40 protein-coding genes, 17 tRNA genes and 1 rRNA gene (2 of these 58 cut by a window edge) are annotated in these 57,671 nt (G+C 53.3%); 47 read left to right on the forward strand and 11 right to left on the reverse strand.

The features are described from left to right. From KJW29_RS31425 to KJW29_RS31515, 19 genes are all read left to right on the forward strand, one after another. Window positions 1-2,314 (forward strand): 23S ribosomal RNA (locus tag KJW29_RS31425); it begins 619 nt to the left of the window's first position. 121 nt (window positions 2,315-2,435) lie between these two features. After that, window positions 2,436-2,512, forward strand: a tRNA-Ile gene (locus tag KJW29_RS31430). Window positions 2,513-2,549: 37 nt separating this feature from the next. Continuing rightward, window positions 2,550-2,625, forward strand: a tRNA-Asn gene (locus KJW29_RS31435). 3 nt (window positions 2,626-2,628) lie between these two features. After that, a tRNA-Ser gene (locus KJW29_RS31440) sits at window positions 2,629-2,716 on the forward strand. A gap of 4 nt (window positions 2,717-2,720) precedes the next feature. Beyond that, a tRNA-Glu gene (locus KJW29_RS31445) sits at window positions 2,721-2,795 on the forward strand. A 5-nt stretch (window positions 2,796-2,800) separates the two neighbouring features. Beyond that, window positions 2,801-2,876: transfer RNA gene (locus KJW29_RS31450), tRNA-Val, on the forward strand. 17 nt (window positions 2,877-2,893) lie between these two features. After that, a tRNA-Met gene (locus KJW29_RS31455) sits at window positions 2,894-2,970 on the forward strand. 34 nt (window positions 2,971-3,004) lie between these two features. Continuing rightward, window positions 3,005-3,081 (forward strand) — tRNA-Asp (locus KJW29_RS31460). Window positions 3,082-3,096: 15 nt separating this feature from the next. Beyond that, window positions 3,097-3,172 (forward strand) — tRNA-Phe (locus tag KJW29_RS31465). Window positions 3,173-3,186: 14 nt separating this feature from the next. Continuing rightward, a tRNA-Thr gene (locus KJW29_RS31470) sits at window positions 3,187-3,262 on the forward strand. A gap of 6 nt (window positions 3,263-3,268) precedes the next feature. Further along, window positions 3,269-3,344, forward strand: a tRNA-His gene (locus tag KJW29_RS31475). A 28-nt stretch (window positions 3,345-3,372) separates the two neighbouring features. Next, a tRNA-Gln gene (locus tag KJW29_RS31480) sits at window positions 3,373-3,447 on the forward strand. A gap of 9 nt (window positions 3,448-3,456) precedes the next feature. Continuing rightward, window positions 3,457-3,532, forward strand: a tRNA-Lys gene (locus tag KJW29_RS31485). Between the two features lie 9 nt (window positions 3,533-3,541). Then, a tRNA-Leu gene (locus tag KJW29_RS31490) sits at window positions 3,542-3,627 on the forward strand. Between the two features lie 13 nt (window positions 3,628-3,640). Further along, window positions 3,641-3,727, forward strand: a tRNA-Leu gene (locus KJW29_RS31495). Between the two features lie 6 nt (window positions 3,728-3,733). Further along, window positions 3,734-3,808 (forward strand) — tRNA-Gly (locus tag KJW29_RS31500). A gap of 11 nt (window positions 3,809-3,819) precedes the next feature. Further along, a tRNA-Arg gene (locus KJW29_RS31505) sits at window positions 3,820-3,896 on the forward strand. 6 nt (window positions 3,897-3,902) lie between these two features. Next, a tRNA-Pro gene (locus tag KJW29_RS31510) sits at window positions 3,903-3,976 on the forward strand. 119 nt (window positions 3,977-4,095) lie between these two features. Further along, the gene (locus KJW29_RS31515) at window positions 4,096-4,644 is read left to right on the forward strand and encodes a GNAT family N-acetyltransferase (protein WP_214627552.1); all 549 of its coding nucleotides are present in this window, start codon (window positions 4,096-4,098) and stop codon (window positions 4,642-4,644) included. 102 nt (window positions 4,645-4,746) lie between these two features. Here KJW29_RS31515 and KJW29_RS31520 read toward each other — a convergent pair whose 3' ends face one another. Next, on the reverse strand, window positions 4,747-6,891 hold the full coding sequence (locus tag KJW29_RS31520) for an alpha-galactosidase (protein WP_214627553.1): 2,145 nt from the start codon (window positions 6,889-6,891) through the stop codon (window positions 4,747-4,749). Between the two features lie 108 nt (window positions 6,892-6,999). Between KJW29_RS31520 and KJW29_RS31525 the strand changes: the two genes are divergently transcribed. Then, window positions 7,000-7,875, forward strand: coding sequence for an AraC family transcriptional regulator (locus KJW29_RS31525; protein ID WP_214627554.1), 876 nt, complete (start codon window positions 7,000-7,002; stop codon window positions 7,873-7,875). A gap of 15 nt (window positions 7,876-7,890) precedes the next feature. On the opposite strand, the gene KJW29_RS31530 is transcribed toward KJW29_RS31525, so the two are convergent. After that, on the reverse strand, window positions 7,891-10,176 hold the full coding sequence (locus KJW29_RS31530) for a helix-turn-helix domain-containing protein (RefSeq protein ID WP_214627555.1): 2,286 nt from the start codon (window positions 10,174-10,176) through the stop codon (window positions 7,891-7,893). Window positions 10,177-10,407: 231 nt separating this feature from the next. Here KJW29_RS31530 and KJW29_RS31535 point away from each other — a divergent pair, with 231 nt between their 5' ends. From KJW29_RS31535 to KJW29_RS31590, 12 genes are all read left to right on the forward strand, one after another. Continuing rightward, the gene (locus tag KJW29_RS31535) at window positions 10,408-11,358 is read left to right on the forward strand and encodes an ABC transporter permease (RefSeq protein WP_373271323.1); all 951 of its coding nucleotides are present in this window, start codon (window positions 10,408-10,410) and stop codon (window positions 11,356-11,358) included. A 16-nt stretch (window positions 11,359-11,374) separates the two neighbouring features. After that, window positions 11,375-12,250, forward strand: a complete 876-nt coding sequence (locus KJW29_RS31540; protein WP_246608461.1) for a carbohydrate ABC transporter permease — start codon at window positions 11,375-11,377, stop codon at window positions 12,248-12,250. Window positions 12,251-12,320: 70 nt separating this feature from the next. Then, the gene (locus tag KJW29_RS31545) at window positions 12,321-13,871 is read left to right on the forward strand and encodes an extracellular solute-binding protein (protein ID WP_214627556.1); all 1,551 of its coding nucleotides are present in this window, start codon (window positions 12,321-12,323) and stop codon (window positions 13,869-13,871) included. 148 nt (window positions 13,872-14,019) lie between these two features. Next, window positions 14,020-15,879: a GH39 family glycosyl hydrolase gene (locus tag KJW29_RS31550; RefSeq protein WP_214627557.1), complete on the forward strand. Its 1,860-nt coding sequence runs from the start codon at window positions 14,020-14,022 to the stop codon at window positions 15,877-15,879. Window positions 15,880-15,911: 32 nt separating this feature from the next. Next, window positions 15,912-22,268: an S-layer homology domain-containing protein gene (locus KJW29_RS31555; RefSeq protein ID WP_214627558.1), complete on the forward strand. Its 6,357-nt coding sequence runs from the start codon at window positions 15,912-15,914 to the stop codon at window positions 22,266-22,268. A 156-nt stretch (window positions 22,269-22,424) separates the two neighbouring features. Further along, window positions 22,425-24,113, forward strand: a complete 1,689-nt coding sequence (locus KJW29_RS31560; RefSeq protein ID WP_214627559.1) for a ribonuclease J — start codon at window positions 22,425-22,427, stop codon at window positions 24,111-24,113. A 30-nt stretch (window positions 24,114-24,143) separates the two neighbouring features. Then, a complete protein-coding gene (locus tag KJW29_RS31565) occupies window positions 24,144-25,349 on the forward strand; it encodes an MFS transporter (RefSeq protein WP_214627560.1) in 1,206 nt (401 codons plus the stop codon). Between the two features lie 113 nt (window positions 25,350-25,462). After that, the gene (locus KJW29_RS31570) at window positions 25,463-26,101 is read left to right on the forward strand and encodes an SGNH/GDSL hydrolase family protein (RefSeq protein ID WP_214627561.1); all 639 of its coding nucleotides are present in this window, start codon (window positions 25,463-25,465) and stop codon (window positions 26,099-26,101) included. A gap of 393 nt (window positions 26,102-26,494) precedes the next feature. Further along, window positions 26,495-29,947 carry an Ig-like domain-containing protein gene (locus KJW29_RS31575; RefSeq protein WP_214627562.1) on the forward strand — a complete coding sequence of 1,151 codons (3,453 nt, stop codon included), beginning with the start codon at window positions 26,495-26,497 and terminating at the stop codon, window positions 29,945-29,947. Between the two features lie 472 nt (window positions 29,948-30,419). After that, window positions 30,420-30,680 (forward strand): hypothetical protein, encoded by a 261-nt coding sequence (locus tag KJW29_RS31580; protein ID WP_214627563.1) that lies wholly within the window; start codon window positions 30,420-30,422, stop codon window positions 30,678-30,680. An 18-nt stretch (window positions 30,681-30,698) separates the two neighbouring features. Beyond that, a complete protein-coding gene (locus tag KJW29_RS31585; RefSeq protein WP_214627564.1) occupies window positions 30,699-32,153 on the forward strand; it encodes an ATP-binding protein in 1,455 nt (484 codons plus the stop codon). Further along, on the forward strand, window positions 32,150-33,271 hold the full coding sequence (locus KJW29_RS31590; protein WP_214627565.1) for a response regulator: 1,122 nt from the start codon (window positions 32,150-32,152) through the stop codon (window positions 33,269-33,271). The genes KJW29_RS31585 and KJW29_RS31590 overlap by 4 nt, the downstream gene beginning before the upstream one ends. 21 nt (window positions 33,272-33,292) lie before the next feature. Here the strand turns inward: KJW29_RS31590 and KJW29_RS31595 are convergent, their stop codons facing one another. Then, window positions 33,293-35,098, reverse strand: coding sequence for a sensor histidine kinase (locus tag KJW29_RS31595; protein ID WP_214627566.1), 1,806 nt, complete (start codon window positions 35,096-35,098; stop codon window positions 33,293-33,295). Window positions 35,099-35,108: 10 nt separating this feature from the next. Next, on the reverse strand, window positions 35,109-35,846 hold the full coding sequence (locus KJW29_RS31600) for a response regulator transcription factor (RefSeq protein WP_187103582.1): 738 nt from the start codon (window positions 35,844-35,846) through the stop codon (window positions 35,109-35,111). Window positions 35,847-36,130: 284 nt separating this feature from the next. Between KJW29_RS31600 and KJW29_RS31605 the strand changes: the two genes are divergently transcribed. From KJW29_RS31605 to KJW29_RS31635, 7 genes are all read left to right on the forward strand, one after another. Next, window positions 36,131-37,444, forward strand: a complete 1,314-nt coding sequence (locus KJW29_RS31605; protein WP_214627567.1) for an ABC transporter substrate-binding protein — start codon at window positions 36,131-36,133, stop codon at window positions 37,442-37,444. A gap of 22 nt (window positions 37,445-37,466) precedes the next feature. Continuing rightward, window positions 37,467-38,417 carry a carbohydrate ABC transporter permease gene (locus KJW29_RS31610; RefSeq protein ID WP_087572461.1) on the forward strand — a complete coding sequence of 317 codons (951 nt, stop codon included), beginning with the start codon at window positions 37,467-37,469 and terminating at the stop codon, window positions 38,415-38,417. Then, entirely contained in the window at window positions 38,414-39,244 is an 831-nt protein-coding gene (locus tag KJW29_RS31615; protein WP_214627568.1) for a carbohydrate ABC transporter permease, read from the forward strand. The genes KJW29_RS31610 and KJW29_RS31615 overlap by 4 nt, the downstream gene beginning before the upstream one ends. A gap of 16 nt (window positions 39,245-39,260) precedes the next feature. Then, complete coding sequence (locus KJW29_RS31620; protein ID WP_214627569.1) at window positions 39,261-40,721, forward strand: sulfatase family protein; 1,461 nt, start codon at window positions 39,261-39,263, stop codon at window positions 40,719-40,721. 633 nt (window positions 40,722-41,354) lie between these two features. Continuing rightward, window positions 41,355-41,657, forward strand: coding sequence for a Dabb family protein (locus KJW29_RS31625; protein ID WP_214627570.1), 303 nt, complete (start codon window positions 41,355-41,357; stop codon window positions 41,655-41,657). Window positions 41,658-41,816: 159 nt separating this feature from the next. Further along, on the forward strand, window positions 41,817-42,875 hold the full coding sequence (locus KJW29_RS31630; protein WP_246608462.1) for a glycoside hydrolase family 88/105 protein: 1,059 nt from the start codon (window positions 41,817-41,819) through the stop codon (window positions 42,873-42,875). Then, complete coding sequence (locus tag KJW29_RS31635; protein ID WP_214627571.1) at window positions 42,868-44,607, forward strand: DUF8769 domain-containing protein; 1,740 nt, start codon at window positions 42,868-42,870, stop codon at window positions 44,605-44,607. Before KJW29_RS31630 ends, KJW29_RS31635 begins: the two co-directional genes overlap by 8 nt. Before the next feature lie 150 nt (window positions 44,608-44,757). Here KJW29_RS31635 and KJW29_RS31640 read toward each other — a convergent pair whose 3' ends face one another. Together KJW29_RS31640 and KJW29_RS31645 are read right to left on the reverse strand one after the other, a co-directional pair. After that, entirely contained in the window at window positions 44,758-45,504 is a 747-nt protein-coding gene (locus KJW29_RS31640; RefSeq protein ID WP_214627572.1) for an alpha/beta hydrolase family protein, read from the reverse strand. Window positions 45,505-45,519: 15 nt separating this feature from the next. Then, window positions 45,520-45,738, reverse strand: a complete 219-nt coding sequence (locus tag KJW29_RS31645; RefSeq protein WP_187103591.1) for an S-layer homology domain-containing protein — start codon at window positions 45,736-45,738, stop codon at window positions 45,520-45,522. 468 nt (window positions 45,739-46,206) lie between these two features. Between KJW29_RS31645 and KJW29_RS31650 the strand changes: the two genes are divergently transcribed. After that, window positions 46,207-46,569, forward strand: a complete 363-nt coding sequence (locus KJW29_RS31650) for a DUF3147 family protein (RefSeq protein ID WP_214627573.1) — start codon at window positions 46,207-46,209, stop codon at window positions 46,567-46,569. A gap of 14 nt (window positions 46,570-46,583) precedes the next feature. Next, window positions 46,584-46,961, forward strand: a complete 378-nt coding sequence (locus tag KJW29_RS31655) for a DUF3147 family protein (RefSeq protein ID WP_214627574.1) — start codon at window positions 46,584-46,586, stop codon at window positions 46,959-46,961. A 31-nt stretch (window positions 46,962-46,992) separates the two neighbouring features. Here the strand turns inward: KJW29_RS31655 and KJW29_RS31660 are convergent, their stop codons facing one another. Beyond that, entirely contained in the window at window positions 46,993-48,060 is a 1,068-nt protein-coding gene (locus tag KJW29_RS31660) for an FAD:protein FMN transferase (RefSeq protein WP_214627575.1), read from the reverse strand. Window positions 48,061-48,192: 132 nt separating this feature from the next. Here KJW29_RS31660 and KJW29_RS31665 point away from each other — a divergent pair, with 132 nt between their 5' ends. Genes KJW29_RS31665 through KJW29_RS31690 form a run of 6 tightly spaced genes read left to right on the forward strand, consistent with a single transcriptional unit; the run spans window position 48,193 to window position 52,596 of the window. Next, the gene (locus KJW29_RS31665; RefSeq protein WP_246608463.1) at window positions 48,193-48,576 is read left to right on the forward strand and encodes a NusG domain II-containing protein; all 384 of its coding nucleotides are present in this window, start codon (window positions 48,193-48,195) and stop codon (window positions 48,574-48,576) included. Next, window positions 48,560-49,120 carry a Gx transporter family protein gene (locus KJW29_RS31670; protein ID WP_214627576.1) on the forward strand — a complete coding sequence of 187 codons (561 nt, stop codon included), beginning with the start codon at window positions 48,560-48,562 and terminating at the stop codon, window positions 49,118-49,120. Before KJW29_RS31665 ends, KJW29_RS31670 begins: the two co-directional genes overlap by 17 nt. Continuing rightward, window positions 49,117-50,010: an ATP-binding cassette domain-containing protein gene (locus KJW29_RS31675; RefSeq protein WP_214627577.1), complete on the forward strand. Its 894-nt coding sequence runs from the start codon at window positions 49,117-49,119 to the stop codon at window positions 50,008-50,010. Before KJW29_RS31670 ends, KJW29_RS31675 begins: the two co-directional genes overlap by 4 nt. Continuing rightward, a complete protein-coding gene (locus tag KJW29_RS31680) occupies window positions 49,947-50,897 on the forward strand; it encodes an ATP-binding cassette domain-containing protein (protein WP_214627578.1) in 951 nt (316 codons plus the stop codon). Before KJW29_RS31675 ends, KJW29_RS31680 begins: the two co-directional genes overlap by 64 nt. Then, complete coding sequence (locus tag KJW29_RS31685) at window positions 50,860-51,660, forward strand: energy-coupling factor transporter transmembrane component T family protein (RefSeq protein WP_214627579.1); 801 nt, start codon at window positions 50,860-50,862, stop codon at window positions 51,658-51,660. The genes KJW29_RS31680 and KJW29_RS31685 overlap by 38 nt, the downstream gene beginning before the upstream one ends. Window positions 51,661-51,675: 15 nt before the next feature. Beyond that, on the forward strand, window positions 51,676-52,596 hold the full coding sequence (locus KJW29_RS31690) for a prenyltransferase (RefSeq protein ID WP_214627580.1): 921 nt from the start codon (window positions 51,676-51,678) through the stop codon (window positions 52,594-52,596). 510 nt (window positions 52,597-53,106) lie between these two features. Here KJW29_RS31690 and KJW29_RS31695 read toward each other — a convergent pair. From KJW29_RS31695 to KJW29_RS31710, 4 genes are all read right to left on the reverse strand, one after another. Next, window positions 53,107-54,099 carry a polyprenyl synthetase family protein gene (locus tag KJW29_RS31695; RefSeq protein WP_214627581.1) on the reverse strand — a complete coding sequence of 331 codons (993 nt, stop codon included), beginning with the start codon at window positions 54,097-54,099 and terminating at the stop codon, window positions 53,107-53,109. A gap of 214 nt (window positions 54,100-54,313) precedes the next feature. Further along, window positions 54,314-54,760 (reverse strand): hypothetical protein, encoded by a 447-nt coding sequence (locus KJW29_RS31700; protein ID WP_214627582.1) that lies wholly within the window; start codon window positions 54,758-54,760, stop codon window positions 54,314-54,316. Between the two features lie 78 nt (window positions 54,761-54,838). Further along, window positions 54,839-56,674, reverse strand: a complete 1,836-nt coding sequence (locus KJW29_RS31705; RefSeq protein WP_214627583.1) for an FAD-dependent oxidoreductase — start codon at window positions 56,672-56,674, stop codon at window positions 54,839-54,841. A 121-nt stretch (window positions 56,675-56,795) separates the two neighbouring features. Beyond that, window positions 56,796-57,671, reverse strand: partial view of a dihydroorotate dehydrogenase gene (locus tag KJW29_RS31710; RefSeq protein ID WP_214627584.1) — the 3' portion only. The gene runs 57 nt beyond the window's last position; only the last 876 of its 933 coding nucleotides appear in the window; the start codon falls outside the window, past its right edge; the stop codon is at window positions 56,796-56,798.

Consider the following 57,671-nt stretch of genomic DNA (forward strand, 5'->3'; position numbering starts at 1 on the left):
AATGAACCGGCGAGTTACGATTACGTGCAAGGTTAAGGTGGAAAGCCGGAGCCGCAGCGAAAGCGAGTCTGAATAGGGCGATTTGAGTACGTGGTCGTAGACCCGAAACCGTGTGATCTACCCCTGTCCAGGGTGAAGGTGCGGTAACACGCACTGGAGGCCCGAACCCACGCACGTTGAAAAGTGCGGGGATGAGGTGGGGGTAGCGGAGAAATTCCAATCGAACTCGGAGATAGCTGGTTCTCCCCGAAATAGCTTTAGGGCTAGCCTCGGTTATGAGTGTCGTGGAGGTAGAGCACTGATTGGGTGCGGGGCCCGCCAAGGGTTACCAAGTCTAGTCAAACTCCGAATGCCATTGACATGCTTACCGGGAGTCAGACAGTGAGTGCTAAGATCCATTGTCAAGAGGGAAACAGCCCAGATCATCAGCTAAGGTCCCCAAGTGTGTGTTAAGTGGGAAAGGATGTGGAGTTGCACAGACAACCAGGATGTTGGCTTAGAAGCAGCCACCATTTAAAGAGTGCGTAATAGCTCACTGGTCGAGTGACTCTGCGCCGAAAATGTAACGGGGCTAAACACACCACCGAAGCTATGACATTGCAGCTTGCTGCATTGGGTAGGGGAGCGTTGAATACGGATTGAAGTTGGACCGTGAGGACTGGTGGACTGTATTCAAGTGAGAATGCCGGTATGAGTAACGAAAAGACAAGTGAGAATCTTGTCCGCCGAAAGCCTAAGGGTTCCTGAGGAAGGCTCGTCCACTCAGGGTAAGTCGGGACCTAACGCGAGGCCGAAAGGCGTAGTGGAAGGACAACAGGTTGAAATTCCTGTACCACCGTAAGCCGTTATGAGCAATGGGGTGACACAGAAGGGCAGTGACGCGGGCTGATGGAATAGCCCGTCCAAGCAGTGAGGCTGACTTGTAGGCAAATCCGCAAGTCGTTAGGCTGGGCTGTGATGGGGAGCGAAAATTGCAGTAGCGAAGGTCATGTACTCCGGCTGTCAAGAAAAGCCTCTAGCCAGGTGATGGTGCCCGTACCGCAAACCGACACAGGTAGGCGAGCAGAGCATGCTAAGGCGCGCGGAAGAACTCTCGTTAAGGAACTCGGCAAAATGACCCCGTAACTTCGGGAGAAGGGGTGCCTCGGTAGGGTGAATAGCCCGAGGGGGCCGCAGTGAAAAGGCCCAATCGACTGTTTAGCAAAAACACAGGTCTGTGCGAAGCCGTAAGGCGAAGTATACGGGCTGACGCCTGCCCGGTGCTGGAAGGTTAAGGGGAGCGGTTAGGGGCAACCCGAAGCTGTGAACCGAAGCCCCAGTAAACGGCGGCCGTAACTATAACGGTCCTAAGGTAGCGAAATTCCTTGTCAGGTAAATTCTGACCCGCACGAATGGCGTAACGAATTGGGCGCTGTCTCAACGAGAGATCCGGTGAAATTTTAATACCTGTGAAGATGCAGGTTACCCGCGACAAGACGGAAAGACCCCATGGAGCTTTACTGCAGCTTGATATTGGACTTTGGTACGATCTGTACAGGATAGGTGGGAGCCTTTGAAGCCGGAGCGCCAGCTTCGGTGGAGGCGCCGTTGGGATACCACCCTGATCGTATCGGAGTTCTAACCTGGTACCGTGAATCCGGTACGGGGACCGTGTCAGGCGGGCAGTTTGACTGGGGCGGTCGCCTCCTAAAATGTAACGGAGGCGCCCAAAGGTTCCCTCAGAATGGTTGGAAATCATTCGAAGAGTGCAAAGGCATAAGGGAGCTTGACTGCGAGACCTACAAGTCGAGCAGGGACGAAAGTCGGGCTTAGTGATCCGGTGGTACCGAATGGAAGGGCCATCGCTCAACGGATAAAAGCTACCCTGGGGATAACAGGCTTATCTCCCCCAAGAGTCCACATCGACGGGGAGGTTTGGCACCTCGATGTCGGCTCATCGCATCCTGGGGCTGAAGTAGGTCCCAAGGGTTGGGCTGTTCGCCCATTAAAGCGGTACGCGAGCTGGGTTCAGAACGTCGTGAGACAGTTCGGTCCCTATCTGTCGCGGGCGTAGGAAATTTGAGAGGAGCTGTCCTTAGTACGAGAGGACCGGGATGGACGTACCGCTGGTGTACCAGTTGTTCCGCCAGGAGCACCGCTGGGTAGCCAAGTACGGACGGGATAAGCGCTGAAAGCATCTAAGCGTGAAGCCCCCCTCAAGATGAGATTTCCCAGTATGTAAGACCCCTTGAAGACGACGAGGTTGATAGGTTCGGGGTGGAAGCACAGCAATGTGTGGAGCTGACGAATACTAATCGGTCGAGGGCTTATCCTAATCGCTTATTTGGTCATACAGCCGGTAAGCAAGCTAAAGATTCAGCTAAACTTTCGTATCCAGTTTTCAGGGTGTAATATTCATACAATGAAATCACCCCACAGTGATGTGGGTTTTTTATTGGCCTTTAGCTCAGCTGGTTAGAGCGCACCCCTGATAAGGGTGAGGTCGGTGGTTCGAGTCCACTAAGGCCAACCATTCAAAATCTTACGGCATTATCCCATAGTTCGACTATTCCCTGATAGCTCAGTTGGTAGAGCACTCGACTGTTAATCGAGTTGTCACAGGTTCGAGTCCTGTTCGGGGAGCCATGCAGAGAGGTGTCCGAGTGGTCGAAGGAGCACGATTGGAAATCGTGTATACGGCAACGTATCGAGGGTTCGAATCCCTTCCTCTCTGCCAGTAAGGCCCGTTGGTCAAGGGGTTAAGACACCTCCCTTTCACGGAGGTAACAGGGGTTCGAATCCCCTACGGGTCACCATTTACGGAGGATTAGCTCAGCTGGGAGAGCATCTGCCTTACAAGCAGAGGGTCGGCGGTTCGATCCCGTCATCCTCCACCATAGAATTTCCTTAATGACGCGGGGTGGAGCAGCTCGGTAGCTCGTCGGGCTCATAACCCGAAGGCCGCAGGTTCAAATCCTGCCCCCGCAACCAAATTACCTTGGTTGTATTTTGATAAACATAATGTGGAGCTGTGGTGTAGAGGCCTAACATGCCTGCCTGTCACGCAGGAGACCGCGGGTTCGAATCCCGTCAGCTCCGCCATTTATGGCATCATAAGGCTCGGTAGCTCAGTCGGTAGAGCAGAGGACTGAAAATCCTCGTGTCGGCGGTTCGATTCCGTCCCGAGCCACCATATAACATTCATATGCCGCTGTAGCTCAACTGGTAGAGCAACTGACTTGTAATCAGTAGGTTGGGGGTTCAAGTCCTCTCGGCGGCACCACATATGGCGGTCGTGGCGAAGTGGTTAACGCATCGGTTTGTGGATCCGACATTCGGGGGTTCAATTCCCCTCGATCGCCCCATGTACAACTTTAACGAAATATCCAGTGTTGGGGATTAGCCAAGCGGTAAGGCAACGGACTTTGACTCCGTCACTCCAAGGTTCGAATCCTTGATCCCCAGCCATTTTATTAAGAGCCATTAGCTCAGTTGGTAGAGCACCTGACTTTTAATCAGGGTGTCGAAGGTTCGAGTCCTTCATGGCTCACCAGTTTTATACGCGGTTGTGGTGGAATGGCAGACACGCTATCTTGAGGGGGTAGTGGGCGTACGCCCGTGGAGGTTCGAGTCCTCTCAACCGCACCATACAAATCCATATGCGGTCATGGCGGAATTGGCAGACGCGCTAGATTCAGGTTCTAGTGTCAGCAATGACGTGGAGGTTCGAGTCCTCTTGACCGCACCATGATTTGCGGAAGTGGCTCAGCGGTAGAGCATCGCCTTGCCAAGGCGAGGGTCGCGGGTTCGATTCCCGTCTTCCGCTCCATTTTTATATTTGCGGCCTTAGCTCAGCTGGATAGAGCGTTTGACTACGAATCAAAAGGTCAGGAGTTCGAATCTCTTAGGCCGCGCCATTTTTACGGGATGTAGCTCAGCTTGGTAGAGCACCTGGTTTGGGACCAGGGGGTCGCATGTTCAAATCGTGTCATCCCGATACCAGCAACAAGCGCGTTATCCAAATTGGATAACGCGCTTGTTTTTTGATCACACAGGAATTGATGAGTTTCCGAGCTTGTCGATCCAGGGACTCGTTTATTAGCAAGGATGGTGCAGATGTCGGAGCAGCGAATCTACGTTCGTTTCCCGGAAGAAGCGGACGCTGCGGAACTAGCCGCAATGAATAAGCGCAACCGGACGTTCTTTGAACTATTTTCCCCGAGTACCCCTGAAGCTTTTTATACAGAGGAGCACCAGCTTCAGTTGGTCATAAAGAGCAAGACCGACAGAATGGAAGATCGGCGATATTCTTTCGTGATTTGCCATAAGGATGATGATCGAATTATTGGAAGCATAACGTTATCCTTCGTAGCCCGAGGACCGCTTCAGAGCTGCATGATCGGCTATAGTCTGGACCAGGCTAATAACGGCAAAGGCTATATGACGGACGCAGTAAAGCTGGTCGTGAAGTATGCTTTTGAAGAACTGAAGTTCCATCGGATCGTAGGCGAGGTTTCGCCAAACAATCCCGGGTCAATCCGGGTGCTTGAGAAGGCCGGCTTCCATAAGGAAGGAATTGCGCGAAGCAACTTATTGGTTAACGGGAAGTGGGAGGATCATCAAGTGTTGGCCATTATTAATCCGGCAGACGACAATCGGCCTTAGTTTGTAATATAGCAATCTAAGAGAAGGAAGGGCCGCGAGTCCATTCGGAAGAGCACTGACAGCTTCCTGTCGAGTGCTCTTTGCTTATTTGCGACTAAGCTTCTATATCTCATACCGATAAATCGCGAAAGTGAACGGCGCCGGCCGCGAGAAGATATATTCTCCCTGATCATTCTGTTCAAGGATAACGGGAGCTTCACTCCGATTCGTTGCCAGTGTATCCTTCTCATCCATGCGGAGCAGCTCGGTTACCTTGAGAGCCGGGGGTCCGGAGGTTCCTTCGCTTGCCTTGATCCCCCACAGCTTCATTGGATATTCCGATGACGGATTCAACTCTCTAAATACCAGAATGTATCCGCTGTTACTCCCCGTGATGCTTTGCAGGCCCGTCCAACTCGTTCCTTTAGGCTCTTCGCCGATAGGAAGAACATGGCCCGCCAGGATTTGCTTATGGTGGGGCTTCAGGGCTCGGATGACCGCTGCCAAGGCAGCGGTTTGATCAACGTCCAGCGCCGTCAACTCCATCCAGGCCAGCGGGTTTGTGAAGGCGGTAACGGCAAAGGAGTATATCTGGCCGCAGGCTGAAGGTGCCAGCGGATCACCGGAATATTGCTCCTTATTGCGGTTAACATTTAAAAACTCCATCTGTAGCTTCGTAGCGGATACATAAGGTGCAAGCATCCATATATTGCGTAAACTCCAATGCGGGTAATAGTTCCTCCAATCGGTGTAACGGTTTTCCAAGAAGATATTCCCGTACTGCGTATTGCCCATATACCCGAATCGCTTCTGAGAGGTCGTATCCAGGTTGAAATCTACCTGCCCCCCGGTCGCTTGGATCACTTGTCTCAGGATACCCAGTAAACGCGCTTCGCCGACCTTCGAGCAAATATGGATGCCGTCCAGCTTGAAGGCGCAAATATCGTATTCCCGATGCAGCTTAACCAGCGTCTCGATATCCTTCTCCCAGTTCGCGTAATCGTTCGCGGAGTCTGGTGAATACCATAAGCCCAGCTTGATGTTCTGCTCACGGGCAAGCCGAGTAATCGGCGTCAGCCCTCGAGGGAACCGCTCCGGATGAACGCTCCAGAAGTCGCCGCCTCCGTTATAATAGTCGCTCCATCTCCCGCCGACAGCTTGAGCGTTGACGGAGTTGCTCGTAACGCCCTTCTGCCAGCCGTCGTCAATTTGCACAATATCAATCCCTAGCTCGGCTGCTGCTTGCAGCTCTGCCAGCAGGAATTCTTCGCACACACGCCCATCCTTGGAACGGTCTCCCCACGTATTGCTCATGATGAAGCTGTCCCGTTCGGGTTTATGAACTCGAAGGCTTCGATGATACTCGTCGATGAGCTTATAGCCGCTATAAGCATCGCCGTCATACACGCCGACTGTAGTTCCATAAGCCGCAACCTCTTCTTGCTTCAAGAGGTCATTGGTACCGATGCCGGAACCGATGACCGACAGGACCTGTCCCTGGAACTGAAAGTCCATCCCCCGATCCTGCAGATGACCTAGCGGCGTAGCGCCTTCCTTGATCAGCATAAGACCGCTGCGATGGAGGCTGCTCTGGAGCAGAAGGATATTGCCTCGCAGGCTTCGCTTTTCATTACGATATAATAGACCGGAGTCCTTGCCCACCAGATTATTGTTCGTGTCGGTTTGGTCGCGGAAGCTGACCGTCTCCCAGCTGCAGTGGAGCTCCTGAAGCTCCAGACGCTCGCAATAATCGTTGACGATCAAGGCCTTCTGTTTGTTGTTGTCGTCCAACTGGAACGCAGCGGGCGAGGACGCTGTCCCGGTTGAATCCTCCGCTGGTGCAACCAAAATCGGGAAACCGTCTTGATCCGACGTATAGCCCTTTGGAAGCAATGCATACTCTGTTCGTATAAACGATCCGAATGGATAGACCCTGGCGGTTAAACGAACGATCCGATCGAAGCCTACGAATTGCAAATCAACATCCGCACGCAACTGTTTTTTGGCCACCCCATAATCATCATCGACGAAGGATGTGATAAAGACGGCCTCGGGCTTTGCAGAAGCAGGGAGCCACGGGAATTCGAAGGCGGCCGCTTGGGGCTCGGCTTTAAGCCACTCTCTGTTGTTCTGTTTATCCCGTATGGACAGGCTGACAGGCTTGCCTTGATGAAAGGACCAGCTGCGTTCCATAAGGCTGTTACCGATCCGTAACAGAGTGCCCTCGATGCGGACATAACAATCTTCCCAGTCCCACCTATTCGACATCGAAAAGTTCACTCCCGAGTAGTATAATATTTGTAAGATGATTTTATTATAAATTCAATAAATGCGGGATTAAATAGTAAATATTTTGAGGAACGGTGGTAATATATTGTGCATAAAACGTATGGGTTTCATTATGCTGAGGCTGACAGCAGTTATCTGTTTAAGCTTTTCTCCATCGGGCACGAGACAGTGACTAGCGACGCTTATCGCTGGAATGGGCTGAAGCGCGGGGGCAAAGGGATGATCTTCCAATATTCACTGCAAGGGGGAGGCAGGCTGCGGGTAGGCAAGGAAATCTATGCGGTTCCAAAAGGGCATGCCTTTGTAGTGAGCATTCCTAGCGACCACGAATATTACTTCGATTCCACTTTGGCGGACAGCTGGGAACTGATATGGATCCGATTCGAGCTGATCGGGGAGGATTGGTTGTCGAAGGAGCTGATGAGATTGGGCAGCCCCGTCGTTGAGCTAGGAGCTGACACACTGCCGCTTCAATTGCTCTGGGCATTGCATAGAGATTCGGCGGCCAAGCAACTGGGAGATCGATATGACCTGTCCCTGCGAATCTACGAGTTGCTGGTTGCCTTCCAGCGCAGCTTACACAGCAGAGGCCCCTATAAGGGAAGCGAGCTGCCTCAGACGTACAGAGAGGTGGCTGCTTATATCGATAAGAACTATCATCGCGACCTGACCTTGGACCAACTGGCGGAGGTTGCGGGATTAAGCAAATATCATTTGTGCACTAGGTTTCCCCACTTTTTTGGCGTCACTCCGATGGACTATGTCCGTAATCGGCGGTTGGAGCAGGCGGCCGAACTGCTGAGGACATCCGATCTGCCGATTACCGAGATTGCCACACGTTGCGGCTTCAGCAATGTCAGTTATTTTGGCAAGGTGTTTCATAAAATCATCGGGATGTCCCCAAGCACCTATCGCGAGGCGAAGGAGGGGCAGGTGCAGAGCCGGTTACGGCTGCTGGAGTAGTTAAGATGGGTTGGTTCAGGCTTGCTCCCGGTATTGGCCCGGAGTGACGCCGGTATGCTTCTTGAAAATTCGATGAAAGTAAGCGGGCTGGTAACCGACCTGCTCGGCGACATCATTGATTTTCACGTTCGTAGTCCAGAGAAGGTCCTTTGCCTTGTCCAGGCGGTAGTTGGTCAAGTAGTCGATGAACGTAAATCCGGTAACCTGTTTGAAACCGACGCTCAGTTTGCGAGGATAGGTGCCGTGCAGATCCGCGCAGCTATCCAATGATAGATCCTTCATATAATCCCGGTGAATCGTATTCAGAACGGAATCCACGAGCTCCTTTAAGTAAAGCTTCTGCGTTTGCGCCATCTCGGCCAAAAAAGGCGGGACCACATCCTTCTTCAGCCATTCCATAATAGCGGCAGGCTCGCGCAGGGCGACCAGCTGCTCATTCATGAGCCCGCCATACAACTGGAGGAGGTTGAAGCCGGAGTGGGCAATGGCTTGCTGGATGCTTCCGAACAACTGGTACAGCCCTTGGCGGATCTGAAGCTCGGTAGCCGCCCGCTCTTGCAGACGTTCGAGAAAGACGTCCATTAATTGGTTTACCTCTTCTTCAGCGACTCCCATGCGAAGAGCATGAATAAGGACCTTTTCCTCCTCGAACGGATACGGCGTTTCGTGGCTGCCATGGGGCAGAAGCTCCTCGATGTCAAGCACCTGAAGCACTTCATGCGCCTGCCTGTGCTTTAAAGCCTGAAGCGTTTCTTCCATCGCATCGGGAATTTCCCCGGCGGTCTGGACGACCTTGCTGATTCCGATCGTGACTTTGACGCGAAGAAAATGATGCATGGTCGAAGCCAGCTCCTCGGCCATCCGGAACAATTCGGCCCTTTGCTCGTGAACGGATTGAGCGGCCCGTGCCGGAAGAAGAATGCCGACATTCAGATTTTGAAAATTGATCACATCGATTCCCTCGGGCCAGCCTTGCATGAACTCCTTGGCAATGTTAGCGGCTGCAAAAGTGGCCAGCTGCTCGTCCTCTTGAGAGAACTTGGAGCCGGCGGCGGCCAAGCCGTGCAGTCCGATGACCAGCAGCAGCCATTTTTTGTCCCTAGCCTGACATCCGTACTTTTCCAGTCTTTCTACGATTTCCTCGTTCGTGAGAGCATACAGATGCCCTTGTGCAAGCTGTAGAATGAAGCCTTCTCTGAGCGTAGGCAACTGGGACTGCAGCCGCTGCTGCAGTTTTTTTCTTTCCAGCAGGACATGCGTCCACTGGTCCACGATGAGTTCGAATTCATTGACCGTATCATCGGATTTTTTGTCTGACGAGAATACGTGAACCAGCTGCTGGATCGGTGTATACATCCTTCTGGAGGCCATCCAGGATAACCATAATCCGATCAGAAGCATGGCTAAACTGATACCCAGAATATATCGTGAAATAAGGATAACCGGCTTGGTAACGTTGGCCAGCGGTGTTGCGGTAGCGACAATCCATCTTTCTTGAATGCGCTTAATTTCTCTGTAAGAGACGGAATACCTCTTCCCGTTCTCTGAGGTAACGAACGAATCGCTGGGAGTATTCGAATTCCTGATCATATCCCGGATGCCAAGGTCGACAGGACTGGGCTTGTCTGCCGGGTTTCTGCCGGCAGAGATAATCTGCGCGTCTTCCTTAAGCAGGAGAGTAGCGCCGCGGGCATCAGGCTCGGCATCAGCAATGATTTTGTGCAGCAGATCGGCTTTGATCCGGAACACCATGACGATATTCGACTTCACCGTTCCTTTCGCAAGACGAACAACGAGTGAATAAGGGGAGGCGTTCTTCAGATTGCCGGGAGGCAGCGAATCGCTCCAGAATATATTGTATGGCGTTTGAAGTAGCTGCCGGTAAGCGGCCAATGTCGTCTCCGCCGGCCGTTCGATGCCGAACGTGTCGGAGATTATGGCGTCGTCCTTTTCCAGAAATACATATACTTCCTCGATAAGCGGGTCGGAGGATTTGATAATGGTAAGGCTTCTATATAACTCCTGAACCATCTTAGGATCCTGATAGATATCCAACTGCTGAAGCGGCGAGCTGAAGGAGCTGTTATACGCCCACAGCATAGCGACCATTTCCAGATGGTTTAATTGGCCGTCGATCCGTTCGATGACGCTGTTCATGGCCGTTTGATGCGAACGGTTCAGCTCCCGCTCGATATGAAACGTGCCGAATGCATGGATGAACAGTCCCGCCATGGCAGTGGGCAGCGTAGTGAGGGCAATGATCAATAGCAGGCTTTTACGGAAAAAGGAGCTTTTCCACATAGGTGTACCCCCGGATCTGTAATTTCGGTCGATCTAGTAGATCAATTATAAGCCGAACCCTATAAAATCGCTATTGCACTTTGTTGAAAATAGGCGTATTCATGGATGTCCACACCGCTTTTTGCAAATATCCAGTAGGCGTGATAATCCGTTCGGGATATGATTCGGGCATAACGTCAATTAAGATGCTAAAGGCTGGTGAGGTCCATGAGAAACGCAGACGCAGGAGTAATGGAGTTGGAGGAGAGTTCTTCCTCTCTAGATAAGAAACGCCGGGCTTCCAACGTTTGGCGTTCCCTGAGCAGGGACAAGCAGCTGTATCTGCTTGCTCTACCTGCGATATTATTTTTTCTGTTATTCAAATACGTCCCCATGTGGGGAGTGCTGATCGCGTTCCAAAAATATTCGCCGTTTCTCGGGTTTATGGAAAGCGAATGGGTGGGACTGGATCATTTCAAACGGTTCTTTTCCCATAACGATTTTTGGATACTGCTGCGCAATACGCTTGCGATTAACGTGCTTAGCTTAACGCTGTTCTTTCCGCTTCCGATCATCCTGTCACTGATGTTGAACGAGGTGCGGGTTGAATGGTTCAAGAAATCCGTGCAATCGATCATCTATTTGCCTCATTTTTTATCCTGGGTTATTATCGCGGGTTTGACGTTCCTGATGCTGGGATATTCGGAGGGACTGGTCAACAAGATGCTCGAAGCTTTCGGGTTTTCCCGCGTCGAATTTTTGACCAATCCGGATTTTTTCTGGCTGATGCTGACGCTGCAATCCATTTGGAAGGAAGCGGGCTGGGGAACGGTCATTTTTCTGGCGGCGATCGCATCAGTCGATCCCCAGCTATATGAAGCGTCGAGGATGGACGGTGCAGGCAGACTCCGCCAGATGTGGCACGTAACGCTTCCGGCCATCCGCAATGTCATCGTCATCCTGCTGATTCTGAGAATCGGCCATATGATGGACGTCGGCTTCGAACAGGTTTATCTGATGATGAATGGCGCCGTTGCCGATGTGGCGGACGTATTCGATACGTACGTCTACCGGAGCGGGATCGAGCAGGGGCAATTCAGCTACAGCACCGCAATCGGCTTGTTCAAGTCCGTCGTCGGACTGATCCTGGTCGTCGGGTCCAACTATTTGGCCAAAAAAATCGGAGACGACGGCATTTACTAAAAGGAGGGAGATTCCCGTGAGATATAAAGAAGATAGGTGGTTTGATGCGCTTGTCGTCATTGTGCTGGTGGCGGTATCGCTGATCATGCTTTTCCCGTTCTACTATGTATTCGTCGCATCGTTTACATCGCCCATTGAATTTCTGGAGAAAGGGTTCGTACTCTGGCCCGAGCATTGGACGCTAAGCTCCTACAGATACTTGCTCTCGAACAGTGTATTCACGGATGCCACGCTGATCAGCGCCTTTCTGGCAACGGTCGGAACGGCGCTTAGCCTGTTGATCACGGCGGCCGCAGCGTATGCTTTCTCGAGGAAGAGGCTTTTCGGACGGCGAGTCTTTTTAATTCTCATTCTGATGACGACCTTGTTCCATCCCGGCATTATCCCTAACTACCTGGTCGTCCGTTCGTTAGGCTTGGTGAATAACATCTGGGCATTGATTTTGCCCGTATTGTCCAGCGGCTGGTATATGATTTTGCTTAAGGGCTTTTTCGAGAGCATGCCCGACGAATTGGAGGAGGCCGGGAAAATGGACGGGGCCAGCGATTTTGGCGTATTTGCCAGAATCATTCTGCCCTTGTCCCTGCCGGCAATGGCCGCCTTCGGCTTGTTTTTCGCCGTCGGGTATTGGAATACGTTCTTCTCGGCGGTTCTGTATATTAACAAGCCGGAGCTGCAGCCTCTTCAGGTCGTGCTTAAGATGCTGCTTATCGAATCGTCCAGCACGGCGTCCGGCGAGATTGTGAATCAGCTGAATTCGGAAATCCAAATACCGACGGAAACGCTGAAGATGGCCGCGGTTATCATCGCGACCTTGCCGATTCTATTAGTTTATCCTTTGCTGCAGAAGCACTTCGCCAAGGGGGTGATGGTCGGCTCGATTAAAGGATAAGCGATGGTAGTGTAGTAAAAGATGAGAAACGGTATACGAAGATGGCAATAAACAAGGGGAGGCGTTTCTTTTGAAAGGTAAACAACAATTAATCGCACTAACTTCGGTCTTTCTGGCGGGCAGCGTTCTGCTTGCCGCTTGCGGCGGAAACGAAAAGAATGATGTCTCCAATACCACCAAGCCTATCGAACAGGAGGGTCCGCTGCCGATTATCGTATTCGCCAGACAAAATGCCGCCGAGGCTGTAGCCAAAGACAATCCGCTGCTAAAGGAACTGGAGAAACGGACGAATACGGATTTGAACATTACTTGGGTGCCGGTCAATACACTGGCGGAGAAGACCAAAATCACGATCTCCTCCGGAGATATTCCCGAAATGATGTATATTGAGAACGTGTTTGATTCCTTATTTGTACAAGCGGCGTTCGATGGAGCGTTCTGGGATTTGACTCCCTATATTAAGGATTATCCGAATTTGTCCGCGCTGCCTCAGACGATCTGGGACAACTCCAAGATTCAAGGCAAAAATTACGTCGTGCCCCGTCCGCGTCCGCTGGAAGGCGGCGGTTCGATGCCGCTGCTCCGGAAGGATTGGCTGGACAAGCTCGGTTTGCCGGTGCCGGAGACAATCGACGAGTTTTATGAGGCAGCCAAGGCGTTTACGGAGAAGGATCCGGACGGCAACGGCAAAGCGGATACCTACGGCATAGCAGGGGATGTATCTCCGAACACCATGGGTTCGTACGCATGGATCGAGCAAGCCTTTACCCGCAGTCCTTCCACTACGGGATTCCTGCTTAAGGACGGAGAGCTTTCGCCGGCCGTCTTCGACCCTGGAATCAAAAGCGCGTTGGAGTTTATGAAGAAAGCCTATGAAGAGAACGTCATCCCGGCGGACTTCGCCGTGATGAAAAATTCCCAGGCCCGCGATGCATTCATGGGCAATAAAGCGGGCATGCTCGGCTCCTCGATCAAGCCGCAATGGCTGTTTACGGAAGCGCTCCGGAAGATCGAACCCACGGGGGATATTTATCCGGTGCCGTACATAACCGGGCCGTTGGGTAAATACGCGCAGAAGGATATCGGTTACTTCGGCTCTTACGCGATTCCGAAGAAGGTCCCGGAAGAGAAGATGAAGAAGATTTTGGCGGTTCTGGATAAAGGGTTGACGCCGGAGGTCGGAGACTTGGCGAGCTACGGTCTGAAGGACGTTCACTACAAGGCTTTAGATGGAGACGACAGTTATATCATGGCCACGGAGCAGGCGAAAACCGATAACATCAGTCCGATCCTTAACAACCTGGCTAACCTGTTTTCCACTTATAACAAATACAGCAACGCTTTCCTTGCCGGGATTCCGCAGGATCTGTACGACCGCAACAAGGAAGTGATCGACGAACGGGAGAAGGTCAGCGTATCGAATCCTTCCCACGGTTTGATTTCCGAAACCTACATGGTTATCGGCCCGGATCTGGAGAAGAAAATCCAGGATTTAAAAGTCCAAGTCATTATGAACAAAGAGCCGCTTTCCGCTTGGGATGAATTCGTAAACAAGCTCAAAGAAGACCCGCAGCTGCAAAAAGCGACCGCGGAGATGAACGAGGCGTACAAAAATAAATAAGCATAAACTCGGAGCGAGCCTCGAAGAGACGCGCTCCCTACCCGCATCAAGCTCTGGCCCCAAGGCCAGAGCTGAAGCGGAATCTACATTCCGGGCAGCTTCAACAGCTTCAACAGCTTCAACATAAACGTTGACGGGAGGACTGTATATGCAAGCAAAGAAATGGGCGGGGATTCTGTTTCTGAGTCTGATTTTCGCGTTTACCGCGGTTCAGCCGGCGGCTGCAGTAGACAGCGATTATTTCGGCGTTGTAGAGCATCCGCACAGGTATGCCGATTATTCGGCCTTAATCGATCAAATAGAAGCGACGCAGACCAAGTGGATTCGCATTTCTCCGGACTGGAACGCGATCGAGACGGCTAAGGGGGTGTATAATTCAACCTTTCTCGACAGGCTTGATGACATCGTCGACCAGTTACATGCCAAGGACATCAAGATCCTATTTATATTAGGATTCACCCCCTCATGGGCTTCTTCGAATCCGACGGCTCCCTTCCCCGACCGTACCCGGTATAAACCGGCCAATTGGTCCGATTGGGAGGACTACGTGCAGTTTATCGCAACCCGCTATCAGGGAAAGGTGACGGATTGGGAGGTATGGAACGAGCCGGATCATTTGGGATTCTGGAAGGATTCGGTTGCCGATTATAAAACGCTGCTGGAGAAAGCCTATATTCAGCTGAAGAACGTGGATCCCAGTAATCGTGTTTTGATGGCAGGCCTTGCCTTGAACGATGGGACCCAGGACTCCTACGGGTTAAATACGTTTTTCGACTCGCTGCTGGCAAACGGGGCGGGAGATTACATGGATGTTGTCAATTACCATGCCTATGGCTCGTCGGCCAATCTGATCGCCAAGTATAACGGCATGATGGATGTATTAAACAAATATGGTCTTTCCGGCAAAGACATCTGGGTGACCGAGACCGGCTATCGGAACAGCGGAGACAAGGAAAGCCCGAAAGCCAATTTTGTCGACGAAACGTATTTACTGCATAAGCAGTTCAGCAATATTAAACGGATATTTTGGTACAACTACCGGCGAACGGGAACAACCGGCGCGGTAGAGGAAAATTTCGGACTGGCCGATGCCGGCCTCAATCCATTGAAAGCGCTTTACTATTATCAGGCCGCCAATGGGGCACAATCTTTTTTTGGCGATCAGACAGAGAACGTGTTAACCCTTTATGTAAACGACAGTCCTCATGACAGCGGCATTACGCCGGTTAACGGCAATATGAAGGTAACCGAAGACCAATACATGTATTTTAAAATAAACGACAATTGGCTTTATGGAACGAATGAAGGCCTGGATCCGCTTGTTTATATAGACGTCACTTATCTGGATGACGGAACGGGCAGGTGGCGGCTTCATTATGATGCGCAGAGCAATGCGTACAAGAATGCAGGTACGGTCAATAAGTCAAACAGTCAAACATGGATCACGCAAAGCTTCGCGCTGACCGACGCCAAGTTCTCCAACTCGCAAAATGCAGGCTCCGATTTCCGCATCTGGGCCGAGCTGGGCGACTTAACGGTAAAAAGCGTGACGGTCCGCAAGGAAGACAATGCCGCCAGAGCGATTCTTCAGACGGAAAACAAGCAAAAGCTGATAGAGCAAGTCTTATCGACTGACCCGGCAATGGAAAGCTACACAACAGTGGAAACCATCGGAGGGCTAACCGCGCGAAGAATCGGCGGCAATACCAAATACGCTTACTTCCGCGTTTCCGATGCATTTGCTCGAGCAGGTAACACGAATCTGACGATAGGCGTTCAATACTTTGATGAAGGCACGGATTCAATCCGGATTCAATACAATTCGACAGGAAGCAATTATCAAAATGTGTACATCGCAAAAACGGGCACCAATACCTGGAAGACCGCGCAGTTTGCCGTTACGAATGCGAATTTCTCGAATCTGCAGAATTACTCCGCGGATCTTCGTATCGGCAATAATTATGACGGCAGCGTAGAATACATCCGCATGGTGGAAATTATTCGTTAGCGAATCGTTAACAAAAAAAGGAGCGACAAGCCTTGAAGAAAAAAACAATTCCTGCGCTGCTGCTAGCAGCGATTCTGTTCGGGTTGAACGTTACCGGAGCTTTGGCCGCAGTCAACCGGCTAGGAACGCCGCCGGCCGGATGGCAAACGTCAACGCCGCAGGAAAACACCTTTCAAGTCGAAGGGGCCGAAGAGACATTTATTTTGTTGGACAACCGGCAGGACGACGATTCGGCTTTTTTTATCATGACGAAGGAGGCATACGGAGCAAGAGCGTTCGACCCGGACCGTACAACGAAATTCGATGTGGACGACCCCAATAATATCGCCTATTGGTTGAACCATGATTTCATGCAGAATGGCAACGGCGGAAGAAGCCTTCCGGCGGGCATTGTCGAGTTTATCGACAGAAACCATGTCTGGGAAACGGAAGGCTGCCGCTCGGACAGCATTTGCCCCGCTGATTATACGACGACGGCCGGGATTGCCCTTTTGTCCCAGACGGAATACATTCAGTATGCCTCCAAGTTTGGCGTTCGCGACGGAGTCGGAAGCTCGTCCGAAGGCTGGTGGCTGCGAACTGCAAGGGGACTATCGGCCACCTCCGCAAGCCTGATGCTCCGCGTCAGGACGGATGATGCAGCGCTTGGCCAAACGCATGAGTTGGCTGCAAGCTATGCCAATGCCTTTGTCAAACCGGTGTTTTTTCTTAATGAGGATTTTTTTGCAAAAGTGAAGCTCCGTGTGGACACGATGGGCGAGCAAGTCAAACAAACCATTCTAAGCCGGTACGTCCCCGGACAACTGCAAGGATGGGGAACGGCTCAATATTCGGACGAGGAATTGGTTAAAATCGGATTTCAATTGCCGCAATCCATTATTGTAAGCGATTTCGAGCGAGGAATCGACGGTTGGACGGCAAGTACGCCGCAAGCGGTGCTCGTTCAAGACGGCAGTGCGCCTTTCGAAGGGGCCTACGCTGCCAGATGGGACGCCGATTTCTCGGACGGAGGCGCCGAGGTCCGATTGGACAGAACGCTGCCGGTGCCAATCCATATCAATGAGCTGCGGATTTCATTCCGAACCGTCGATATGAACGGCGTCTTCCTGGAATTATCGGACACGTCGGGCCGAACGGAACGATATACGGTAGAGCTTGATGCCGACGGTATTTGGCATGAAGCAGCCGTGGCGAATGACGCGGCTTTGGGCGCGATCGAGAAGCTTTCGATTGTCATCCCCAAAGAAAGGTTGAACGCGGGCGCAGCGGGCGGAAGCCTTTACCTGGATCAAGTAAAGATGTTGGTGCCTGGCGAGCTTGCCGGAAACGGCGGGTTCGAACAAGGGCTGTGGCTCGACCGCAGCGCCGCGGTTTCCATCGATACGTCGTTGCCCCATACCGGCGCGCAGTCAGCGCGAATCGAAGGCGGGGCAGCCGAATCATATATGTCGACGATTGTCAGGGTTGATCCAAGCGAACCGGCCGAATTGACCGTATGGATCAAGACGGACGGGATTTCGAAGGCAAACGCCGGGCATATCGAGGTTGTCGAGCTGGATGGTTATGGCGCTCCGATCGGCGACGTGAAATCCATCTACGTTACGGATACGGAGACGATGGACTGGAGCCGAATCGACGCATCGCTTGGTTTGGTGGACAGCCGCGCCGCATTTTTGAAGCTGTTTGTCCGCTTGGAGGGCGGAACGGCCGGTTCGCTGTATGTGGATGATGTCGAGATCGCCGCGTACTCCGAATCCGTCCAATTGACATTTCAACAGCTGGGTTATATTTTCGACCCGGAGGAAGTGCAAATCGGTCTCTCTATCCATCATAACGCATCCACGGAAAAAACATATACGGTGCTTCCATCCGTGCCTACCGATCCTCAAATGTTTGAGCCGGTCGAGGTAATAGCAGCTCCCGGCGGAGAAAACCTGTCGAACATCCCTCTTCCGGGCTTGAAGAACGGCCTTCATCAGCTTCGGGTAGAAATAAAAGAAGGGCAGCGAAGCGTCAAAGTATTGGAGCAAGCCTTCTCGGTTATGCCGACTTATCAACCGCAGTTTGGCGACAGCGAATCGATTGCCGGCATATCGACCCACTTTGCTTTGGAAAACCGGACCGGCTTGAATGAAGCCGGGCTTATGGACAGAGCCGGATTCCGGACAGTGCGCGACGAGCTGCAGTGGAATAAAGTGGAGAAAACGCCCGGCGTTCTCGATTTTGAGCGGCATGACGGTTGGGTGAATGAATTGTCGGACAGAGGCATTCAAATTATCGGAGTGATCAATGGCAACTTAACCTACTATAGCGGACTGGACGGGGTGACGAACTCCTATAAATACGGTCCCAGATCGATGAAAGAGCTGGATGGCATCGCCAATTACGCCTATGAAACGGCGCGTCATTACAAAGGAAAAGTCGATACCTTTGAAATTTGGAACGAGCCTAACCTGAAAGGCTTCTGGATGCCGGAGCCGAACGTAACGGATTACGCCGCGATGGTCAAGAGAGTCGCCGAGGCCATTCGTCTAGGAAATCCGGATGCGGTCATCATTGCCGGATCGGTAGCCAATCAGCAGGGATACACGTATCTGAACGATATGCTCGAGAATGGCGTATTCCCGTATATTGACGCCATCTCGTTTCATCCGTACAGCTGGCCTAATGATCCCGATACCCAATACGAGTCGAAGCTGCAAAATTATGCGGATACGCTCAAGCCTTTTGGCGCGTGGAAGGATTTATACGTCACGGAGGTAAACTGGCATACGGCCGATAACATCCAGGGCGTAAGCGAGGAGCTTCAGGCGCGTTACCTCATCAAGCATTACGCCATCAGCGCGGATCACGGCCTGAAGGTCAGTTCGATATACGATTGGCGCAACGATGGCGAGGATCCGTTGTCCAATGAGCATAATTACGGGATAACGCATGCCGATTATTCGGCGAAACGATCCTTGATCGCTTTGAATCAATTCAACAGAACGCTTGCGGCAGCGCAGTTCATAGGGGAGATGGATCTCGGCGCGGACCTGAAAGCGTACGCTTATTTGCGGGATGGAAAGCCGATCCTGCTGATGTGGTCGAACGATGGGGAGAAAACATACGACTTCGACGGCGAAACCGTAAAAGTGACGGATATGGACGGCAACCCGGCGGGCGCGCAATCCAACATATCCGTCGGAGAAAATCCGGTTTATGTGGAAGGCTTGAGCGACGAATGGCTGCTTAAAGCAGTCTCCTCCCGGTTGGCGAAGGATTACGAGAACTGGCTTGCCGCGGCGGAAGCGGAGCTCGGAGCTTCGGCGGTTGCCGATATTCGTCCGGCTATTGCAGAGCTGAAATTGTACGCCGAACAACTAAACGGCCAGTCGGCCATGCCTTCATCCACTGTCGTTGCAAGCTTGTTAACAGAGCATTATAGCCAAGGAAACCTCCTGATCGAACAGATGGGATCAGGGACACTGAACAATGAGTCCGTGATGTCCATCCTGTATGAACTCTACCGCGCAGGCGAAGCCTGGGAAAGATTGCTATCGGCAAGCGCCGATTCGCAAGCGATGCCTGCGGAGCTTGCATCCATTGCGGATTTAAGCGACGTGTCGGCGCAAATTCAGGATAAGGTCCGTCTGAGCGGCGGCGGTTCTTTGCCGTTTGCCGAGGAAGTGCTCCGGCACGCCAAAAAGCGGAACGGGCTGGCGGTCTCCTACAAGGCTGGCGGGCGAGTCGGCCCGGCAATCGCTTGGGACAAGGCCTCCTCGCTGTTGTTGCAATGGTCGGAGAAGCTGGCGGCGTTCGAAGCCGTAAACCGTACGGACGTGTTCATCCATGTCGCTCCTTCCGCCGTCACCATGCACGAAGGGGATCAAGCCGAATTCAAGGTTACCGTAAGCAGCGATTCGGCTCCCATAGCGGGTCAGATCCGCATAGTCGACGAAAACGGCAAGAGTCTGGGAGAAGAGCGGGAGCTGGTGCTTGCCGGCGGAGAACGGAAGGAACTGACGCTGGGGCTCGAGGATACTTTAGATTTGAAGGCTGGCTCCTATGCGTTCAAAATCGAAATTGTACAGAACGGTCTAGTGCTTCAGACGCAATTGCTTCCCGTAACGGTCAAAAGCAAATTCGATCTCGAGCTGCTTCCATCGGCCAGTACGCTATCCGGGCTGGAAACGATCGATGTAAAGGTCACCAACCTGTTTGCCTCGACTGTAACGGGGGGTGTTGCCCTAGAGGCTCCGGAGGGCTGGAGGCTGCAAACGGAAAACATCCAAGTAACGCTGACGGCGGGCGCGGAGCAAGTGGTTTCTTTCCCGGTCGAACAGTTCGCGCGGAAGCCTTTCAACGAGTATGCCTTTCGCATGTCTATCCGGGATGAGGATGGGGAAGCGTTAATAAGCAAAGAATCGTTGCTTTCCTTCATCGTAACCGCGAAGGCGAACCAGCCGGTCGACATCGGAGATAGGGACGCCGGATTGCAGGCATGGCAGGACGCTTATCCCTTGTACCTGAATCAACCGGAGAACCCGGCTTCGGAAGCGCAATGGCAAAACGGCAATGCGAGCGCCAAAATGTATGCTTTGTGGGATGATGAGGCATTTTACGTGCTGGCAAAGGTATATGACGACTACATGAGCAACAACATGCACGGCGCTTCTATTTGGAACGGCGACAGCGTGCAGCTTGCCTTTGATACAAAAAATCAAAAAACGACGACATACAATGCCGATATGTACGAATATGCCTTTGCTTTGACCGGCACGCTGGAGGAAACGTTCGCATTCAGCGCGGCCGGAGGGAAAACGCCGGGAGCGAGGCCTGGAGATTGGTCCAACATCACTAGGGACGAAGGGCGGAAGCTGACGTTGTATACCATTCGGATACCGAAGTCCGAATTGACGCCGATGGTTCTTGAAACCGGCTACGTTTTTGGTTTTAACGCGGCTATTAACGACGGGGATATGCTCGATCGCGAAAGTTATCATGAATTCACGAAGGGGCTCGCTTCATCAAAAAATCCAAGTCATTACTACAGCTGGAAGCTGGTGGAAGCGGATATTATTCGGGAGACGGAAGGTGTGATCGTCCCTCGACCCATCATTCCGGTTGACCCTGAAAGGATAAGGCTGAATACTTCTGCCGCTTCGGCGACGACAGAAACGGCATCGGACGGATCGCGCGTGACCAGGTTCGTCTTTGAAGCAGATCAGGTTTCGGATGCGTTCGAACGATTAAAAGAGTATGCGATCGGAAAGCGCTCGATTATCATTCAGACCCCGCAGGAAGAATCCCGCGTGAGGGTCGAACTGCCGGCCAGCGTTCTGGCGGCCGCCGCAACGTCGATCCAGGGAGCCTACGTGATCGTTCAATCCGGGGCCATTAGCTATGAACTGCCGCTGGCGGCTATCGACTGGTCGGACATGGCGACATGGCCGGTTGGAGAAGAGGGAGAGTCGATGTATATCTCCATTTCCATCCATCGACATGAGGATCGCGACGCGGCCCGCATCAACCAAACATTAAAGGATGCCGGCTTGCGCCCGTTAACCGTCCCGGTCGAATTCACGGTTGCTGCGCACTCCGATGACGGCAAAGTCGAATTAAACGATTTCGGGAACACCTATGTCGCGAGGATGATTCCGGTTGACGGCGCGGTCAATCCAGCTGAACTATCGGGCGTTCGCCTGGATCCCCTGACCGGAGAGAGCTACTTCGTCCCTACCGTGTTCGAAAGGCGAGACGGCCTATTCATGGCAAAGCTGATGCGCCCGGGCAACAGCATTTATACCGTGGTGGAGAATAAAGCTCATTTTGCCGATATCGCGGGGCATTGGGCGAAGGGGGACATCGAGTTGATGGCATCCAAGCTGGTCGTAAAAGGCCGCAATGAGCAGCAATTTGCTCCTGACAGCAGATTGACCCGAGCGGAATTCACCGCTTTGCTTGTCCGTTCTCTGGGGTTGGAAGCAGCAGCTCCCGCCAACTCGCGATTTGCCGACCTTCGGCAGCAGGACTGGTTCTACGGTTACGTTCACGCCGCTTATAAGGCCGGCTTGGTCGATGGCGTCTCGGAAAGCCGATTCGAACCCGATGCGGCGGTTACCCGGGAGCAAATCGCCGTAATGACCGATCGTGCCCTTAAGTTTGCGCGAAGCGGCCAAAGCCGTGCAGAAGCAACGCAGGGGAGCGGGACAACGGGGCTGGCGCCGTTCAATGATCGTGCCGAGGTCAGCGTCTGGGCGCGGACCGGGGTCGAGACGATGATCAATGCCGGCTTGATGAGCGGAATCTCGGAGCATCGATTTGCTCCCCATGAATCGGCGACGCGCGCGCAAGCTGCCGTTCTCGTCAAACGGTTACTGCTTCACCTCGGATTTATCAACAACTGAAATAAATAACCGCGATGAAGCGCCACTCGTTTTTTGAATGCCAACGATATCTTATTTGCAAGCAGCTCGGCAGGGCTTTTCTTTATGCGAAGAGTGTATAACCGAGTACCCGGGAGACGCATAATAGTCGCATTAATGTAAACCTGGAGGTCCTCAATGGAAGCGAATCCTACAGATAATGACACGAAAATCGGCCTTTCGATTTTTGCGTTGGGCGGCGTATTCGAAATCGGCAAAAACATGTACGTCGTTGAATACGGCGACGATCTTGTGGTCATCGACTGTGGCTCGAAATTCCCGGATGAAAGCCTGCTCGGCATTGATTTGATTACCCCGGATATCGGCTACCTGCTGCAAAATAAAGATAAAGTACGGGCCCTCGTCATTACGCATGGCCATGAAGATCATATCGGCGGCGTCCCTTATTTTCTCAAGCAGCTTCGCGTCCCGGTGTATGCGACCCGTCTCACGCTTGGCCTGATCGAATTGAAGTTGAAGGAGCATCGCCTGAAGAAAACCGAACTTCACGAAATAACGGCAGCTTCCGTGCTTGCGCTAGGCAAGTTGAAACTAAGCTTCTTCCGAACCAACCACAGCATCCCCGATTGCCTTGGCATTGTGCTCGATACGCCGGCCGGCCGGGTCGTCCATACGGGGGACTTCAAGTTCGATCTGTCTCCGGCGAATGGGCAATATCCCGAGATTCATAAAATGGCCCGAATTGGCGAAGAAGGAGTTCTTGTGCTTCTATCGGAGAGCACGAATGCGGAGCGACCGGGGTTCACGCCTTCCGAGAGCTTGGTCGGAGACAAGATCATGGAGGCGTTCCAGAAGGCCAGGCATCGCGTATTCCTGTCGACGTTCGCCTCTAACGTGAGTCGCCTGCAGCAGGTGGTCGACGCGGCGATCCATACGGAGCGCAAGCTTGCTTTGATGGGACGAAGTATGGTTAACGTCGTGAACGTCGCGCTGGATTACGGTTATTTGACGATGCCCGAGGGCATGCTTATCGATATTAAGGATGCTAGCGAGCTCCCAAGGGACAAGGTTGCCATTTTGTGCACGGGAAGTCAAGGGGAGCCCATGGCTGCTCTGTCGCGCCTAGCCAACGGCAACTTTGCTCAAATGGATCTGCTGCCCGAGGATACGGTCATCTTCGCGTCATCGCCCATTCCAGGCAACGAACGCAGCGTAGCCGCCGTTCTGGATCAATTGTATCTGCGAGGCGCCTACGTGATTCATGGCTCCGGATCATCGACGGGGATGCATGTTTCCGGTCATGGGAGTCAGGAAGAGCTTAAGCTGATGCTTACTTTAATGAAGCCAGCCTATTTTGTGCCCATCCACGGAGAGTATCGGATGTTGGTCCGGCATAAGGAACTGGCTCAATCCGTAGGCATGGATGGCAATGACGTATTCCTTATGCGCAATGGCGACGTGCTGAACGTTACCCGGCATGGTGCGGAGCAGAACCGCAAGGTGACCGCAGGCAATACGCTGATCGATGGTCTGGGCATCGGCGATGTCGGAAACGTTGTCCTGCGGGACCGCAAACATTTGGCGGAGGATGGCATTCTGATTGTCGTGGTGACGCTCAGCAGCGATGAGGGGGCCCTGTTATCCAGACCGGAGATTATTACACGGGGGTTCGTGCACGTTAAGGAATCAGAGGCGTTGCTGGCCGAGTTGAATCAGAGAGTAACCGCGGACGTTTCGGAGCTGCTGGCGGGCGAGAATCGCAAGTGGTCGGTGCTGAAGCATGTCATCCGCAAAAGCTGCGGCAGTCTCATCTTGGAGCGAACGCGCAGACGTCCGATGATTTTGCCCGTCATTATTGAGGTGTAAGCCTTATATCGAATGGGGACCAGACGCGAGATGGAGAAGAAAAAATGGGATTTGGCTGCACTGGCGAGCATCCCTTTGATTATGACATTGGCTAATTCGATGCTGATACCCGTACTGCCGCTTATGCAGAAAAAAATGGGCATTACCGGCATTCAAACAAGCCTTATTATTACGGTATACGCCGCTATCTCAATCCTGTGCATTCCCATTGCGGGATACTTATCCGATAAGCATGGCAGGAAGAAGATCATCCTGATCGGCTTGTCCATAACGGCCATTGGCGGCGCGATCTCCGGGCTAGGGGCCTGGTTGCTCAGTACCGGCGCTTATTGGACGATTCTGGCAGGGAGATTCGTTCAGGGGATCGGAGCGGCAGGAGCCTTCCCGATCGTCTTGCCAATTGTTGGCGATATGTTCAAAAGCGATGATGAGGTAAGCAATTCGCTTGGCATTATCGAAACGTCCAATACATTCGGCAAGGTGGTCAGTCCCGTGCTGGGGTCCGCCCTCGCAATGGTCGTTTGGTATCTACCGCTGGCCGTCATTCCGTTCCTGTCGGTCCTGTCCATAGCGGCGGTCGCCATCCTGGTGAAAGCGCCGAAGCAGCAAGAAGGCGAAGCCCCGGGATTCCGCGAATTTCTTCGCGGCCTCAAAGAGACGTTAGCCAGGAACGGGCTTTGGCTTTACGCTATTTTCCTGATCGGATGCATGGCCATGTTTATTATGTTCGGGTTCCTCTATTATCTCTCCAACACGCTGGAAGACGAATACAGCATCAAGAATATTCAGAAGGGGCTTGTGCTTGCCATACCGTTATTCGCCATATGTTCGTCATCGTTCGCTGCGGGGAAGATCATCGGCAAGAAGAAAACCGTCATGAAGTGGTGCACGGTCATCGGACTGGCGCTTTTGTCCGCCACGATGATCGTCTGCGGGCTTCATCGCACGGACTCTCTAGTTTGGCTGATCGTTCTGCTTTTCCTGGGGGGAATGGGCATCGGCATGTCGCTGCCCAGTCTGGATGCGTTGATCACGGAGGGTATCGAGAAGGAAGAGCGAGGCACCATTACTTCACTATACAGCAGCGCGAGATTTATCGGAGTGGCCGGGGGCCCGTTAGTTGCATCAACGCTGATGAAACAGGAAAGATGGCTGTTCTACATGTTCGCGGCGATCGGAATCGTCTGCTGTCTGGTCGCCTTGTTCGCTCTCAAGCCGAAGAAGGGTGACGAATGAAAAGGGCTGGGAAACGGAAATCGTTTCTCAGCTTTTTTGGCTTGACGGCCGGCGCCTTTAAGGGTTAAGTAAAGAAGAGCAATTACTTTAATGCGGGTAAGGGGAAGAGTGACATGGGAGAAAGCTTAACGGTATTGTTTCAAGGCGATTCCATCACGGATGGAGGACGCGGGCGCAACGAGGATCTTAATCATATTATGGGGCACAGCTACCCGTATCTGATTGCCAGCAAGCTGGGGCAACATCATGCGGAAGCGCGTCCCCGTTTCATCAATCGCGGTGTCAGCGGGAATCGCGTGTCGGACTTGTATGCCAGGTGGAACGAGGACGCCATTAGTCTGGAGCCGGATGTCCTCAGCATCCTGATCGGCGTCAACGACGCTTCGCGTATCATAAATGGACTGCCGAGCGGAGCGACCGATCGGTTCGAGCGGGCGTACAGGCATTTGCTTGAGGAGACCAGGGAGGTGCTGCCGGATACGAAGCTTGTGTTGTGCGAGCCGTTTATCCTGGAGGCAGGTACACTGGCTGACAACTGGGAAGGCTGGTCACGCAAGCTAAGCGAGTATCGCGAAGTCGTACGGCAATTAAGCGGCGAATTCGGCACCGTGCATGTACCGCTGCAAGCCGCGTTCGACCAAGCCGCATCGCGAACGGACGCGGCCTATTGGCTCTGGGACGGCGTCCACCCGACGGCGGCCGGCCACGGGTTGATCGCCGAGGAGTGGTTGGCGGCGGTGAAGCTGTTCTAAACCTGCCAGACTTGAGAACAAAAGATTAAAAAATCTAACAGACACCAGCGACGCTATTTGGCCGATTTTAACCTCAAACAAAATCTAGCGGACAGAAATGACACTATTGAATCATAATGGAGCCAATATGCGACTGGACGTTTTGGTTTTTTGAATCACCTTCTGGAGATTTTTTCATTGGTTTCACGCACCTCTATCATCAACCATTGGAAGATGTATTAGCCAATGAAGTCGTAGAGGTGCTTTTTGTTATGCGTTAAGGAGAACGCAGGCAGGGACAAGGTTATTCCCTGTGATCGAGTCTATCGAGGGGCTCTTTCAGATTTCTTTTAAGTCTCTCTGTTATACTTGGACAGGAATATTATAATAGGAGCGGAATGGAGAGAGTATAGGATGAGAAAGCAGCTGGCTTTATTGTTGGTGTTCCTGCTTGCCGCGTTGCCGGTTAACGGTCTGTGGACGCCGATTGTGCAAGCAGCCTATGATTACGATGGAAGAGGCGATGGCAGCGAAGCTAATCCCTATGTGATTCTGACGGCGGAGGATCTGGATGGCGTCCGGGAAAACTTGACCGGGAGTTACAAGCTGGGAGCGGATATTGATTTGTCCGCGTTTGGCAACTGGGAGCCGATTGGGGGACAGGCTGCCCATTTCACAGGGACTTTTGATGGCGATTTTCATACAATAAAGGGCATGACTATCAACTCCTCGGCAAGTTACCTCGGTTTGTTTGGGTCAGTGAATGGTCAGACTCCCGTTTTCCCTACACCGGTAAGGATAAAAAACGTGCGGCTGGAGAATGTGGATATTACCGCTACTGCCCCGGCCTCTCAGGCAGGCGGTTTAGCGGGAGCTATAGCGGATCACGCGAGAACCGAAGGCATCTACGTCAGCGGCACGATTAGTGGCATTGGATACACCGCCGGAGGGATTGTTGGGCAGATGAGAAATGGGATGTCGAATAGCGAGGCGCATATAGAGATCGAAGGTTCGTTCAGGTATGCAGGCGGCTTGACCGGCATAGCTGGAGGCGGAGCTTTAATCGAACAAAGTTATGCAACCGGTGATGTTCTTACGAGTGGAGAAATGGCCGGGGGGTTGGTTGGTTGGGCAACAGTTATGCAAGCGATAAACAGCTATGCAACCGGCAATGTGACATTGCTGGACGGCGGTGTTTCATGGTCTTACCCCGGTGCGGGCGGCCTGATAGGACAGGCATCTAATTCAGTTACGTTAACCAACAGCTATGCAAGTGGAAATGTGGTTTCCGAAATCGGCAGTGCCGGGGGATTGATAGGTAGCAGGACAAGCCCTCCTCCAACCATACATTTGAATGATTCCTACTGGAAAGCTACGGTTCCGCCATTGGCCGCGGTCGGAGGAGGAGCGGATTATGACGGCTCCGTTAGCGAATCCGACATGCTGGACTGGAACACCTATGACGGCTGGAATTCGGCAATCTGGGGGATACGGGATGGAGAGAGCCTGCCTTACTTGAATCGCTTTGCGCCGGAGGTGCGGGTCGCCCAGTTGGAGTCGGATTATGGAACGAGTGCGCCGGGCAACGAGCTTGCGGTGAATGTGACGGTCCGTGACGGAAGTATCGGAGAATCGCTTAAGATACGGTTGGCGCTTAATAATGCACAAGATGCCATGGTGGCGGAAAAGGAGTACACCTTGAATGCCAGTGGCCTGAGTCAGCCGCTTGCAGAATGGACGGTTACCTTTGACGAGGTTCAATATCCGGCTGGAACTTATCATCTGATTGTAACCGTCGAGGATAAGGTTGGTGCACACGCATGGGAGCAGACATTCTTTTTTGACATAAACGATACAACAGCCCCGGCCGCGCCGGAGCTGACGGGTCCGACTGACGGAGCCAGTCTGAACGACACCACGCCGACGATTAGCGGCACAGCAGAGCCGGGCAGCACGGTGACGATTATCTTGGACGGCAGTGATGCCGGGTCTGTGCCGGTCGGAGCGGGCGGCACTTGGACGTGGACGCCGCCAACCGCGCTTGGCGAAGGTGACCATACGGTACAAGTGCGTGCAGAAGATGCTGCCGGCAATGTCGGCCCAGGCTCCGCCGCACGTACGTTCACGGTGGATACGACAGCACCGGCCGCGCCGGAGCTGACGGTTCCGACTGACGGAGCCAGTCTGAACGACACCACGCCGGCAATTGGCGGCACAGCAGAGCCGGGCAGCACGGTGACGATTATCTTGGACGGCAACGATGTCGGGACGGTGTCGGTTGGAGCGGGCGGCACTTGGACGTGGACACCGCCGACCGCGCTTGGTGAAGGCGACCATACGGTACAAGTGCGTGCGACAGATGCGGCAGGCAATGGTGGAACAGATTCGGATACGAATACGTTCACGGTGGATACGACGCCCCCGACTGCGCCGGTGCTGACGGTTCCGACTGACGGAGCCAGTCTGAACGACACCACGCCGACGATCAGCGGGACAGCAGAGCCAGGCAGCACGGTGACGATCAACCTGGACGGAAGTGATGCCGAGTCTGTGCCGGTCGGAGCGGGAGGCACTTGGACGTGGACGCCGCCAAACGCCCTTGGCGAAGGCGACCATAGCATAGTGGTGCGTGCAGAAGATGCGGCGGGCAATGGCGGACCAGATTCGGATACGAACACGTTCACGGTAGACGTGACCGCGCCGGTCATTACGCTTCTGGGCAGCGCAACGATGTCGATTCTGACGGGAGATGTCTTTGTCGACCCGGGAGCGACGGCCGAAGACGCCTTGGAAGGCGCTGTGCTCGTGACGGTCACAGGCCACGTTGAACACCTGACTCTCGGCGACTACGAACTGACATATAGAGCGCAAGACAGCGCCGGCAATCTGGCTGCAGAGGTGACGCGTACCGTTCGCGTAAATGCACGGAGCATCCCGGTGTATTATTCGAGCAATGCCGATCTTAAACAACTGACGATAACTGCAGATGGAGCGGAACAACAACTGACGCCGTTATTTGCTCCGGAGACCACGAGCTACAGGCTGGAGACGGTTGCGGAGCAGATAGACATTCGAATTGTTAAGGCGCACAGCGGGGCGACTGTCACGTTGAAGGAGGCGCGGCTCCCTGCTTCGGGCATTTGGACGCTTGATCTTGCCGAAGGAGACAACCTGTTCGACATCAAGGTGACAGCGGAGAACGGAACGGTGAAAACCTACCGCCTGACGATTGTTCGCCTTGCCGATCAGGAACAGCCCGAACCGACAGCTTGCGCGTTCCGCGATATTGCGGGTCACTGGGCGGAAGAGCCGATATGCGAAGCGGCTGCGCAAGGTCTTGTTCAAGGCGATGACGCGGGAATGTTTCATCCGCAGCGGCAGGTCACGCGGATAGAGTTTGCGGCAATGCTGTTGCGTGCGCTCGACATTTCTTCCGAGGGGGAGAGCCGCGCGCTTACGTTCTCCGACGCCGACCGGATTCCGAATTGGGCGAAGGATGTCGCAAGCGCCGCGGTGAACGCAGGCGTGCTGGAAGGGTATTTGGACGGTACGCTGAGACCGTTGCAAACGGTAAACCGCTCGGAAATGGCGGCCATGATGACAAGAGCCATGGAACGGAGCCTTAGCGGAGAGGCGAGCACAAATGGGGAGGCAAGCACAAGCGGAGAGGCGAGTCTTACCGGAGACACAACTGCTCCATTCGCCGATGACGCAGATATTCCGGATTGGGCGCGAGCGTACATCTACACGGCGGCACAACACGGCTTGCTCTTCGGGCGAGGCGACAATCTATTCGTTCCGAACGGCTTGGCGACCCGAGCGGAAGCGGCGGTTACGATTCTTCGCTTGTGGCAAATTATTCAGTAAATCAGCCCATTGTCCGGGTTGGACGGCGCAGACGTTCCACCTTACTTAAAGCAATAATTTGGCGAGTAACTTGCAGATACGGTATACAGGACAACAATTGTGCGAAAATGCACAATTAAGCAACCTCTCATAACTATAGCTGGGCTGAAGGGAGAAAACCCGACACGGCGGGGATCTGCGACGGGGCTATTTTCGGAAATCGTCCCGTTTCTTGTCAGGCATGAGGGTGCGTTTTATAATGAAGGGGTACTTTAATCTACTACAAAAGGTTGTTCAAAAAGTCCGCTTCCCATCACGAAGTATGCCAAGAAGCGTATTCGACATCGAATCTTGAATTCAGGCGAAACTTCCGGTGCTCACGTAGCTTTCACTACGCTCCGCTCCTCAGTTTCTACCTTCATCCAATCTTCTCGGTGCTGAAAACCGAACTTTTTGAACACGCACTATAAATTGGACCAAAGGACCCTCCTATATGAGCGCAACAATAGAGCTTCTCTTTATGATTGCTTCTCTCATCATGATCGGCATTATTTTTATCTCGGTTTACAGCTTTCGAAGACAGCGAGGCATACGATACTTGCTAGGCTTGATCGTATGCCGATTTGTGTACGCCAGCGGCGTTATTTTGGCGAATAGCGTTCACGCTTTAACCGAGAAGCTGTTCTTCCACAATGTTTTCCAAACTGCGCTTAACCTCATGGTACCGTTCTTTATCCTGTTCGTCCTGGAATGAATATATCCGGACAAGCCTATGAAGACAAGATGGAAGATAGGCCTGCTCGCTGGTTTCGCGTTGTGGTCGACGCAGATGTGGCTCGATCCCAAGCTGCACTGGATCTATCGATCGATTGAGCTTGTAGACGGGCAATTGACCATTACGCGGACTGCCTACTCTATGTCTTTCACGTTGCTTTGTTTTCTTGTATTGGCCGCCAGCCTATATGCCCTGTTTCAATATATGAGGAATATTCGCAGCGATTTGCGCAAGCCGGGAATGTGGGTGTTGTTCCTATCCTCTTTTTCGTTCGTGTTGGAAATTGTGAAATTCGCAAATCCGCAATGGTCCTCTTGGCTGCTTCCGTTAACGGTGTATTGCGGGTTTCTCGGCTCGCTTATGTTAATTATTATTTTGCGGTCCAAGTTTTTTTCTCTAGTTCCTTTTGCCAGAAATCTTGTGCTGGATACGTTGCAAGAAAGCATCGTGGTTGCCAATGCTTCCGGAAAGGTAATCGACAGCAACAAGCAGTCTTCCTTATGGTTTGACCAGCTTGGTTACTCCTCTATTGCCGAACGGAACATCTCGGACTTGCTGGCGTTCTGGCCGGATTGGCTTGCTCTGTGCAAGGCGATGCAGCAAGGGAGCGTCGAGATCGAAGCCGTGGTGGATGGAGAGCGGAAGAGGTACCGCGTCAACGTGTATCCGCTCCATACCTTGCGAATGCAAGGACAAGGCAATATTTCGCTTATTGTCGATATTACGGAGAAGCAGCGGGATCTGGAGCAGATCGCGCAATTGAATCAACTGAAGGATCAGCTTATTGCCATAGTATCTCATGATATTCGCGGTCCGCTCGCGCTGCAGTTTCAATTAATTGAATTGCTGGAGGAGGATCGCGACGGCTTCCAGGCCGATCATCAGGAAATCATAGCACAGTTGGGCGGTCAGATTCGAAATACGCTCGGCATGTCCACGAACCTGCTGGAGTGGTTCCGCAGCCAGCGCGAAGATATGGCGCTTCGCCCGCGAGAACTGGAGCTGATCGAGGTTGTCGAGGACTGTATTCACTTGCTTCATATTTATAGCGGGGCGAAGCAAATCGACGTGACGCATTCGGTTGATTCGGGCATACGGGTGTATGCAGACCGGGAAGCACTAGGATTGATCCTGCGGAATTTGCTGTCCAATGCCATCAAATTCACCGGATCAGGCGGCGCGGTTCATGTTGGCGCGGAACAATCGGGCGGGACGGTTATCGTATCCGTCCGCGATAACGGAATAGGCATGAGTCAAGAGCAGGTTCGGCGATTGTTGGAGGATAAGCAGCTTGGATCATTAGAAGGCACCTCCGGCGAGACAGGGGCCGGGCTGGGATTGCTTGTTACGCGACAATTCATATTGCGCAGCGAAGGGAACTTGACGGTTGAAAGCAGGGCAGGCGAAGGTAGCTTGTTTAAATTTACAATGAGAGGCGGCACTCCATTATGAAGGTTCTCCTGGTCGACGATGAGCATGCCATGTTGCTCGCCATGCGATTGCTGCTGGCAAAGATCGAAGGCGTGGAGCTTGTCGGAGCTTTCCAGAGCGCCGCGGAGGCGCTGGACTTTGTACATCGCACGGAAGTGGACTTGGCCTTTCTGGACATCCAGCTTGCCGAGGACAGCGGCTTGGATCTGGCCCGCCGCTTGCGTTCGCTGAATGCCGGTCTGGACATCGTGTTTACGACTTCCCATACGGGTTTCGCCATGCAGGCTTACGATGTATACCCGCTCGACTATATGGTCAAGCCCATATCGAGGAAACGATTGGCTCAGACCATCTCCAGAGCTGCGGCCGGCCGAGCCGTCCCCGAAGCGCAGGCGCAGACAAGAGATTCGACGGCCAGCCGACTAGAAGTACGCGGATTGGGTTGCTTCGAAGCAGGCGGCGAGCAGACGGGTAATGTGAGATGGATATCCCGCAAAAGCATGGAGTTGTTCGCTTACCTGGTCAATCATCGAGGACGCAGCGTGGCCAAGGCGCGGGTAATAGAGGAGCTATTCCCGGACATGCCTTTTAAGAATGCGGAACGGTATCTCTATACAGCGGTATACCAGCTTAGGAAAGTATTATCGGAGCATGGATGCAAGGAAATGGTCGTGTCCGCCCAAGAAAAATATCGGGTCGATCTCGATTGCGCGGATGTCGACTTTATCCGGTTCGAAGAGGAACTGCAGCAATGTCCGGAGGTCAACGAGAGCAATGCGGCCGCCGCGATCAAGTTGGAAAGCCGGTTCACGGGCGAACTGTTCGAAGGCAGCGCCTTTGATTGGGCCGACGCCGAGCGGGAACGATTGACCATCCGATACGAGTCATTCGCCAGACGCCTGGCCGTCTGGCTCCTGGCTCAGAAGCAATACAGGGAAGTAACCCGGATCGCCGGCCGAATTGCGGCTCGCAATGCGTTCGACGAAGAGGCGCGTATGCTGCTGCTGCAAGCCTACGGAGCAATGGGTGACCGGCAATCGCTTCGGGATTGTTACGCCTCCTACAAGCAGTTGTTGCACGAGGAGCTTGGCGTGGGGCCAGCCCCTCATGTGGAACAGCTGTACGAGCAGTATCGGTAGACGTAGCCGCGATACGGCACCTCAATCCGGAATCTTTAGCCGGACGACGGTACCAAGCCCTTGTTTGCTAAGAATTTGCAACCCTTCATCCGTGCCGTAAGCCAGCCGGATTCTTCGATTGGTGTTGGCCAGGCCGATGTGGCCTGCATCGCCCGTATCCCCCGCATCCCCCGTATTTCCGTAGTCATCCTCCAAATGCATGGCGACCGAACGGCGTATTTCTTTCAGCCGTTCTTTTGACATGCCAACCCCGTTGTCGATGACGGAGATAGCCGTCCACCCGGGATAACGAACTAGCTTGATTTTGATCCCCCCGTTGCCGGCCATCTCCTTAATGCCGTGATAAAGACTGTTCTCGATCAGTGGCTGCAGGACGAGCTTGACGGTACTGTATGGTTGGATATCGTCGGGATCGTAAGCCCAGACGCACCGGAACTTATCGCCGTATCTAATCTGCTGAATCGCGACGTAATGTTTCGTATAGTCGATCTCCTTCATTAACGGAACGATCCGGCCCGGCTTGTCCAGCGTATACCGCAACAGCTCCGACAGATGCTCCAACATGTCGTTGACTTCGTTCGGCCTGCCGGTCAACGCCATCGCCTTCCAGTTCAGCGTCTCCAGCGTGTTGAACAGGAAGTGGGGATTGATTTGCGATTGCAGCGCGAGCAGCTCCGCCGCCTGAAGTCTGAACTTCTTCTCGGATAGCTGGACGCCCAGATAGTTGGACTGTATAAAGTTGCGCGTCATCGTCTGAATGATATAGCCGTATTCGTCCTCGCCCTTGCCAGCGCTGGGGATTTCGGGCAAAGGGAGTCCTTTCTCGGCCGATTTGATAATGGAGATCATGCGGTGGATATGTCTAAGCGATCGTCTGGTCAGCAGGTAAGTCAGCGCCAAGCCAAGCAGGAACGAAAGCGCGACGACATAAACGGTGGACTGGCTAAGTCGGAACGATATTCGGTTGAGCTCGTCTTTGGGCACTAGCGAAATATAGCGCCAACCGTCGTGCATGCCGGACATAAGCTGCGTGCCGGCGAACGTTTGTTTATCCAGCTCCACGTCGAAGCTCCTGGTATCAGGCGACAGCGACGACAGCTTTTCTTGCACCGAATCGGGAAGGATCGAGGTTTGATTCCGGAACAGGATCCCCCCGGCTTCGTCCAAAATGATCAGATGCTGGCCGTCCATGCTCGCGAACGATTGGAGCCATCGATCCAGGTAGTCTGTATAGATATTAACCGCGATGACGCCGATGGCTCCTCCCGTAAGCAGGGAGGTCAGCGGCTTGTACAGCGTGGTTACCGCAATCGGATCTTCGAAGCTGTAACGCTGAATTTGGCGTTGCTCGAGCAGGATGCCGACCGGGTTTTCCCTGGCGCGAAAACGCTCCAGCCAGTCGGAGTCGGGATAACGATCGAGCGTCGAGAGTCCCGTTCCGCTAGCGAGAAACTGATTGTAGGGATTGTTTACGTGGACGTAGATGGATTGGATAAACGGTTTGGCGTTCGCCGGGCTGTCGATCAGATTGCGCATCATTCCCAAGAGGCGTTGGTTATCGAACGTTACATATTGGGTACGCAATATTTCTTCCAGCTGGTACAGCACTTCGGGCGTGCCCATGCTGATGCCAAGCGTCTCGATATCTTGGAAGACAAGCTCCATGTTGCGATCGATTTGATGCACCAGCTGCAGATTGTCGCGCGCGGTCTCTCCTTCCCGGTTTTGCTTCGTAATGACGATCGACAGCGTTCCGAGCACGATGGTCGGAATAAGCAAAGGAATAAGGAAAAGCAGCATGTTTTTTACGAAAAATCGTTTTCTCATGTCGGCCCCGTTACTCGTTCAACCCGGACAGCTGGCGGAATTCGCGCGGACTCATGCCGTGGTAACGCTTGAAGGTCCGCGTGAAGTTTTTGGCGTAGCTGTAGCCCACCATCTCGCTCACCTGATAAGTTTTGTACCGAATGTCCTTCAGCAACTCCGCCGCTTTGTTCATCCGAACCGACACCACGTAATCGGAGAAGTTTTCGCCCGTCTTTTCCTTAAAGTATTTACTGACGTAATGCGGGTTCATATGGACCAGACTTGCAGCTTCCTCCAGCGTTGCACGCGCGTAATTCGCGGCGACGTAATCTCGAATGGTTCTGACGACCTTCTCGTTAAAGGAGGCGTCCGCGCCGCCCGCGCCGCGCTCCTCGTCGAGTTCCATCTTGAGCGAGGTGAACACCTCGAACAACTCCTGATATTTGGTCGGTTTGACGATATAACTTTTGACATCGTATACGATCGCCTGCTTGGCGTATTCGAAATCCTTGTAGCCGCTCAGGAACAGAACCTTGACTCGGCTCTTTGCCTCATGCAGCGTGCGGGCGACGTCCAGCCCCGACATAATCGGCATGCGGATGTCGCACAGCAGCGCGTCTACCTCGCGATTTGCTATGAATTCCAAAGCCTCCTTGCCGTCCCCGCATTGTCCTATCAGCTCGAAGCCGACCTCGTTCCAAGGAAAATATTGCGACAATCCGTTGCGAATTTCGGCTTCGTCGTCCGCAAGCAACAGCTTGTATTTCATTGCGATCCGATCCTTTCATCCACGGAATAATTGCAAACGATTTCATGGTTAACAGCATAAAGGAAATGTTTCCGTTTGTACAGACGCACCCTTAGCGGCGCGCTAGGGAATATCCTTCCATGTTGCCAACTGTTCTCCGATATGGAGGACATGTCAATTTCGGATACCTTTTGTCCCAAATGGACCAAAAAGGGATACCATTCGTCATCTTGCGTGCCTGTTATCGATGGCATAATAACGATATAGTAAAAATCGTAATCACTATAGGCGAGGGGGAATAGAGAATGGGGAACAGATATTGGAAGAGAGCGGTCGCTCTGCCGCTCGTCGCCATGCTTGCGGCGGCGGCGCTGACGGCTTGCGGATCAGACGAGAACGGCGGCAAAGCGGCGGAAGGAAAGAAAGACGGCGAAAAGGTCACGCTGCGTTTCTCGTGGTGGGGCTCCGAGGTTCGCCACAAGGCATTGCTGGAAGCGATCGACATCTATACGGAAGCCAATCCTAACGTGGTTATTGAACCGGAGTACGGCGGGTTCGAAGGCTATTATCAGAAGCTGGTCACGCAATTTGCGGGTGGAACGGCGCCGGATTTGACGCCGCTCTCGGTAGACTGGATCGACGAAATCGCGGTTAAAGGCGATCTGGTTCTCGATTTGAACACGCTTAAGGATTACCTCAATCTGGATGCGTTCGACAAGGAGTTTCTGGACAGCTACGCGGTGTACGACGGCAAGCTTGTCGGGCTTCCGATGGGTGCCAATGGCATGATTACGTTATATAACAAGGAGTTTTTCGACCGATTCGACATTGCCCATGACACGGTATGGGATTGGGAGACGATTCATACCATCGGCAAGCAGGTCCACGAGAAGGACGCCAACGCATATTTGCTCGGCATGTTCGATTACCGGATCTTCCTGCAGCCTTTCGTAAATCAGCTCACCGGCAATCAGTGGATACAAAACGATAAAACGGTTGGTTTCGCCGAAGAGGACGTTGCCAAAGCATTTTCCTATTATCAGCAACTGATCGCGGACGGCGTGATCCAGCCCGTGGCGGAGAGCAGTCTTTACCCGGATATGGCGGACAACCTGCAATGGCAGAACGGCAACATCGGCATGATGTTCACGCTGGCCTCCACGATCGCTAAAGTAAAGACGTACACGCCTGAAGTGGATGTTGCCATGTTCCCGGTGCCGAGCGATGCCAAGACGTCGGCCGTGCTTGTCAATCCGAGCAATCCGCTCGCGATCAACAAGAAGTCGAAGCATCCGGAAGAAGCCGCGAAATTCGCCAGCTGGCTGCTGACGTCGGAAGAAGCTTCGCTCGTCCTGAAAGATGTATTCAGCGTGCCAGTCGTCAAGGCCAACGCCGACAAGCTGGTAGAGGAAGGACTGATCGATCCGACCGTGGCCAAGGCGGTTGATCTTGCGCTTTCGAATCCCGGCGAGCCGGTAAACGGGCTCAGCAGCAATCAGGAGCTTAACCAGATCGCGCAAGACATTTTGGAGCGGGTTGCCTTCGGCAAGGTTGCGCCGGATGCCGCGGCAAGCGAGCTGACGGACCGTCTGAAGGACAAGCTGGCCTTAATCAAGTAAGGCAAAGAAGGGACGAAGGGTTATGACACATCAATCGGCGCAGGCGGCGGGGGGACAGACTCCCGGCTCCGAGGGCAAGCGAAGGAAGCGGAAGCCCGGGAGCTTGGTCGCATATTTATACATCAGTCCGTGGCTGATCGGATTTATCGTGCTCACGCTCGTTCCGTTCGTTGCCTCGTTTATCTATTCGTTTACCGACTATAACATGGTTCGCGAGCAATCGTTTGTCGGACTCGCTAACTATATTGAAATTTTTACGAAAGACCCTGTATTCGTGCAGTCGCTGCGGGTGACGCTGTTATACGTAGTCATAGCAGTGCCGCTCAAGCTGATCGTCGCTTTGCTGGTGGCGATGCTGCTGAACGTCAAGATGCGAGGAATCTCCATCTATCGCACCATCTATTACCTGCCATCGATATTAGGCGGCAGCGTCGCGGTATCCGTACTGTGGCGGTTCATGTTCATGAGAGAAGGACTCGTGAACGAGATGCTCTCCTATTTCTCTTTGCCGCCTGTGAACTGGCTGGGAGATCCCAACCTGGCTCTGTTCACGATTACACTGCTTCCCGTCTGGGAATTCGGATCGTCGATGGTGCTGTTCCTCGCAGGTCTAAAGCAAGTTCCGGCGGAGCTTTACGAGGCATCCAAGGTGGACGGAGCTTCGCGCGCGAGAACGTTTTTCTCCGTCACGCTGCCCCTGTTGACGCCGATCGTGCTGTTTAATCTGATCATGCAGATGATCAATGCCTTCCAGCAGTTCACGGCTGCGTTCGTCATAACGGACGGCGGGCCCATGAAGTCTACCTATTTGTACGGAATGATGCTGTACGACAACGCCTTCCAGTTCTTTAAGATGGGATACGCGTCCGCGCAATCCTGGATCTTGTTCCTGATCATTCTGGTCTTCACGTTCGTGCTGTTCAAGACCTCCAACCGCTGGGCGCATTACGAAGACGGAGGTGACGGCAAGTGAGGAGACGCAAGCTATGGACGGTTATCGTCTTGTCGGTGTTCTCTATCCTGTTTTTGTATCCGTTGCTATGGCTGATCTCGTCTTCGTTCAAGCCGAACGCCGATATTTTTTCCAGCATCAGCTTATGGCCCGGCGAATTTGTGTGGGATGCTTATTCTCGAGGCTGGCAGGGGGTAGGGCGGACGAACTTCAGCACCTTCTTCGGCAATACGCTGCTGTTGGTTATTCCGGTGGTCGTACTCACGGCTGCTTCCAGCCTGCTCGTCGCTTATGGCTTCGCCCGTTTTAAATTCCGAGGCAAAGGTCTGTTGTTTACGCTTATGATCTCGACGCTGATGCTGCCGGACGCGGTTATCATGATCCCGCGTTATCTGCTGTTCAAGGAATTCAACTGGCTGAATACGTATTTGCCGTTTTACGTGCCCGCTCTGTTGGCGGTTAACGCCTTCTTCGTATTTTTGCTCGTACAGTTTCTGCGCGGCATTCCGCGCGATCTCGACGAGGCCGCGGTTATCGACGGATGCAATTCGTTCGGCATTCTGGTACGCGTACTGATTCCTCTAGCGGCCCCGGCGCTCGTCTCGGTATGCATCTTCCAGTTCATCTGGACGTGGAACGAGTTCTTTACGGCGCTGATCTATATTAACAGCGTTTCGAAGTATACGGTTGCGCTTGGTCTGAGAATGGTGCTCGACAACGAGGGAGCGGTCAATTGGAATCAGGTCATGGCGATGTCGGTCGTTACGATTTTGCCTTGCATCGCGGTATTTTTTATGGCTCAAAAATATTTCGTGGAAGGCATCGCCACGACCGGTTTGAAGGGCTGAGGAGGAGGGAAGCTTTATGTCATTAACGAACGGCAATGGCGGGAGAGGCGAAGGAGGCGTTGCCGAAAGACAGCCGGACTCTGTCGGATGGCAAGACTTTGGCGAACGGTTTGACTCTGGCAAACGGCCCAACGTAATCGTCTTTTTTACCGACCAGCAGCGCTGGGACACGACGGGGGTGCATGGCAATCCGCTCGGACTGACCCCCAACTTCGACCGGCTAGCGGCTCGGGGTACGCATCTGGAATACGCCTTCACTCCTCAACCCGTATGCGGGCCGGCGAGAGCTTGTCTCCAGACGGGGGTATACGCCACGACGAACGGCTGTTATACGAACGGAATACCTCTGTCCACGGAATGGCCCACTCTGGCGCACTACTTTAACGAGGCGGGTTATGAGACGGGGTATATCGGGAAGTGGCATCTGGCCGTTACCCGCGACCGTCCCGTACCGGAAGAGCTGCGCGGCGGCTACAAGAGCTGGCTTGCGGCCGATGCTTTGGAGCATACGTCCGATGCGTACCGGACGTTGCTTTACGATGAACGCAATCAACCTGTCAGGCTGCCGGGGTACCGGGTAGACGCTCTGGCAGACGCGGCGATCCGCTATGTCGACAAGCATAAGAACGATCCGTTTTTCCTGTTTCTCTCCTTCCTGGAGCCGCATCATCAAAATCACAGGGACGATTATCCGGCTCCGGAATCCGAGATCGGGAAATATATTTCGGCATGGACGCCGCCCGACCTCGCATCGCTTGTCGGCACGGCGCCGCAGCACTTGCCCGGCTATTACGGGATGGTGAAGCGGCTCGACGAGGCGCTTGGCCGCGTTATGGACGCCTTGCGCAGCCTGTCGCTGGAGGAAGAGACGATCATCGTGTTTACCTCTGATCACGGCTCGCACTTCAAGACGCGCAACAACGAATACAAGCGCTCCTGCCACGACAGCTCGATCCGGGTGCCGGCCGCAATCGGAGGCGGTCCGTTCTCCCGAGGCGGGCGCATCCCCGAGCTTGTCAGCCTCGTCGACTTGCCGCCGACGCTGCTGGACGCGTGCGGCCTCGGCGTGCCTGCGCATATGCAAGGCCGCTCGGTCATGCCTCTGCTGAGAGGGGGAGGGGCGGCGAACTGGCCGCGCGAAGTGTTCGTGCAGATCAGCGAATCCCAGGTGGGGCGCGCCATCCGCACGCATCGCTGGAAATACGCAGTCACCGCCCCGCAGGCTCATCCGCAACGCGACGAGGGAGCGGGGCGTTATCTGGAGACGGAACTCTACGATTTATACGCGGATCCCTACGAGCTGAACAACCTGGCGGGGTTAGAATCGCACCGCGGCGTGGCGGACCGGCTGCGGGATGCACTGCTCCGCCGCATGGCGGAGGCCGGCGAGACGCTGCCGCATATCGAGCCCGCCGCGCCGCTGCCGTCAGGCCAACGACTCGCGAAGCAGGGGGACGGCCCGGTAGGGTGGAACTAATAGTCGCTGGCTGCGAAAGTAGCCAGATCGTGCGAGTTTCGGACATCCACGACACTTACCGTAAAAATTCGAGAATAGGAACCTGGCATTGATTCTCTGGGCGTCAATTTTATCCGTTAAAACGGCGGAAAGCGAAAAAACACGGCTAAAGCGTCGTTATGGGGCCGTCGATTCATTGTGTGCAAAACTGGAAATGAAGCTGCAATCAATCATCGCCAACCTGTTAACGGAAATAAGGGCCCTTATATGGATCTTTTGGCGTGATTTTAAAATTTAACGGAACTCGGCGACGTTATTCGTGAGAAATCCAGGCAAACCGCGGACTTTTGCCCACCATAAAGGCTGTCAGTTCCATTAGATTTGCAAAGTGCTGCTTTTTGCTGAAATAGCGCCTTTCATTTCCGTTACAGTTGCTCCCGTACATTTCTTACCGGATACTTACCCGCAATTTCACCTTTGCACAATGAATAGACAGCCTCGTTATGACCGTTAGAATGAATTTCCCGGAATGTACCGAGCTGCGCCACCAAAGAACTGCGATAGACGATTCACTTCATCCGTTCCGTTTATGGCCGAGAGGGAATCGTGTACAATGAAACTAGCTTTAATCATTGGATAAGGTGGGAGAAAGCTATGTACGAGCATCTAGTCGTTTTCAAATTCAACACAAACCTCACCCCTGACAAGCAACAGGAATTGTTGGATCAATTGCTTGGGTTCCAGGGGCGGATTCCCGGAATACTCGATATAAGCGCAGGCATCAACGTAACGGAAGAGACGGAGAACGTCCACGGTTACACGCTTGGATTGCGGGTGACCTTCGATAGTCTCGCATCGCTTCGTTCCTATGGTCCTCATCCTCTCCACCAGCAGTTTGTGGCATCGCTCGACGGTGTGCTGGACAATGTCATCGTCGTTGACTACCCAAAGGTCTAATCCAACGTAAACGTACGCCAAAAGAGAAGACGGCAGCCCGGGCTGCCGTCTTTCTTTACATTTTTGGACGATTCCCCACCTTTTCGGGATGTCGCCCCAAGCGCATGCCTGCACCCGAATGTTAGGATAGTGGCATCAGCATACGAAAGGCGTGAATAGATGATGGAGAACTTGAAAGCGATAGCAGGAAAAGTATGGGAGCACATGAAAAAGGATCATTCCGGCAATTGGGGAATGGACATCGACAAGTGGGACTGGGTACCTGGCGTCGGCGTCATCGCGCTGTTGGAATATGGGGAAAAGGCGGATGAGGCGGAAGTTGGCTCGTATCTGTTGGAATGGGTAAAACGCAACAGGGATCAGGCCGCGCCGGAACCCGTCATTAATGCCGTGGCGCCGTATGCGATTTTTCCGGCTCTGTATAAGCGGACAGGGGAGGAATGGCTGAAGGAAGAGGCGGCGCGCGTGGCAAAATGGATCGTGGAGAAGGCGCCGCGTACGCGTGAACAGGCATTCGAGCATACCGTGACGGAAAACGCGAATTTTCCCGAGCAGGTATGGGCGGACACTGTTTTTATGGCGGTCTTGTTCCTAGCGCGCACGGCGACGCTTCTTGGCGACAAGTCGTATGCGGAAGAGGCACAGCGGCAGGTATTGCTGCATCTGCGTCTGTTGGAGGACGAGGAGACGGGCGTGTTGTTCCATGGCTGGAATTGCACGGCAGGGGATCATATGTCCGCGGCGCGGTGGACGCGGGCCAACGCCTGGATCGCGGTCGGCGTACCCATGATTGTGAAGGAGATCGAGCAGCTTGTGCCGATCGAAGCGGAACTGCGCGAGCGTTACTGGCGGCTGATGGACGGATTGGTCGGCTTCCAGCAACCGGGCGGCCTGTGGAGCACCGTGCTGGATCGGCCGGATTATTACAGGGAAGTATCGGGCAGCGCGGGGATCGCTTGCGGTCTGTGGCTTGCCGCCGAGTCGGGCTTACTGCCGGACGAAGAGAAGTATGCGGCGGCCGCGAGGAAGGCGCTGCGTACGATATTGACTCATATCAATGAACAGGGCGAGGTAGGCGGCGTCTCCAGCGGGACGCCGGTCATGGAATCGATCGAGGCATACAACGCCATTCCGATCCATCCGACGTTGTACGGACAAGGGCTGACGCTTATGCTGCTGTCGGAGGCCATCCGAAAAGGAGAAACCGGGGATGAATAGGGAGGGGCTTCAAGAGCTTATTGACCAAAGGGCTCAAACCTTCGACGAGACCGTACAGTTGCTTCGCACCCCGCTCACCGCGACCTACCATACGGCGCTGAAACGCAAGACGACGCCGGAGGTGTACGGTCTGCTTGTCTCCGAAGAATATGCCTATTATTTGCTGGAGTCAGGCGAGCCGGAGGGCGTCACGCGGGCGAATCGCATCCTGGAAGCCGTCTTGCCTCTGCAGGACCGCAATCCGGAATCGGAGACGTACGGCATCTGGCCGTACTTCTACGAGGAGCCGCTAGCGGAGATGGATCGGCCGGACTGGAATATGGCCGATTTTCACGGCAAACGGCTGATCGTCACGCTGATCAGACATGAGGAGAAGCTGACTCCGGAGCTGGCGGCGACCGTACGAAATGCGATCGGGCATGCGTGCAGAGCGATTATCAAGCGCAATGTCGGGCCGCATTACACGAATATTGCGATTATGGGAGCATTCGTTACGCTGGTCGGCGGCGAACTGCTCGAGAACGCCGAGTTCCGCGACTATGGCCTTTCCCGCATCAAGAGGTTCTATGATTTCACGTTCGGCATCGGCACCTTCTCGGAATACAACAGCCCTTGTTATACGCCGATTGCGATCAAGGAATTGCACAGCATAACCGCCTATTCCGCGAACGCTGAAGCCGTTGGGTATGCCGACGAGCTGATAAATCTGGCGTGGAGGATGGCCGGAGAACATTATCATGCGGGCACCGGGGAGTGGAGCGGACCGCACAGCCGTACTTACAGCACGTGGCTACGCCCGGATGAGCGGGCTTTCCTGAAGGAAGCGCTGCTGGACGAGACGTTTGAATTCGGCGAAAACATACGCTGTCCCAAGGAACATCGGCCGCTGTTCCAGTCTCTTGCGACGCGCAGTCTGACCGAGCCGACGCTGTCGGAGGAGCAAGCGGGATATCAGGTGTACGCGACGTTGTACCGCAATGACAAGCTGTCGCTTGGCACCTTCAGCAAGGGCGTCATGTGGAACCAGCGGCGCAATCTGGTTGCCTACTTGCTTGAAGGCGAGCGCACGTCCTACGTGCAGCTGCAGTTCCTGAAGGACGGGGCGGACTTCTGCTCGGCGATGTTCGCGGGAGCGCAGACGGGACCGCATGCGTTGTTCGGCTTTAATTTGCTGACCGACAACGGCGCGTGGCACTCCGATCTGGACATCATTAACGGCTGGTTCCGGAGCAGCGATCTGCGCATTCGCTTTAAAGTCGGCGGAGCGCGGGAGGGGCTCGAGCCGCTGGTCGACGAAGATGGCCGCCGGGTACAGCTCCGTTTCGGCGAGTATACGCTAGCCGTCCGGCTTCTGCAGGAACGTTGCGATTATGGCGGACTTCAGTTGTCGCTGGGGACAGGAGCGGACTCCGCTCATCCGGAAGCCGACGGTGTGCCGGAAGCGGATAATAGGGCGTTGTATCTGGATTACGTTCTGTATGCCGGAGAAGAGCGGGATTTTGATTTTCATGAGGTTAAGGAAGCGGCGTGGATGTTCCAGCTTAGTTTGCTCGGAGAGGGCGAAGAACTGCCGAGAGCTTCCGCCGACCGAATAGCCGATTCCGTAGGAGCATCGTTGGAAGCGGGCGGCGAAACCATCTCCGTCGCGCTGCCGGTTGCGCCGGGCGGGACGAAGGAGCGGTATTTGAGCAATCGGGTAGTATTGCCGCAACAGAGAATAAAGATGCAGTAGTGACCGAATATAAGGGGAGACGGCTATGCGCGAGTCGATGCGCTTGGCCGTCTCCTTTTGTTTTCTCGACGAGACAGGCGATGTGTACAACGGCGCCGGGCTCAGAAGTTGGTTAACTTGCCCTTTCAACATCCCACACGAGAGGGCTTATTACTCGCTTGAGTGATGCCGTTTCGCTTGCTCCCGTACGAACGCGACGATCGGCGCCGGATCCTCCAGGCTGTGCGGATGATGGCCGACGCCTTCCTTTACGATATCGACGATGGTTCCGCCCAGACCGCGGTATCGCGGAACGAGCAAGGCGCCATTCTCGGCGTAAGGCACAAGCTCGTCGGCATCGCCGGCCACGAGCAGGATGGGAATGCCTGCCGCCGCAACCGCATCGATCTTGTTCAGCGGAGAGACCTCGGCATAGACGCTTTCTTCCTCCGAAAGCCCATATGCGGCCAGACATTCTCGCCACTCGCGCTCTGAGCCCGGCCCGACGCCTTTGCCGCCAGGCCAGCTTCGAATGTCGAGCACGGGAGCGTCCAGATACAGCAGCTCGACCTGATCCGGGTAAGTCGCCGCGTAGTTAAAGGCATACAACCCGCCGCGACTGAAGCCGAACAGAATCGTTTTCTCCGACAAGCCGAACACACGAGTAACGAAGGTCTGGAACCTGCGCATCCCCTCCACGGCGTCCGGGCAACCGTACATATCGTTCTGTCTGTAGTAAGCTCGGGCATATCCTTGTTCCAGCAAAGCCATGTCCGCATAGTCGAAATCGCCGAAAAACTCGGCCCGCCACACCCAAGGCCTGCCTTGCGCAAACGTATGAGGCAACACGACAAGACCTTCCTTGCCATCCAATTCAAATTCGATCCTGTCGTAGCCGTTCCATTCGGTTATTCGCATGTTAGAATCCCCTTTTCAATTGTAGGATAATGCTTTCAAGATCAAGACGCATACCTCGGCTCGGGTTGCGTTGTCCAGCGGCGCGAAACGATTGCCTCCTTTGCTACGGACGATGCCGGCTCCGGCCAAGGCGTTAGCCGACTGGCTGGCCCATGCCGGAATTTCTTCGGCATCCGTAAACCCGGTCCGAGCCGTCGCTCCGTCCAAGGGCAGAACAAGCGCGCGTGCAAACACGATAGACGCTCCATTGCAGCCAGTAATGCGGTTGCGGCGGAGCCATACGAAAACATGTGCCGAAGCCAAGTATCGTAACGAACGTCAATCATTTCTTATTCATCCTAAACAGCCCCTTTTCCTGCCTATTTAATGGGATCAATTACGGAATGAAACGCGCTTCGCCTCCAAGCTGCTGCACGGCCGCGAATCATTCTGGAGCCAATATGCGCGATGATGGTGCAAATAAGGTCGCGTGTGTCTGTTAGATTTTTGAAAACCTAAAATATCGAAGAATAACGTCGCATATGTCCGTTAAGCGGCAGCCTCGCAATTTGCGACGCGTACTTGAGACTTTGCGCCGGAGACGCATGCCGGGTTATGTGATTTACCTAACAGTCTAACGCAAGCTTAAAGAATATAATGAGGCTAATTTCTCGATATTTATATACGTGAAAATAATCACAAAGCTAGTGGAGGAGAATGCACATGCTTTCCATTTCTTTAATCGGCATTTTGCTGAGGTTTATTCTTGGCGGCACCGCCGTTGCAGTAGCCTCGTTGATCGCCAAGCGGGTCGGGGGCGTATTCGGAGGGATTTTTGCAGCATTTCCGGTCGTTTTTTTGGCGGCGCTGCTGACAATTCGATGGGATCATTCCGGCTACGATCTGATTCGGCAATCGATTGTTTTGTCGCAAGGAGCACTGATTGGAATGGCGATCAATATCGTCTGCGCGCTTGCAGCAGGTTTTTTAGTCGCAAGGAAAGGATGGAAGAGGGGACTGACGCTGTCCGTGCTGGGTTGGTTCCTTGTGTCGTTTTCGATTTCATATATGCTATTTATTGTATAAGAGGGGGATTCGAGATGAGCATAAAGGATTTTTTGCTCCGATTTCTGATCGGAGGAATTGCCGTAGCGCTTAGTTATGTCGCGTCAATTCTGTTGCCGTGGGAAACGCTCGGAGGAATATTCGCCGCGTTTCCCGCCGTTATGGTCGTTGCGGTACTTATGGTCGGAATTAGCCAGGGTTCCGGGAAGGCATCGGAAATTGCAAAAGGCTCTGTATTCGGCATGACGGGTTGTGCCATATGCGTGGTCACCGTGCTGTATGCCTTGCGGCTTACGGGCTCATGGTGGTTAAGCCTGCTATTGGGTCTGGTTAGCTGGTTTATTGGCGCGCTCACGATTTTTGAACTTCGCAAACGGGTGCAAATCAAATTCGGCAAAAGAAGTAAAGGATAATTTGACCTATGGCGCCTGCATAATCCGAAAGTCATTCGACCAGCCGGTAATCCTTGTTTGTTAATTTGAACCGCCCTGCGAGCCCGGAGGTTACGATGATATCCTTGTTCTCCGTAATAAAGATGGCTTCGGCATCTTCGAGAGATTCGATAAATGTTTTGCCCTCCTCGGCCCCCATCGCGAAGGCCGTCGTGGACAGGGCATCCGCATCGATGGACAAATTCGTCACAAGCGTTACGCTGAGCAGGCCATTTTGAACGGGAAAGCCGGTGCTTGTATCCAGAATATGATGATAAAGCCGGCCGTCTTTTTTGAAAAATCGTTCATAGACGCCGGAAGTTACAACGGTCTGGTTGCTGACTTTGATCGAGCCTACCTGTTGACCGCGCTGCTCGTCAGGCTCTTGTATGCCGATATTCCACTGGCTCCCGTTCGGTTTGTTGCCCAAGGCCATAATATTGCCGCCGAGATCAATAATCGCGCTGTTAAAGCCCTCGCTCTTTAAATAATCGGCAATCGCATCAGCGGCGTATCCCTTTGCGATGCCGCCCAAATCCAATGCCATTCCGGCTCTGTTCAAGCGAACAGTCCGATTGGCTTCATCTATAACGACATCTTTATAATCTATAAGCGCAAGCTTCTCGTTAAGCAACTTCTGCTCGGGGACAGAGGCCCCTTCGTTGCCGATCCCCCATAAATCGACAATCGGGCCGATTGCCGGATTAAATTTGCCCTCTGACAAATGCGCATATACCATTGCCGCTTGAATGACCTTCATCGTTTCTTCCGAGACCGTTACAGCCGATTTTCCCGCTGCTGCATTCACTTCCGCAAGCTCGCTGTCTTCTCGTTGACGATTCATCTCCCGATCAATACGTTCTAATATTTCGTTGACTTCCTCAAAGTGTTGCTTTGTCATCCGATCATCATACACGCGCAGAGTAACGACCGTGTCAAAAATATAATAAGTATGAGATTGCGGTTCCGCACTCTTTGCATTCGGTTTGTCGCCCGAGTCGCTGCCGCAGCCCGTTGCGAACAGCAGCATAATAAGAGCGGGCAGAACGGCTATCGAAACTTTTCGTTGTATAGATTTCATATGCGGCCTCTTCTCATTCGTTATTTGTTCTAACCGTACCAGATCGTCCGTGACGAGAAAGTGAGAAATATCATAGTTCCCGTATAAGGAAAAAATCATAATGAAAGTATGAACAAAGGAACGGAGCGACGGATGATGAAAAAAGGAGATATTTGGATTGGAGTGGTGCTGCTCGGCGTATTGGCATGGTTCATCGTACCGTTCCTTGCGAACGAAGAAACTTCCGGCGCGTCGGCTTCGGCTGTTATTACGGTAAATGGCGAGCATTACCGCACGGTAGAATTAACGGAGTCTGCCCATGAGATTGAAATCGAAACAAACCGCGGCTACAACCTGCTTCGGATATCCGATTACGGAATTGAAATGATCGAAGCAGATTGTCCCGACCAATTATGCTTAGGTTTTGGGCATGTTCATCGTAAAGGAGGCACCATTGTTTGTTTGCCGAACCGAATATTCGTTGAAATAATCGGTGCGGACGGAAACGGAGATGATGTCGATGCGGTTGTATTCTGAACGGGATGAGCTTCGCAGAACAGTGGTCATATCCATTTTCGCTTCCGTTGCGGTTGTACTCGGTATTGTGGAATCGCTCATTCCTTTTGCCGTTGCGGTGCCGGGAGCGAAGCTCGGCCTTGGAAATATTATGGTGTTAACCTGCCTGTACGTATTTACGGTCAAAGACGCGCTGTCGCTTATTCTGTTAAAGACGCTTCTCACTTCGTTTATATTGGGCAGCTTCTCGACCTTTCTATTCAGCATACTCGGGGCGCTTGGTAGCTTCCTGATCATGTACCTGATGCTGAGACTCGGGCGCAACAGCTTTAGCCTGCTCGGGGTTAGCGTCATGGGCGGCATCGCCCATAATCTGGGGCAGCTTTCGGCGGCGGCCATCGTACTGAACACGACCAAAATTTATTATTATTTGCCATTCCTATTGGTGTCGGGCATCATTACCGGCCTATTTGTCGGATTGGTATCGGGAAAGCTGATCGCCTCCATGCAGCGCATCCAGTGGTTCCGCATGCCGCTACCGCAAAGGAAAGGGGGGGGAAGATGAGTGACCTTAAGAATGTGGAACCGTTAGCCGTCCTTCTGTCCCGTGTAACGATCGGTCTTCCTTCCTCGGGCGCGCCCGTATTATCCGACATTTCGCTCGAAATTCCGGCAGGACAATGGCTTGGCATTACCGGGATGAACGGCTCCGGCAAGTCGACTCTGCTGAGGCTGATAAGCGGTCTGTTGCTTGCCGATGAAGGCTCCGTCACGATCAATGGTTTAACCCTTGCGGAGGATACTGTCTGGGAAATCAGGAAGGGCATCGGCTTCGTATTCGCGAGCCCCGATAATCAATTTGTGGGGCAGACGGTAGCGGAGGATATCGCGTTCGGGATGGCCAATCGATGTTTGGAGCCGGAAGCGATCCGCAGCCGCATCCATCAATACGCGGAGCTGCTGAGCATAACTGACCTTCTTGGGCGTCATCCCTCCTCCCTGTCGGGCGGTCAGAAGCAGCGCGTCGCCATTGCCTCCGTGCTTGCGATGGAGCCGCGCATTATCCTGTTCGACGAGGCTACGTCGATGCTTGACGAGGGCTCGAGGCGCGAAGTGCTGGGCATTATGAAACAGCTGCATGCGGTAAACCGATATACGTTGATCACGGTCACTCACGACACGGACGAACTGCTGGAAGCGGAGCGTATCATTATGCTCGCGGACGGCAGCGTGATCGGCGACGGAAGCCCGGAGGAACTTCTGATCCGCGACGAATGGCGTAGCAAATGCAGGCTGCAAACGCCCTACATGCTGCAGTTGTGCAGAGAGCTGCAGCGCCAGGGGATCGGGATCGGCGAGCGCTTTACCGAGGAGGAGGTGCAGAAGGAACTATGGGCATTCATTTCGAAAACGTCACTTACAAATACGAGGATGGCAAGTTGTTCTCGCGGTTAGGACTAAGCGATCTTACGGTTACGTTGAAGGAAAAGTCGTTTACGGCCATTGTCGGCGCTTCCGGCTCGGGCAAATCAACCATGCTGCAGCATTTAAACGGACTATTGCAGCCTGCTGAAGGATCGCTTGCGATTTTGGACTTTCATCTGGGGCCAAATACCGGGAAGAACGGACGTTCGGAGCGCAAATTGCGGGCCAGGACATTAGCCGGATTACGTAAGAGAGTGGGGCTTGTCTTTCAATTCCCGGAGCAGCAGCTATTTGAAGCTACGGTACAAGACGATCTTCAATTTGGGCCGCTCAACTTCGGTTACTCGAAGCAGGAGGCTGCCGGGTTGGCGCGAAAGGCTGCAGCGTTGCTTGGCCTGGACGACTCGTTATTGCAGCGAAGTCCTTTTGAGCTAAGCGGGGGGCAGATGCGAAAGGCGGCAATCGCTGCCGTGCTGGCGGCTGATCCGGATATCATTGTGCTGGATGAGCCAACCTCCGGGCTGGACCAGGAAAGTCGGAAGGAACTGCTGGAGCTGCTGCATAACCTCTCTCGGCTGCAAGGCAAAACGATCATAATCGTGACGCACCGTCTGGAAGAGGTGTTGCCGTACGCCGATCAATACGTTGTCATTCATCATGGCAAGGCGGTTGTTCAAGGAGATTCGGGCTTATTGTTGAGACAGCCGGAGCTGCTCGCAGAAGCGGGCATAGTATTGCCCCCATCCATTCGGCTGATGCTGGCTTTATCCGAGCAATTTCACGCGCCGCTCCCGGAGGAATACCTCAATCCGGAGAAGGCGGCTGCCTGGATCAAGGGACTGCTGCTAAATAACGCAGCCATGAGTGGAGGGGATCTATATGCGTACAAGAATGGTGTTCGGGCGATACATCGATAGAGATTCGTGGATACATCGGCTGGATCCCCGATCCAAGATGACCGCCATGCTGCTTTTTATGTGCGCCATATTTTTAACGGACTCTTATGCGGCTGTCCTCGTTATGTTAACCTTTTCGCTCTTCATGATAAAGAGTACGAATATTCCTCTATCGTATTTTGCCCGGGCGGTAAAGCCCCTTCTCTTTATTATTTTATTTATAGTTATTTTCCATCTGGCCTTCGAGCGGGGAGGTGCGCGGTTTATTGATGTAGGCCCATTTGCCATCTACGCAGGGGGGCTGGAAAAAGGATTGATATCCGCAGCGAGAATGGTGATTTTTGTCGCATTGGCCGCAATGATCTCGTTTACCACAGAACCTGATCGGTTGACGCAGGGGCTTGGCAGCATGATGAAGCCGTTGCGGGCGGTCGGGTTTCATCCGGAGAAGGCGGCGCTTATGGTCGGCATTGCTCTTCGATTTATTCCGACGATATTCGAAGAAGCGGAGCGTATCTGGAAGGCCCAGCTATCCAGAGGGCTGGACTTGACGGGCAAGCCGCTCAAGCAGCGGGCGAGACTGATTCTCTCCTTGATGGTGCCTGTCATGGCGGGAGCCTTCCGCCGGGCGATCGATCTGGCCGACTCCATGGAAGCGCGCGGCTATCGCTTAGGCGCCCCGAGATCGGCTATTCATACCTTGAGCTGGAAGGCTCGAGACACCGTGTTCCTGCTGTTGTTCCTTGTACCTCTGGCATCCGTAGTGGTTTTATCAATGAATTAAATGGGGGAGAGGCATATGTCTGCTGAACTCAAAAGAATATGGAGCGGCTTCTGGCAGCTGGCCGACCCGAAAATCTGGATTGCATCGACCGTGCCGATGCTTGTGGGCGGCGCCCTGGCTTACGCTCATACCGGATCGGTTCACTTAGGGTGGTTCGGCCTTGCGCTGATCGGGATCTATCTGATCGAAATCGGCAAAAACGCCGTGAATGAATTTGTGGATTTTTTAACGGGAGTAGACCAGTATGTTACGCCCGACAACCGCAATCCGTTTAGCGGCGGCAAAAAGACGATTGTTGATGGCAAGCTGTCGATTATCGAAACGGCGATCATTGCTTTTCTGACACTGGCAGCGGCGTTTTGGATCGGAGTATCCATCGCTGTCTTTCGGGAACCGACCGTCTTCTGGATCGGTATGGCAGGCGGGATATTGGCTGTATTTTACAGCTTGCCGCCGTTTAAGCTAAACTACAACGGATTAGGCGAGATTGCCGTTGGCCTAACCTTTGGCCCGCTAATCGTTGGCGGCATGTATGTCATGCTTACGGGCAGTCTGGACTGGCAGGTCATGCTCACGGGTGTTCCTCTGGCATTTCTGATTACCAATGTGCTGTGGATTAATCAGTACCCGGATTACGAGGCGGATATGAAAGGGGAGAAACGCAATTGGCTCGTACGGATCGGCAAAGAAGCCGGCATTAAACTGTATGCGATCTTGTACGCAAGCGCTTATGCAAGTCTGATTGTCCTTGTGATCGTACAACGCAATCCGTATTGGTTGCTTGGCTTCGCTTCGCTCCCGCTTGCCATTGGATCCGTAAGGACGGCAGCGGCAAATCTGAACAACTTATCGAGGTTTATAAAAGCCAACGCAGCAACGGTTATGATTTATCAAATAGTCGGAGTAACGATGATCGTTGCGGCGTTAATGGTCTAATAAACGAATTCATGCGGAAAGAGATCGCCGGTTTGAGGGCGATCCCTTTTTTGCGGGGATTTTGTTAAACATTATTGCCTCCGTACCCCGTCCAGCGTCGCATTGTGCTCGGTTTTTCATACACATCCGCCCGTCCCTGCCTGTCGTCGCCCCATTGTGCTCGGTTTTTCATACACATCCGCCCGTCCCTGCCTGTCGTCGCCCCATTGTACTCGGTTTTTCATACACAATTGCTCGCCCACGTCTTTCTGCGCCCGATTGTAGTCGCTTTTTCATACACAAATGCCTCCGTACCCCCACTAGCTACGCATTGTGTTCGGTTTTCATTTCTCCGCTATAAAAGTTGGTTCGCTCCCCCGCTCGAAGGGTGGTGTTAACCGGAGCGAGTAAGCACCTCGGCATTGAAAATGCCGAAAGCCGACAAAATAGCGCCTCTACCGTCAATCATAGGTCAGCAGGAGAGGTATACTCGCGGACATAAACTTTCGGCCGCCCGTCCGGGTAAATTTGTTAACCGGTGAAATAATCGGTCAAGCGGAGCAAGTCCTGGCTGGCGGGATAGTCGCGCAGGCATACAGCCAGTTCGCGGGCTTGAAGCGTAAAGGTATCGGCGATTGACGAAGCGCGATCGACCGCTCCGCTTTCTTTAATGAGCCGGATAACCTCATCCATGTCGCTCTCCGAAGATTGTTGCGATAAGAGGAGCAGCTTCCTGGCAAGGTCCGGATCCTCCATCGCGTACAGCACCGGGAGAGTGATAATGCCATTTCGCAAATCCGCCCCTGTCGGTTTGCCTAGGGCCAGGTTAGATTCGGCTAAATCGAGCACATCGTCGCGAATTTGAAAAGCCATGCCTAAAGCTTCGCCAAAGGCAAACAGCTTATCCCCTATATAAGGATTGGCGTACGCGGCTTCGGCGCCCGCGCGCAAGCAGTGGGCCATCAGCAGCGCGGTCTTGCGTCTGGTCTTGTCCATATATGCTTCGATGGACAGCTTGAAGTTAAATCGGTCGAGGAGCTGTCCATACTCTCCAAGACAAAGCTCGGTTACAATGGAAGCAAGAGCGGGGATACGGGTCGCAGCCATCTCGGATTGATCTTCTTCGCTTGCATCTGCCGAAGCCCATTCGATTGCGCGTGCCATCATATAATTAGCGGTAAAGACGGCGGAGCGGACGTCTGTTGCGGCATGGAGCGTCGGTACGCCGCGCCGCAACTCCGATTGATCGATAATATCGTCATGGATAAGCGACGCGGTGTGCACATATTCAAGCAATGCGGCAGCCCGCAGAACGGAATTTTTGTAATGGGAGCCTGGCTTTCCGAAGCGGCTTCCAACGATAACCATCATGGGCCGCAATCGTTTGCCGCCGGCGGCTATGAGCCTCAGCACGTGTTTGCGTATGTCGGAATCAGGGGATAACGAAGGATCGCTTTCGACGATCGTCCGCAGCGTATGATCGATTTCTCCCAAATCAATATGAAGCGCCTCATCCAGTTTCATACCTATCGTCCCCTTTTAATAGCACAACCCCTTTAATTGCATGTTCAAAAAGTTCGGTTTTCAGCACCGAGTAGATGGAATGAAAGTAGAAACTGAGGAGCGGAGCGTAGTGGAAGCTACGTGAGCACCGGAAGTTTCGCTTGCGTTCCATATTCGATGTCGAATTAGCTTCGTGGCAAACTTCGTGATGGGAAGCGTACTTTTTGAACAACCTTTAAGCGCAGTGCTTCTCCAAATAGGTGTGGAGCTCTTCCCTAAGCTCTGTCAGCATCGGCTGCAACGGTTTATCCTCGTGAAGCGAAATTTGCATTTTTTTATAAAAAGGGGCTAAATGATAAAGCAATTTCCACTCCTTGCGTTGTATGCCGAAACGATAATAAAGGCCGAATAAGTAATCGCCTTCCAATATGCTGCGAGTGAGCGCGGCATTATCATGCAGGGCAAGCTCCCGATGTTTTCGGACGGCAAGCCGCAACAGAACATAACAGCCAAGAAGAGTCATCTTGCGGGAAGCCGTTATATTGTACATATGAAGAAGCTTGATCATATCCTTCATCCATTCGTCGGCATCTTCCGCATCGATAGTAATTGCCGTATCGGATTCGATATGATGCCGAAGCATGCTGATCGTGTCGTACAGAAGCTTCATATCTGTTGCCATAGTACCCTCTCCCGTTTCAAGTAGTCTCAGATAAAGAGAGAGTAATATGTCTCCAGACACATTACTCTCCGAGATGCCTTAGTCTGTATAGATATACCAGCGTCTCACGATCGGGAGTTTCTTCCACAGCGACTTCAAGCGCGGAAGCACATAATAATCCAGACCGAGCGTGCTGCCCGAGCCGCCGATCAAAGCAATGCCTGCGGCCAGATACCATAACATTTCCGTCGGAGCCGTACCCGATACCCAAACCATAATACCCATTGCGACCGATACGACCGCGGCCGGTGCGCTAAACAATCCGGCAATAAGAAGCAGCCCGACAATGATTTCCGCGCCTACCATCGAGGCCTGGAATACATAAGCAAGCCAGGTGAACCCGCCGTCCGCATTATAAAACATGAGATCCATCGACCAATCCACCATCGATTTCATAAAATCGGGGACCGGAAGGGCGGTAACCGCCGCTTGCGCGGAGCCCGCGGCTTCATCGGCTACGACGCTTGCGCCCGATGTTCCGTCCGCCCACTTGGAAGGCAACAGGAAGATATGATTCGGGTCGTCCATCATTTTAAGCATCTTGTCCCCGCCTTGCAGGAACCACATAACGCCCGTGAAAACGCGAAGCGGGAAGAGCCAGAAATTCGGCGAGCGTTTGGCGAAATGTCCGCCAACAAAGCTTCGATTATTCCGTACATGGATAAATTCATGAAGAACGTAATGATACACTTTGTTGAAGCCGCACACCTGGAACAGATAAACCATGTTGATCAAGTGTTTGACAGCCATGGCGGGAAGACCGCTTAAGCGGAACATTTTGCCCGGCAGGCCGACATTGGCGACGCCGTAACGGCTGCCGATACAAACCATCGTGCCGTGGAAAGTCGGCTTGTATGCCTTCATCGGTTTATGTTTAATGTCGGCAACGATGTTATGCGCGATAATCGGGGCGGCCAGCTCCGCATTTTCCACCATTTGCGGAACGGGCGCCGCGGCGCCTTCAGGGATATAAAAAATGTTGTCGCCGACGACGTAAACATTGTTATGCGTCGGTACTTGCAGCTTTTCATTCGTTAAAATCCGTTTGCGGCCCTTTTGCTCGACATCGAGATTGCCGGCGAGATCGGAGCCCTCGACGCCGGCGGTCCAAATGACGGTGCGGGATTGTAGCTCCTGCTCGCCTACGCGAACGCCATGTTCGGTCACTTCCGTAATTTTGGAGCCCGTGATAATATTGACGCCCATTTTGCGAAGCCGCTTCTCGGCTTTGCGAATGAGCTGCTCGGGAAGGATCGGAAGAATTTTATTGACCATATCGACGACGTGCAAAGTCACGTCCGCCGGATCGATATAAAACTCTTTGCACAGCTCAACCGTAAATTCGGCCAACTCGCCGATCATTTCAACGCCGGTGAAACCTCCGCCGACGACAACAAAAGTGAGCATTTCCTTGCGCGCTTCCGGATTCCGTTCTTTGGCCGCCTTGCGGAACATTTGCTGAGTATGCTCCTTCAAACGAACCGCATCTTCATAGGACCAGAGCGTAAGGGCATGCCGATCGGCGCCGGCGATTCCGAAGAAGGTAGGTTTGCTGCCTGTGCCGATGACGAGGTAATCGTAGGCGTAAGCCCGTTCCCCTTGCAACGTTTGGTTATCGAAGTTAATGCCATTAATTTCATCGAGAACGACTTTGACATTGCGGAAACCCGAAAAAATTTTTTTCAGGTCTATCTTAATCGAATCTTCTTCCACGCGGTTTGCCGCAACCTCATGAAGCTCCGTCAACAGGGTGTGGTAAGGTTTTCTGTCGATAAGCGTAATCTGAACGTCCTTATGCTTGCGTAGTTGATTGGCAAGCTTTTTGGCAGTTAATACACCGCCGTAGCCGCCGCCGAGTACGATAATCTGTTTCATGTCGATCTCCCCTTGTGGGTTAGTCAAGCGACCGGATGTCGCTTGTTTGGACATATATCCTTCGTTGAGTTTAATACTAGCGAAAGCTGTTCGATCTGTACGTGATTAAAATCACAAACTTTTACACGATTCCCCGGATCTCTTGCAAAGAGGTGATACCTTCCTGTTTCATCAGCGTTTGCAGCTCATCCGCCAAAGAAGCGCCGGCCATAATGTTCATGAAATTATAAGTGCCAATTTGAACAGCGGCGGCACCAGCCATAATAAATTCCAAGATGTCGGAGGCCGAACTGATGCCGCCCATCCCTACGACCGGGATCGTAACGGCCTTCGTTACCTGATGCACCATTCGCAGCGCGATCGGCTTGATGGCCGGACCGGACAAGCCGGCATAGCCATGCCGGAATACGCTTTTCCTTGCATGGATATCGATCGCCATCGCTTGAAACGTGTTGACTAATGAAACGCCGTCGGCGCCTTCCGTCTCGCACATTTCCGCTATCCGCACCAAATCCTGCGCGTTCGGGGAAAGCTTGACCAGCAGCGGCAAACTTGTCGTCCGGCGTACGACGCTAACGACTTCACGGGCTTGTCCTGCCGTCAATCCGAATAACATCCCGCCTTCTTTCACATTCGGGCATGAGATGTTTAGCTCCAGCAAATCCGCGCTTCTTTTCCCATCCGACTTTCGCTGTTTGCAGGCTTCTTCAATCATGGCTGCGCCTTTCTCATATTCCTGGATGGAGCTGCCGCCCAAATTGATGATGATGTTCGTATCCAGCCTTGTCATTTCATCCAATTCGGAGGACAGGAAACGAGGGATTCCCGGATTTTCCAATCCGATGCTGTTCATAAGCCCGGAAGGCGTTTCGTATAGCCGTGTTCCCTTGTTGCCGCTTCTGGGTGTTGCCGTCAGCCCTTTCGTGACAACTCCGCCAAGTTTATCGAGCGGATACAGCTTCGCGACAGGCGTGGCGAAACCAAACGTTCCGGATGC

Source organism: Paenibacillus agaridevorans, assembly GCF_018604145.1.
GTDB classification, from domain to species: domain Bacteria; phylum Bacillota; class Bacilli; order Paenibacillales; family Paenibacillaceae; genus Pristimantibacillus; species Pristimantibacillus agaridevorans.

Bases quoted from the DNA above. Each gene is read 5' to 3' on its own strand.
- KJW29_RS31610 (WP_087572461.1), top strand. From the start codon at position 37,467: ATGACACATCAATCGGCGCAGGCGGCGGGGGGACAGACTCCCGGCTCC.
- KJW29_RS31600 (WP_187103582.1), bottom strand. From the start codon at position 35,846: ATGAAATACAAGCTGTTGCTTGCGGACGACGAAGCCGAAATTCGCAAC.
- KJW29_RS31605 (WP_214627567.1), top strand. From the start codon at position 36,131: ATGGGGAACAGATATTGGAAGAGAGCGGTCGCTCTGCCGCTCGTCGCC.
- KJW29_RS31705 (WP_214627583.1), bottom strand. From the start codon at position 56,674: ATGAAACAGATTATCGTACTCGGCGGCGGCTACGGCGGTGTATTAACT.
- KJW29_RS31585 (WP_214627564.1), top strand. From the start codon at position 30,699: ATGAAGACAAGATGGAAGATAGGCCTGCTCGCTGGTTTCGCGTTGTGG.
- KJW29_RS31515 (WP_214627552.1), top strand. From the start codon at position 4,096: ATGTCGGAGCAGCGAATCTACGTTCGTTTCCCGGAAGAAGCGGACGCT.
- KJW29_RS31620 (WP_214627569.1), top strand. From the start codon at position 39,261: ATGTCATTAACGAACGGCAATGGCGGGAGAGGCGAAGGAGGCGTTGCC.
- KJW29_RS31520 (WP_214627553.1), bottom strand. From the start codon at position 6,891: ATGTCGAATAGGTGGGACTGGGAAGATTGTTATGTCCGCATCGAGGGC.
- KJW29_RS31700 (WP_214627582.1), bottom strand. From the start codon at position 54,760: ATGGCAACAGATATGAAGCTTCTGTACGACACGATCAGCATGCTTCGG.
- KJW29_RS31680 (WP_214627578.1), top strand. From the start codon at position 49,947: ATGGGCATTCATTTCGAAAACGTCACTTACAAATACGAGGATGGCAAG.
- KJW29_RS31580 (WP_214627563.1), top strand. From the start codon at position 30,420: ATGAGCGCAACAATAGAGCTTCTCTTTATGATTGCTTCTCTCATCATG.
- KJW29_RS31565 (WP_214627560.1), top strand. From the start codon at position 24,144: ATGGAGAAGAAAAAATGGGATTTGGCTGCACTGGCGAGCATCCCTTTG.
- KJW29_RS31575 (WP_214627562.1), top strand. From the start codon at position 26,495: ATGAGAAAGCAGCTGGCTTTATTGTTGGTGTTCCTGCTTGCCGCGTTG.
- KJW29_RS31690 (WP_214627580.1), top strand. From the start codon at position 51,676: ATGTCTGCTGAACTCAAAAGAATATGGAGCGGCTTCTGGCAGCTGGCC.
- KJW29_RS31535 (WP_373271323.1), top strand. From the start codon at position 10,408: ATGGAGTTGGAGGAGAGTTCTTCCTCTCTAGATAAGAAACGCCGGGCT.
- KJW29_RS31655 (WP_214627574.1), top strand. From the start codon at position 46,584: ATGAGCATAAAGGATTTTTTGCTCCGATTTCTGATCGGAGGAATTGCC.
- KJW29_RS31595 (WP_214627566.1), bottom strand. From the start codon at position 35,098: ATGAGAAAACGATTTTTCGTAAAAAACATGCTGCTTTTCCTTATTCCT.
- KJW29_RS31640 (WP_214627572.1), bottom strand. From the start codon at position 45,504: ATGCGAATAACCGAATGGAACGGCTACGACAGGATCGAATTTGAATTG.
- KJW29_RS31685 (WP_214627579.1), top strand. From the start codon at position 50,860: ATGCGTACAAGAATGGTGTTCGGGCGATACATCGATAGAGATTCGTGG.
- KJW29_RS31650 (WP_214627573.1), top strand. From the start codon at position 46,207: ATGCTTTCCATTTCTTTAATCGGCATTTTGCTGAGGTTTATTCTTGGC.
- KJW29_RS31630 (WP_246608462.1), top strand. From the start codon at position 41,817: ATGATGGAGAACTTGAAAGCGATAGCAGGAAAAGTATGGGAGCACATG.
- KJW29_RS31675 (WP_214627577.1), top strand. From the start codon at position 49,117: ATGAGTGACCTTAAGAATGTGGAACCGTTAGCCGTCCTTCTGTCCCGT.
- KJW29_RS31590 (WP_214627565.1), top strand. From the start codon at position 32,150: ATGAAGGTTCTCCTGGTCGACGATGAGCATGCCATGTTGCTCGCCATG.
- KJW29_RS31560 (WP_214627559.1), top strand. From the start codon at position 22,425: ATGGAAGCGAATCCTACAGATAATGACACGAAAATCGGCCTTTCGATT.
- KJW29_RS31570 (WP_214627561.1), top strand. From the start codon at position 25,463: ATGGGAGAAAGCTTAACGGTATTGTTTCAAGGCGATTCCATCACGGAT.
- KJW29_RS31530 (WP_214627555.1), bottom strand. From the start codon at position 10,176: ATGTGGAAAAGCTCCTTTTTCCGTAAAAGCCTGCTATTGATCATTGCC.
- KJW29_RS31670 (WP_214627576.1), top strand. From the start codon at position 48,560: ATGCGGTTGTATTCTGAACGGGATGAGCTTCGCAGAACAGTGGTCATA.
- KJW29_RS31695 (WP_214627581.1), bottom strand. From the start codon at position 54,099: ATGAAACTGGATGAGGCGCTTCATATTGATTTGGGAGAAATCGATCAT.
- KJW29_RS31665 (WP_246608463.1), top strand. From the start codon at position 48,193: ATGATGAAAAAAGGAGATATTTGGATTGGAGTGGTGCTGCTCGGCGTA.
- KJW29_RS31550 (WP_214627557.1), top strand. From the start codon at position 14,020: ATGCAAGCAAAGAAATGGGCGGGGATTCTGTTTCTGAGTCTGATTTTC.
- KJW29_RS31660 (WP_214627575.1), bottom strand. From the start codon at position 48,060: ATGAAATCTATACAACGAAAAGTTTCGATAGCCGTTCTGCCCGCTCTT.
- KJW29_RS31625 (WP_214627570.1), top strand. From the start codon at position 41,355: ATGTACGAGCATCTAGTCGTTTTCAAATTCAACACAAACCTCACCCCT.
- KJW29_RS31635 (WP_214627571.1), top strand. From the start codon at position 42,868: ATGAATAGGGAGGGGCTTCAAGAGCTTATTGACCAAAGGGCTCAAACC.